Consider the following 51,826-nt stretch of genomic DNA (forward strand, 5'->3'; position numbering starts at 1 on the left):
CCATAAACGCAGCAACGCCATAACGTGATCGATGCGCAGTGAACCCGACGACGCCATGTTAGACGCAAACAAGTCAATAATAGGTTGATAACCCTGTTCATACAACTTACGAGGGTCCATAGGCGGCAACCCCCAGTTCTGGCCTAGTGGGCCTAAGATATCCGGTGGAGCACCTACGCTTGCGCCCGTGCAGTATAGGTCTTTATTACCCCAAATTTCCGCACTGCCTTCGCTCACCCCTACCGCCAAGTCGCGATAAAGCCCAATAGTCATACCCGCATCTGTAGCTTTACTACTTGCAAGTTCAAGCTGTTGCGCCGCAATCCACTGCAAGAACAAGTAGAATTTAACGTCTTGTTCGTTAGCGCGCTTAAACTTGGCAACGGCTGGGTTGTGATAGTCTTTATATTCTTGTGGAAATACCGGCCACCCCCAGCTGTCTTTACCTTCAGCTTTTAGGTGCGATTGCAAGGCATCGTACACTGCCAACATATCTAAGCTTTCACCGCCCGCTTCCACAAACGCTTTAAACGCTTTATTTTGTTTGGTGTTTTTACGAAGGTATTTGGCATCATAGGCATCAAATACCGCTTTAAGGGCGGCCAATTTCACATGAGCTACCGCTTCATAGTCTACATGTTCTACACTACGTGCATGTTCCAAGGTAGCTTTAAACTCATCACTGCTTACTACCGCTTGTACTGATGCATCCTCGAAGCCATCAATGGCTGTCACATCGATATACAAATAATTAAGCCAGCGACGTGAGCTTGGTCCATAAGGCGAGCACGCATTAGGGTTTGCAGGGTAAAGCGCGTGAATAGGATTAAGCCCGATAAAGTCTGCGCCCACACCAGCGGCTTTTTCAATAAGAAGAGCTAAATCAGAAAAGTCACCAATTCCCCAGTTCTTTTCACTGCGAACGCAGTAAAGCTGAACGCTTAAGCCCCATATTTTTTTACCTTCTCTGATCTCTTTCGGTGTATAGCACGCTTCTGGTGCCACAATTAAGCGAGAACGCGCAAACTCATCGTCGTCAGCGCTTAAGGCTACATCGTGGTACCCAAGAGGTAAATCCAAAGGTAGGGTTAACACGTATTCATGAAACTCGACATCGTCGATATGCGCCATTGTCGTCATTTCTTGGTCGACTGGAGTAAATTGGTGAGTGAGCACGTCACCATTTTCACAGGTAACCGTTAGCGTGTGGTCATCGTTTACTAACTCGATAGGCAAACGAACTGCTAGGTTGATTTCTTGGGTATTGCGAACTACTTGAACAGGATTTAACGGCGACAACCATACCGACTTTATATCTTGTGTAATTTGCGACTGAATTTTTTCGTCACTGCTGGTGTCATAGCCAAGTGTGTTGAGCAGTTTTGCTTTACTTGATTCTGCGATGGTTGCTGGTTTTCCCCATGCGTCGACGTATTGGGTTTCTATTCCCCGCATTTCAACCAGTTGTTGCAGAAGTTGTTGTGTCATGGTGTGTCATTCCTGTTATTCGGTGAAAAACGCACTCGCCAGAGGTTTAAAGGTGCGTCTGCAAACAAATTTTTAACATTATTCTAGAAACAAAGGCTTCGCGATATGTGAATACGATTGCAATAGCGCTAATTCGTAATTTTGCAACACTTTTGCTTTTTATTTTGCTAATTATGGCATTTTGATCCATACTTTACGTAATTTATTTTCATTTTATTTAAATAATCGGGGTACGTTATGACAATTCGCATCGGTATCAATGGTTTTGGCCGTATTGGACGCCTAGTAATGCGCGCAGCAGCCGAGCGCAACGACATCGAAGTTGTTGCAATAAACGACTTACTAGACACGGACTACATTGCTTATCTTTTGAAATACGACTCTACACACGGTCTATTCGACGGTGAAGTTACAGTAGATAACAATAGTCTAGTTGTAAATGGCAAAACTATCCGCATTACTTCTGAAAGGGATCCAGCAGCGCTTAAATGGGACGAAGTAGACGTTGACGTAGTTGTTGAGTCGACAGGTTTATTCCTGACTAAAGAAACTGCCGCGAAGCATATTGAAGCTGGTGCGAAGAAAGTTGTAATGTCTGCACCGTCTAAAGACGACACGCCAATGTTTGTAGTGGGTGTTAACCAAGAAAGCTACGCTGGCGAAACTATCGTTTCAAACGCGTCTTGCACAACTAACTGTCTTGCTCCACTTGCCAAAGTGCTTAACGATAAATTTGGTATCGTGGACGGCCTGATGACGACCGTTCACGCGACTACTGCGACTCAAAAAACGGTAGATGGCCCTTCAATGAAAGATTGGCGTGGCGGCCGCGGCGCGGGTCAAAACATCATTCCATCGTCAACTGGTGCTGCAAAAGCCGTAGGTAAAGTTATCCCTGAGCTTAATGGTAAGTTAACTGGTATGGCTTTCCGTGTACCTACCCCAAATGTTTCAGTAGTAGACCTTACTGTAAATCTTGCGAAGCCGGCTAGCTACGATGAAATTTGCGCAGCGATGAAAGAAGCCTCAGAAGGCGAGCTGAAAGGTATCATGGGTTACACTGAAGATGCGGTTGTGTCTAACGATTTCCTTGGCGATGCACGCACATCGGTATTTGACGCCACAGCAGGTATCGCGCTTACTGACACATTTGTTAAGCTAGTATCTTGGTACGACAACGAATGGGGCTACTCAAACAAGGTTCTAGACCTTGTGGCTCACATTTCTAAGTAATAAACAAAATATAAAACAAATAGTTAAACTATTTGTTTTAAAATTGAGTTAATCTAAAGGTGCAAACATTATGTTTGCACCTTTTTTGTTGTCTCATATAAAGACGGTTTCCAGCGATGCCTATTTTCCCGTCATCTATTAGTAAGTTAAGTATTCAGTCCAAGGAGGACTTATGTCACCTGTGAATTCAGTTACCGTTAGCGAGTCTAATGGCCTCACCTTTTTAGATGTGGATAACGCTTTCGCCACAGCGCGTATAAGTTTATTTGGTGGCCATATTTTGTCTTTTGTTCCTAAAAGCGATAACAAAGAGCGGCTATGGGTAAGCCCACACGCTTATCTAAATGGAGAGCGTCCAATTCGCGGTGGAATACCTGTTTGTTGGCCATGGTTTAGCGACGACCACGGGAGGGAAAAAGGTTCCCTGCCCTCTCACGGCTTTTTAAGAACCCAAGTGTGGAAACTAATTCATTCAGAAGATACAGAAAGCGGAACAACGATTACGCTTTCGCCAAGCTTTACCCGAGCTGAAGGGTTTGAGAACGATTGTAACGTGACCATGGTAATTACAGTTGGTGAGACGATGGACGTCGCGCTAACTACAGAAAATACGGGGGTTGTACCATTCGAATTTAACTGTGCGCTACATACATATTTCCACGTTGATCACATTCAACATACCAAAATAACTGGAATTGAAGGTCAATATAAAGACAAACTTGACGCTTGGGCGTTAAAAGAAACGCCCTCGCCCTACACCATTACTGGTGAAACAGACCGCATCCACCTTGCGCCAATTGACACGGCCAAAATTGAAGTGGACGGCAGTGTTTATACTCAGGTTGTATCACAAGGCAACGACTCACTGGTTGTTTGGAACCCTTGGCAAGGTGCAGCGTCTATTTCAGACATGGACCCATTTGGCTATAAGCATATGCTGTGCGTAGAAACATCGCTAACTCAGGGAAAGACACTGTCCCCCGGTGCTAGCCACACACTTAAACAAACTATTGTTCCGAAGTAAATTATTTGAAGTGCACGCGCAATTTTGCTGACTCTTCGGAAGGTAGACATTCGCAGTTCACTATCAAGAGATATAAAAAAACCTGCCAATGAGCAGGTTTTTTATTTAAAGGTTCAGCAAATTACTGTTTAGCACCCGCAACAGCTTCTTTTGCTAGCTGCGTAATACGCGCCCAATCACCTGATTCAATTGCGTCGTCAGGGGCAAGCCACGAACCACCTACACATTTAACGTTTTTAAGCGCTAAATAGTCATTGTAGTTGTTTGGACCAATGCCACCCGTTGGGCAAAACGTCACATCAGGGAATGGACCACTGATTGACTTAATGGCTTTAACGCCACCCGAGGCTTCAGCTGGGAAGAATTTCATGTGGGTGTAACCCGCGTCTTTACCCTTCATAAGATCTGACGTTGAAGAAATACCAGGGATTAATGGAATTTCTGCATCCATACCCGCTTTCAACAAATCAGCTGTCATGCCCGGGCTAATAGCGAACTTAGCGCCGGCTTCAACAACGGCTTTCAGCTGCTGTGCGTTGGTTACTGTACCCGCACCTATTAGAGAATCAGGAACTTCGTCGGCAATGCGCTTAATAACGTCGATTGCTGCAGGTGTACGCAACGTCACTTCTAGTACCTTGATCCCCCCTTCCATAAGCGCTTTTGCTAGAGGAACGGCTTTTTCTACATCGTTGATAACCAATACAGGTACAACTGGGCCGGCCGCAAAAATTTCCTCTGGAGAGGTTTTCCATTTAGATGTCATAATTTAGCTCGCTGTATTTTGATTCAGATATGCAGCCGCACCTAATAACCCGTGATCAGGCTCTGCAATAAGATAGGTGGGAATGTCTTTTACGTAATGCTTCATTTGCCCTTTTGCTTCAAAACGCGCTCTGAAGTCGCTGTTTTGAATAAATTCAGGGAAACGGTTTGCGATACCGCCGCCTATAAAGATGCCGCCAGTAGTCGCCATGTTCAGCGCAAGATTACCTGCAAAGCTACCCATAATTCGGCAGAACTGTGTAAGTGTTGCTTCGGCTAACTCACAGGTTCCATTCAGCGCTGCTTCTGTAATTTGTGCAGGCTCAGTAAATACAACTGGCGAAGAAGCGTGATTGGCTAGCGCAGTGTAGATGTTGTGCAGACCACGACCAGACATCACTTCTTCAGCAGAAGCGCGACCTAAGGTAGATTGAAGATGGCGCCAAACCACAACATCGGTTTCATCTACCGGTGCAAAGTCTACATGACCACCTTCACCGTCCAGCGTCTGCCAGCCCGTTGAGGTCATTGTAATATGCTCAACACCCAATCCTGTACCAGGCCCAAAAACAGCGATATTGCCATTTTCTTTCGCAGTGCCTTCGCCAATTTGTACCACTTGCTCTTCGCCCAATACAGGCAAAGAGTGCGCTACGGCAGTGAAGTCATTGATAACGAACAACGCGTCTAGTTTAAGCTGAGAGCGAAGTGCATTTTGAGAAAATGCCCAGCTGTGATTCGTCATCTCAACTTGATCGCCCAATACTGGACATGCAATTGCAATACAACCTTGCGAAAAGCTGTATTCCGGCATGTCGCTAAAGTATTGTGCAATAGCAAGGTCGATGCTGGCGAAATCATTACACATATATTTTTTGATGTCGGCTACACCTGACTCGGTTACCCTTGCAACACGAATGTTGGTACCGCCAACATCAGCCACAAACTTCTGGCTCATTATGCTTGCTCCTGCGTGTAAAACAGTGAACATGCACCCTCTTCTGCACCAGTAAGAATGGCACGCATACCCGCAAACATTTCACGTCCCATTCCAACGTGATGCTTGGCTAAGTTCGCTGGCGCTGCTTCACGTGCAGCTAGTGTTTCCTCATCAACATGCAGGGTAAGCGCACCGGTTTCGGTATTAAGTTCAATGATGTCGCCTTCTTGCACTTTTGCAAGTAGTCCACCCTTATATGCTTCTGGCGTCACGTGGATAGCAGCAGGCACCTTACCCGATGCACCAGACATACGACCGTCAGTAACTAGGGCTACTTTAAATCCACGGTCTTGCAGTACACCTAGCGGCGGCGTTAAGCGGTGAAGCTCTGGCATTCCAATGGCAGATGGACCTTGGAAGCGAACAACAACAATACAGTCTTTATCTAGCTTGCCAGACTTAAACGCGTCATCCAGTTCAAACTGGTCTTCAAACACAACCGCTGGTGCTTTGATATTACAGTGAGGCGTACGAAGTGCTGAGGTTTTAATAACGCCACGACCAAGATTGCCGTCAAGTACACTCAAACCACCATCTGGCTTAAACGGTGCGTCAACACTTGCTAGCACTTCTTTATCAAGGGATTCAGTTGGGCCGTCTCGCCATTCTAATTCGCCGTCTTTAAGCACAGGCTCTTTGGTGTAGAAGTCTAAGCCTTCACCACAAATAGTCTTAACGTCGTTATGTAGTAGACCCGCATCAAGCAACTGTCTAATTAGCAATGACATACCACCTGCTGCAACAAAGTGGTTAATGTCTGCTGAACCGTTAGGATAAATACGGGTAAGTAGCGGAACTGCATTTGAGATATCTGAGAAATCATCCCAGTTAACAATGTAACCAGCAGCGCGCGCAACCGCGATAAGGTGCATGGTGTGGTTTGTAGACCCTCCCGTTGCCAGAAGACCTACAAGGCCATTCACAATGGCTTTAGCATCTACAATGTGACCAATTGGCGTGTAGTTGTCGCCAAGGTCAGTTAGACGAGTTGCTTGAACCGCGGCGGCTTTTGTAAGCGCATCACGCAGTGGCGTACCTGGGTTAACAAACGAAGAGCCCGGTAAATGCAAGCCCATCATCTCAACCACAAGTTGGTTTGAGTTTGCTGTACCGTAGAAAGTACAAGTACCAGCAGAATGATAAGACTGAGACTCAGCTTCTAGCAGTGCGTCGCGACCAACCTTACCTTCAGCGAATTCTTGGCGAACGCGCGCTTTTTCTTTATTCGGTAAGCCAGATGGCATTGGACCCGCGGGAACAAAAACAGTTGGCAGGTGACCAAATGTAAGTGCGCCCATTAGCAGTCCAGGCACGATCTTATCGCAAATACCTAACATCAGCGTGCTATCAAACATGTTATGCGAAAGCGCGATAGCTGCACCCTGAGCGATATTATCACGACTCATAAGGCTTAAGTCCATGCCAGACTGGCCTTGCGTAACGCCATCGCACATAGCAGGAACACCACCAGCAAACTGTGCAACACTGCCAACTTCTTTCACAGCTTCTTTAATAAGCGCAGGATACGTCTCGTAAGGCTGGTGAGCTGAAAGCATATCGTTATAAGCAGATACTATAGCGACATTAGCCTTGGTCATCGAACGAAGGTCGGCTTTTTCACTCGTTCCACAGGCCGCAAAGCCATGCGCTAAGTTGCCGCAAGACAACACACCACGGTGTGGTCCTTGACGTCGTGCACTCTCAATTTTTTCTAGATACGCCTTACGCGTTTCTTTACTACGCTCGATAATTCGTTGCGTAACTTCAGCAATTTTTGGATTCATGTTTGTCTCCTATGGCGCCCACATCAAAGTAACCGGCGCGCGGTTAACTACGGCGGTGATGGGCTTTTGCGCTTCGGTGGCATTTTCAATAGCATCTAGCAGTACTTGCTTTTTCTTCTCGCCTGTTAAATGCAAAAAGATATTTCGACTATTGAGTAACGCTGGTAGCGTTAATGAAATACGTTGATGAGGTGCTGTTGTAGGTTGAACAGCAATGCAGGTTCTGCCGCTGCTCATATCTAAGCCTTCAAGTACTTGCTCAGAGCAAGGGAAAAGCGATGCTGTGTGACCATCTTCCCCCATTCCAAGAATCAATGCATCAAAAGGTTGTGACATGCTAGCCAGATTTGACTCTGCGGCATTTACGCCTTCGTTTGCATCATCAGCATCGCTTTTCAATTCGATAAAACGAGCTGCTGCGGCTTTATTTTGAATTAGATTATTTTTGACTAAGCTGGTGTTGCTGGCCTCGTGGCCCTCTTCAACCCAGCGCTCGTCGGCAAGGGTGATATCAACCTTATCCCACTCGAGTTCGGTTTCACTTAGTTGTTTAAAAAGCGCCAGCGGTGTACGACCACCACTAACGACAAGCGAAGCTCGACCGCGAGTTTTAATACCTGTTTTTAAAATGCTGACTAAGTCTTGCGCAAATGCATCAGTCAGCGCATCAGGTGTTTCAAATGATAGAGTTGTTAACGCCATATTACTTTTTCTTCCCTGTTTTGCTTTCGTACCAGCTGCGATTTTCGCGAGCAAGAAGACCTATAGAGTCTACCGGCCCCCACGTACCTGCTTGATAAGGTTCTGGCGGCTCGCTCGATTGCTTCCACGCTTCAAGAATTGAGTCAACCCACGTCCAAGCTTGCTCAATTTCGTCACGACGAACGAATAGCGCCTGATTACCCAACATCACTTCAAGAAGAAGTTTTTCGTATGCGTCAGGAATACGCTCATCGGCAAACGCTTCTGAGAAGCTTAGGTTTAGCTTGGATTTTTGTAGATCCATAGAGCCTGAGCTGGTTAAGCCAGGTACTTTATTCATTACGGTGATTTCTACACCTTCGTCCGGCTGTAGACGAATAACGAGCTTGTTAGGTGGGAGATTCTTGAAGCTGTCACCGAACAAGTTGTGTGGCTGACGCTTGAAGTAAATAACAACTTCACTCACCTTAGTCGGCATACGCTTGCCTGTGCGCAGGTAAAATGGCACGCCGGCCCAACGCCAGTTGTCAATTTCAGCTTTTATTGCAATAAAGGTTTCAGTTTTACTCTGTGTATTGGCACCTTCCTCTTCAAGGTAACCAGGTACTTCTTCACCTTTAACAAAACCAGACGTGTACTGACCGCGTACCGTGCTTTCGTTAATGTTAAATGAATTGATAGGGCGAAGCGCTTTAAGTACTTTAAGCTTTTCATCACGAATGCTGTCGGCATCTAACGTTGTTGGTGGCTCCATTGCAACCAAGCTCAGGATTTGTAACAAGTGATTTTGCACCATGTCACGCATTTGTCCCGCGTCATCGAAATAGCCCCATCGCCCTTCGATACCTACTGACTCTGCAACTGAAATTTGTACATGGTCAATACAGTTGTGATCCCAGTTTGTTGCAAAAATAGAGTTGGCAAAACGAAGCGATACTAAGTTAAGTACCGTTTCTTTACCTAGGTAGTGGTCAATGCGGTAAATCTGTTTTTCGTCAAAGTATTCAGCAACTTGTTCATTGATAACTTTCGACGATTCCAAATCGTGACCGATTGGCTTTTCAAGCACTACACGAACACTTGAGTCGATAATTTTGCAGCTATGTAGGCCGCGACAAATATCGCCGTAGATGGCTGGCGGCGTTGCTAAGTAACACACCATGGTGCGAGTTGGGTCAACGTGGTCGTCTAAAACGCAGTAACTTTCCACATCTTTCATGTCTACGCATGCGTAATGCAAACGCGCTTTCATGCGTTCCCAAGTTTCTTCACATAAGTTCTTTTCTCCAAACTTAATAAGGTTGGCGTGAACTTCTTCAATATATGCTTCAAGCTCCATTTCCTGACGCGCCACACCAACGATAGTAGTGTCTGGGTGCATCAAGTTAGCTTTTTCTAACTGATATAAAGAAGGCAATAACTTGCGTCGTGAAAGATCTCCCAGCGTACCAAAAAGTACAAAATCACAGGGCTCGTAGGAATTATCCAATACCATATTCGTCGACCTTATAAATGTATATGCTCGCAGCGTATTATAAAATTGTTTACAACACTAACGACTATTTTTACCGTATAGTTAACACCAAATGTAGTAAAATTACAACTTGAACCAACCATAGGATCTGAATCTTTACCATTTCCCTCAGTTTACCCTTATTTACCCTGTGAAAAACAACAAAATTTGTCAAAAAATTACATTTTTCTTGTCACAGACGTCACATTGGGTACTATTACAGGTGTACCTTACAATAAATTGTGCTAACTAATTGCTATATCTGTATGAACATTTTAGAAAAAATCACACAAAATCAAGCGGCATTCAGCAAATCTGAGAAAAAGGTGGCTGAAGTCATTTTGGCTAATCCACAAACAGCCATTCATTCGAGTATAGCAACCCTAGCTAAGATGTCGGATGTTAGTGAGCCTACGGTTAACCGATTCTGTCGAAGGCTCGATACGAAAGGCTTTCCAGACTTTAAACTCCATTTAGCGCAAAGTTTGGCAAATGGCACGCCGTACGTTAACCGACACGTTGATGAAAATGACAGTCCGGATGAATACACGAATAAGATTTTTGAGTCGACTATGGCCTCGCTTGAAGTTGCCCGTCAATCGGTCAACGTCAATGTTGTTAATCGTGTAGTTGACCTGCTGACTCAGGCTCAGAAAATTTCGTTTTTCGGCCTGGGGGCTTCAGCATCTGTTGCTCACGATGCGCTGAATAAGTTCTTTCGATTCAACGTTCCCGTTGTGTACTTTGAAGATATACTGATGCAGCGTATGAGCTGTATGAATTGTTCGGCGGGAGATGTAGTAGTACTTATAAGTCATACCGGTCGTACAAAGAGTCTTGTTGAGATAGCACAGATCGCCCGAATGAACGATGCCACAGTTGTTGGTATTACGTCGGCGGACAGCCCATTGGCTCAAGAGTGCAGCTACGTTTTGTCGTTGGAAGTACCAGAAGATACTGATATGTATATGCCTATGGCGTCTCGCATTGCGCAGCTTACCCTCATTGACGTGCTTGCTACTGGATTCACGTTGCGCCGTGGTAATAAGTTCAGAGAAAACCTTAAGCGTGTTAAAGACACACTCCGGGGTTCACGATACGAAAAGCGCGGCGATTAAATTGCCATTACATTGATCATAGTCGCATTTATTGCCGTAGCAATGAACGGCTAATGAATCCAGAAGAACGCCTAACTGGTCGAGCCAGTTGGGCGTTTTTGTTTATTTCATTCACATTATTGTCAAATTCAACTATTATTCTGTAATAAAATTACGTAAAGCGATTACAGGTATTATCCCATTGTGGAATACCTAACACTCTTTGTCTTTTCTAACTTAGAAACAGCGACGGAATCACATGACCAGAAGAACGAAAATTCTTGCCACCCTAGGACCTGCAACAGACTCACTTGAAAAAATCCAGGCGCTAATAGCGGCAGGCGCGAATACAGTGCGTATGAACTTTTCTCACGGGCAGGCTGAAGATCATATCGAGCGTGCCAAGCGCGTTCGTCAGGCTGCAAAGAACTTAGGTAAATACGTAGCTATCTTAGGCGATCTTCAAGGTCCTAAAATTCGTGTCGCTCGTTTTTCAGAAGGTGCTGTTCACCTAGACGTAGGCGCTAAGTTTATCCTAGACGCAGAGCTTGGCCGCGATGAAGGCAATGTTAACCAGGTAGGTATTGATTACAAAGCGCTTCCTGATGATGTATCTGCAGGCGACATTCTTCTTCTTGATGACGGCCGTATTCAGCTTCGCGTAACGGGCGTTGAAGGTCGCAAGGTGCTTACTGAGGTCACCGTAGGTGGTAAACTTTCAAACAATAAAGGCATAAACCGTCAAGGCGGTGGGCTTTCTGCTGACGCGCTTACCGACAAAGATAAAGAAGACATCAAAACCGCGGCAAAGATTGGTGTTGATTACCTTGCGGTCTCATTTCCTCGAAGCGGTGCAGACCTGAATTATGCACGAGAACTTGCTGAAGCAGCAGGTTGCTACGCAAAAATTTGTGCGAAGGTTGAACGTGCTGAAACGGTAGCTTCTGATGAAGCCATGGACGACATCATTACAGCATCAGACGCCGTTATGGTAGCCCGTGGTGATTTAGGTGTTGAAATTGGAGACGCAGAACTTGTTGGCGTTCAGAAAAAGCTTATCGCCCGCTCTCGTCAACTGAATAAAGTGGTTATTACTGCGACTCAAATGATGGAGTCGATGATTGATAGCCCCATGCCAACGCGTGCAGAAGTAATGGACGTTGCGAACGCCGTACTTGATGGAACTGACGCGGTTATGCTTTCTGCTGAAACTGCCGCGGGTAACTTCCCTATCGAAACGGTTGCTGCTATGGCCCGAGTGTGTGAAGGTGCAGAAACCCATCCAAGCGTTAAAATCTCTAAGCACCGCATGGACCAGCAGTTTTCATCTACTAGCGAATCAATTGCCCTCTCTGCTGTATACGCTGCAAACCACTTGCCAAGCGTTAAAGCGATTGTAGGTTTAACTGAAAGCGGAACTACGCCAACATTGATGTCACGCATCACTACAGCTCTGCCAATTATTGCGATGTCTCGTCACGAATCAACGCTAAATACAATGGCACTTTGCCGTGGCGTTAAGCCGGTTTTCTTCGACTCATCTAACAGTGAACCTGGCAAATTGAAGTACGATGTCATTGCATCACTCAAAGAAAAAGGCTTAGTGAAAAGCGGAGACAGTATCATTCTGACTTATGGCGATGAAATGGAAAAAGTAGGCGCAACTAATACCCTTAAAATCGTAGAAGTCGAATAGCAACGAAAACAACATTAAAGCGAAGCTTAAAGCTTCGTTTTTTTGCCTGAAATTTGTGTGGATATGAAAGTCAAAAATGCCCCTTACGTTCTCAAAATGTAAAGGGCATTTTCAATAATGATGTTTGGGCTAAATTGCCTGTGCGGTATAGCTCTCTGTCTCTTGAGCGATATCGTTCGCATATTGAGAAAGATGGTGGCTAAGGATGTTCTCAGCGCGCTCAACAAACTCGTCACGTTTAAATTTCCAGCCTCTTAAATCAGCTTGTTTTGCCTGCTTAACATAAAAATCTAAGCGTGTTTTTCTAAGCAGATGCGCCTTTTTGGATAGATCAAACTCTACAAGTGATAATGTCTGTTCAACTTTGACGATATCTGCGTGAACTGTGCGTTCAGCGTCATCAGCTGTTGCTTGGCTAATTGAAAGCTTACCCTGCCCGAACAAACCAATTAATGCTATTACAACTGAAACAACTATAGCTGAATAAACCCACTTTAAAACGTTCATGCCTCACTCCTTGACCAATTGTGAACTGCTCATATTCTGAAGAACAACTTATTTGGTAAATGATCTTGGCGCTGAAAAGTTAGTGTATGCCAGTCAGCGCGCTAATTTTAATTACTATGTGTAATTTGATTTTGCAGCTTCTATACCACAATATATTTCTTTGTATTTCAGTAAGATATGAAACAAGACTGCTACTACGAAATGTATTGAAAGAATTTTCTACACACTTTAAGAGAAATTTTCCGTGTCTTTCCTTTAGGCGTAATCAAAGCCCTTCCGTACAAAAGTTAGCGAAACGGCCTCAAGTAAACAGCAGATAAAGAATATAGTGTTTAGTGCCTCTTCGGTGTTACCAAAAAGTTCATTTATTGCGCTAAATATTGCCGTGTGCATAGTCATAAGTATGAGTTGCATTGCTAAGCGATTGTCTATGTAGAAGTTTAAATGTCTAAAATAAAAATAATGCCTTTTGCCTTCTCGTTATTTGACGTTTCCGTTACACCATGGACTACGCCGGCACTATGTCGATGTAATGACCGGCCTACCTTATTTTCGTTAGGCAAGAAAAAAGGGGCGAATGCCCCTTTTTCATTAAGTCGAGTAAAGAAACCATTAGTTCATTGCGGTTTCAGTAACTACGCGAAGGTTGCTTTCAACATCCTTGACATCAGAAGCATTCTTAGCAATTTCTACAGCTAGGTCGCGCTCAGCATCAGAATCAACGTCGCCAGTCAGTGTTACTACACCGTTTTCTACGTCAACATCGATGTCGAAACCTGAAATATCGGTATCCATAAGAAGACGAGTTTTGATTACTGTGGCGATTTTGGCGTCAGTTAACTCGCTTGTGCCTTCGTCAACAGTATCTTCCATGTCATCTGACATGTCGCCTTCCATATCTTTGTCAGAGACAACCGTTAGCTTGTTGTCTACAGACGTTACACCGTCAATATTCGCTACTAGCTCTTCCGCTAGCTTTTTATCAACAGAGTTCTCAACCTTTCCAGTAAGAACGACATTACCGTTTTTAACGTCAGTGTTAATGTCGAATGAATCAAGGTTACCATTGAACAACAGCGTTGCTTCTGCTTTGCCATCAATCCATGCGTCTTTGGCACCTTTCTCCCATTTATTGCTTGTGCTGTCTGTGTCCATGTCACCTGCATATGCAGCTGTAGTCAAAGTTGTAGCAACAATCATAGAAATAAGTGAACGTTTCATAACATTTCTCCTTTGTCGAAACTCGTAGATAGTCATGCCAATTCCTTGCCAAAAAAATAAGATATTGTTTTATATCGTAAATATTCAGTTCCAGGGCTAGTTAAGTGAGTTTTGTTTTGCAAACTTTGCCTTTGTTTGAGAACTTTTTACTTAACTTTGTTAATGCCCAAAACTCGTCAACGTCACTTAAAAAAGCACCTCTTAATTGTACTAGGAAATAACTCTTCGCCGTTGCCCGCCACCTTGTTGCAGTGATACCTAGGTTAAACTTATTTCACAAAGCAGCCGTAGTTATAACGATTCGTATCGCTTCACTGGCTATAGTTATCAATTTAATCTTGCAGACCAAGGTAGCAGGTGAAGCGCCTTCGTTAATTAGACTCAAGGACCAACTAGACATGGATACTGCACTTACTGCTGTTTCAGTCTTATTTATAGCCGTAAGCTGGGCCCCTTTGCTTCCTTCTTCTCATTGGTTAGTAAGAGTGTGGGAATTTCCGCGACTACAAATAGCAGCTATCATTTCTTTGCTAATTGCTGGGCATATTTTTGAATTAACTTATTACTCACAGATTGACATCCTAGCAATAATTATTGTCGCGGGATTAACAGTAAGCCTTATTTATCAAGTTATCTGGATCATTCCTTATACCCCTCTTTATAAAAGAGAAGTTAGGCACGTAGAGGTTGAAAGCGCAAGCCCAAAGCTAAGTGTTTTATCAAGCAATGTGTATATGCCTAATGACGATTTTCGCAAGCTCATTGAACATGTACGAAATAAGCAACCTGATTTTCTCGTAACGTTGGAATCTAATGAGAAGTGGCAGAAAGGCATCAGTGAAATTGAGTCTGAATACCCGTATCGTAAATTTTGCCCACTCGAAAACCTCTACGGTATGCATCTATACAGCAAGCTTCCCTTTGAAGAGGTCTCATTGCGATTTTTAATTGAAGATGATGTTCCGTCTATGAAAGTCAAAATCAATCACCACGGACAAGATATCACGCTATATTTTCTTCACCCAAAACCACCAAGCCCAACAGAAAACACCTATGCGAAGCCCAGAGACGTAGAACTTACGGTTGTGGGGGAAGAAATAGCTAAGACAGAGGGCCCTATTGTCGTCGCTGGCGATCTTAACGATGTGGCTTGGTCACCTACTACCAGAAAGTTCAAGAAAATAAGCGGACTTTTAGACCCACGAGAGGGGCGCGGTTTTTTCAATACATTTCACGCGAAATACCCTTTAGTGAAATGGCCGTTAGACCACGTATTTCACTCGGAACATTTTGCATTGGTCAATATAGAGAAGCTTGAGAGCATAGGCTCAGACCACTACCCGCTTTATACCGAACTAGCGCTAATCACGGACAAGGATTAATATTCAAGACTTTAACTTTAATGAGAGCTACGGTGTTTGACACACCACATGAGGCTATCACACGCCTCCTCACGCTTTTTAAAGTGAGCTAGCCCTATTAGCTTGTTGTCCCGAGGCCAAACCGCTTGGTTAAGCACCTCATGATCTTCTGCCGATAGTTGTTCGCTATCTAACACAATCTCAACCGCTTTTTTATTGGGTTTTATTAATGTGGGGTTAGCTTCTTTGACCAGAGCAGAGTTCACACAAATATACTCTCTCTTAACAGGGTCCCTCACCACGCCGATGTAGTTGTTGTCACAAATTATAGCTGGCCAGCCTTCCGTTATTCTGCTCTGTCCAAACATTACGAGTGTAAAAGCAACAAGAACGAAAAGCGTTAAACCGATAAATTGAGCGCTCAAATCTGGTGCTACACTTACAATAACGCCGACAACAGCAGCGAAAAATATCCAGCCGCCAAATACTCTGCGCATAGCATTTGGTGAGATACCAGATATAACATCAACCACCTTTAATGATTGTTTGTCATAATGTCGAATGAATACAGACGATTGTGATTCCACAGCCTTTGTCCACCAGAAAAAATACGAAATTCAGAAATTAATACGTTACAAGTAAGGCTGAAGATTTACCTACACTCTGAGTGAGTAAAAATCAATAACATGAGATTAGTTCTACTCGAAAGAAAACGTGTTAAGCAATATTTGTAGGAATATTTAAACTATTGAATTGTAATGTTTAACCTACTAACCAAGCATATCAAAATATGTGGGAACGGCAAAGCAATTACGCGCTAGATGCACAGTAAAACAAGACTTATGAAAAGAAACGTCAGGTTAATCTGCAAATTAGAACAAACCACCAAAAATTAACATAAAAAACTGCGGTTGGCCTCCATACATTCGTTTGTAAATTTTTCTCTTCCTTTGCACCTCTTGCTTGCCTTGGCGCCCAACCATTGCTGAAAAATCTCGAACACAGAACTTCAAAATAAAACCTTTGCTTTATAATCAATGAATTACAAAACAGGAACGCTCTTTGCTTCTACGAAAGTATAACGTTCAACGTTTCATTTCGTCGTTATTACAGGTTCAACAAATTAGAAAGGGAGGAAGAGTATGCGTTCACCGATAAGTGCAGTAACTATTGTTAAGAGCAGAACTGAGAAGCTGACCAATTTGATTACTCAGTTAGAGCAATGCTCTCCAACGCCAGATGAGCTAGTTATTGTTTGGATGGCACCTCCTTCTGATTTGTCACTTGTAAGCAGTGACAAATTCGACATTGTTCACAAGTTTGTGACTCAAGATGCTCTTCCGATAGCGAAAGCGCGCAACAAGGGTATGTCAGCGGCCAGGCACGCGAATTTAGCTTACCTAAACGTAGACGCAGTTATTGCCCCATCGCTTTTTAGAGATGGCTTGCTTGCGCTTCGTGACAACACCGTAGTGTTCACATCAGTGGTGTTTTTACCCAACGAGCGCTGTTGTAAGCCCTACCGACAAATTTCAAAAAATGAAAAAGAAATCGGTTATTTAGCAAGTAATGACGACACGTTACCCGAAGACGACAATAACGAAATACCTTCTAGAGATCAGGAAATTAATCATGGAAAGTTTAGTGACGATAGTATTTGTTCTACAGTGTTTTTTATTCGTAAGGCAGACTTTCAGAAAACCGGCGGCTTCGATGAAGGCTACGCGGGTTTCGGACTAAACGACGAAGATTTCTTCACTAACTGTAGAGCATTAGGGTTTTCGTTAGAGCAATTGCCCACGCGAACATTTGCACCACACCGCCCTAATTATCAATGCCCGATAAATCACCTTTTAGACTTTGTTCATAATGCGCAGCGTTTTCACTCGAAGTGGGGATTTTACCCATGTGTTAATGTATTGAACGCGTATGCAGACCAAGGTTTTATTAATGCTGACTTCAAGCAAAACGGCATTAAAATCAAGCACCTCCCCCAGCAGGTAGAGGAAGACACACCAGGAGCTCCGGCCGAGAAGCCAATGGTAACGAACGCTCAGAACAATATCGCGTTCACATCTTTTCATTCCCCAGAGAAAGAATCTGGTCTTCTGAGCACTTCAGCTTAAGCGATCTTGCATTATGGCAAAAAAGCACACGAATTAGATGCTCGCGAGCAATAGAAAGCTCGCGAGCGCAGTAATTGTTAAATATCAAACTTTGCGCCTGAAGGCATCTACTACTGGTTACTGTTGACGCGCTTCTGCAATGGCGCTTGGCTTTTCTTGTTGCCAGTTAAGTCGCATATCCCACTTGAAACGATGTTCAGGCTTAAGCGGTGGCTGTTCGGCATCAATAGTGCTTAACACATTAGTCGCTTTAGTTAGCGTTGCATCGCGACCGAACAAATAGCTTTGCTCTTTCACTATGGTCAAATACGCTTTGTTCAACGCATACGCGCGCTCTGGTGAAGGAGTAATGATGTCGTACACTGACTTGGCGCGTTGCACGTCTTCCACCTTGAGCATGCCTTTTTCATCAAACCATTTGGCCAGCATTTCTCCGTTTTGACGGAACTCATCGCCACCGCCCACGCGCTCCATATAAGTAAGGAACTCGCCTTTTTCCTCGTTGATATTTGGCACATCTTCAATTTCACGCAGGTCTATATAGCCCCACCCTGCTTGTCCGGGAACTTTCCGTGCGAATGAAAATGTTTGGTCAAAGGTTGACCCTACTGTTTTGTGACAGCCGTTACAAAACGCAAGCTCTTGATCGTGCTGTGCGCGAAGTTCGCCCTGCTCATTTTCAATGAAGCCATTAATTGTCCAGCCAAAGCCGTTGTCTATCCCTTTTTCACCTAAGTAGCGGGTTTGGGGCAGCTTTTCAAAATGCTTATCTTTTGCTTCCGCATAATAGGCAGACGCTAAGCTTTCTCTGCTTCTGAACATATGCTTTTTCATGTAGCGCACTTCCTTCATACGCGGCGCGTTATAAATATTCCCGTTTTCATCCACGCCAATGTAGCGCACGGTATGTAAGAATTCTGTACCTTCGGGGTAAAGCATGTGCGCTAGCGGAACATCGCTTGCGTCGCCAACATAATGTGACAAACGAGCGATTTCAGTCACTGAATTGGTAAGTTTTCCGTCTTGGTTTACGTCAAGGTTCAACGCTAATTCGTTGACCGGCGCCGCAGTTAACTTATCCAGATCTTTAAGTGCCATTTCAACCAAGCTTAGGTTCAATGTATAGATAGCCTTGTTATACTTGCCTTTTAGCCTTTGAAAGCTTTCAGGAAGCCTTATCATAGCATCGCCAGTTGACCCGTTAGTCGGCCAAAAAGTACTTGGGAAAGGCTTGTAATTATACGACACCCATCCACTGCCATCTTTAGCAAAACCGTCGCCATCAAATGCCTTGTCAGCAGCGCTCAAGTTTTCAATACGCATGTAGTCTGGCATGGCGTCATTGTTAAGCGAAGCGGTATAGTTGTCTTGCGCTATATATTTTTTAATCGTGGCATCATCAATGCCCGCAATTAGTGATGTACGGTCAATAAACAGGTTTTTCCAGCTGTTTGTTAACCCTACGTCAGAAAATTCGTAGTTGCCCTGTAACGTGCCATCGCCCATTTGATTAGGACGCTTTTCCATTGAATCGTAACTTTGGTGGCATGCATAACATGGGTTGTTAACACCTTCTGTTTTGGTGTAACACTGGGGAGGAATAACCGATTCAGGGTTATACACTTCATCGTGTTCAATATATGCCAGAGCGGGAATAGCATCGCCTTCTTGATAAGGATAAGCGTGTGTGCTGTCGGCCTTTTCGTGAGTAGAAGGAGGCAGTTGCGTGTCAACTGTAAAGCTTGTTGAGTTTTGCTCATAGTTTGACTGATTGTTCACGTCAGTACCCGTGTTATCAGTGCATCCTGCACTGATAAGTAGTGAAAGTAGAATGCCTACACCTGAAGTTATTTTTAACATTTTCATAATCGTCACAACAGAAAAATCCGGGCACATAAGTGCCCGGAGTATTTTTAAATTAAAAAGAAAACTTACTTATCTGCTGGCTCATACATCCAAAGCGTATTGTTTTCTTGGAAACCGTCTTCTCCGATAAGAATACGGCCGTCGTTCATCACCACTACGTTATCTGGTTGAGAAAGCTGTTCAACGTCACAACGCTCGGCGCCAGTTAGGCTTGAACGGTATGTACCGCCCATCACCACAGGTTCAATACGAGAGATGTTATAGCCTTCTTCAAGCTTGGCACGATAAACGCCACCACAGTCTTTAACGCGGGCTGAAAGCTGCATATCGCCTTCACCGTCAATCATTGTGTTGTCGATATCAGCGATGCCGATGTAAAGGTATGCATTCTGTACCACTTCACCTTCGATAGTATCTACACCTTCGACCGCTTCCTTTGCGCGTTTCTGGTTGATTGAGATACCTTCCAGTTTTCTCCACTCTGCGGTAGCCCCTTTGAGACGGGCCGCCGCACGACTCTCTAAGAACGCTACGCGGTTATCCATTGGCTGTCCTGCTGTTACGCTAGAGCCCCCTTCCTCTACCGTTGGATAGGTCGCATCGCCATCAGCCCACGCTTGAACGTCGGCCATAGTAATGTAAGAGCTTTGTCCATCTACGTAGTCGTCGGTACCAATACCATTGTATTCATCAATCCACGCGCGAATAGTCAGGTTATCACCGCTAGCTAATTCCACCCATTCAACCGCAAAACCAGTAGTCGCAGGATCATTCTGACCTGCATCCTGAGTGAGCTTAGCGCCGTAAAGTGTACCTGCCGATAAGTCTTCAGCTGTGTCTGCGACAAACTTAAACAGTACGCCACCCGTATCATCTTGAGAAAGGTAAACCGTTTTGCCGTCAGGCATGACCGTTGAGTTTTCGTGCTCATAACGGCCCATGGCAAAATGCTTAACAATAACCGGCTCATCAGCCAACGGTTCTGTTACTTCCGCAATGTAGCCATAGTTGTAAGGGTTTGGCGCATCTGGCGCCGTCATTTGCCACATACGACCTAAGCGCGCATCTGTAGAAACGGCCTCTGGGTTATTCCAGCTTGGTGATGTTGTCGTATCCACCGCCGAATCAACCACCCACTCTTCTGAAGTAAGCGGTGTACCCCAAGGTGACATTGAACCAAAGCAGTTTGCCGCCGTTCCCCATACTGGCGAGAAATCCAGCATCATGGCTTCAGTTACTTCCCACATACCGAACTCGTCTTTTTCCACTTTCATGCGGCTCATACCGCCAGGAAGCTCTTCCCAGTTCGAGAAAAGGTAACCTTCGCCTTCGGCGGTTGAGATGAAGCCGTTAAAATCAGGCATGTCATTTTCAAGAACTAACTCTTCGCCATCCAACGTGTAGATGTGACCTAAGCCTTCTGGTAGGTCAGTACCGAAAGTGTCGCCCGTTTGTCCGAGTACTTGATATTGACCAATGGCAGAAACCACCAGCTCTTTTTCTTCATCTGAGCTTGGTACAGGTGAATTTGGTAATGTTACTGGCAGATTGTTGAAGTTAGCACCTGCAAGCACGCCCACTGTACCGGTGTTGATAGGCATTGCATTTACACTGGTTGTCGCCGCATTAGTGCCAGACGGGTGCTGAACGTTAAAAAATAAATCGCCTTCGTCTGTTAAGAATATACCGGTCACTTCTGCACCAAGTGGAACCGTAGCGATACGTGTTAGCGTACCTGCACTATCACCTTGAGGACCTTGGTCGCCTACCGGGCCTTGATCTCCTACTGGGCCTTGCTCACCTACAGGGCCTTGTACACCGTCTTCGCCATCGTCACCTTCCAGTGAACAGGCAGTCATCCCTAGTGTTACAGCCAGTGCTATCGCTGAATACTTAATTCCACGAAGAGTTTCGCTTTTCATTATAGTTCCTTGCTTATACTTGTTTTCGATGTTGAGTGGAGGTAAGCAGAAGACTCACCTCAGTAAACGGTCTTAGCGGGCGAAAGTCTGGAGGACATTTGTGACATTCCGGTGACAGTGAATTGACACCAAAATGAAGCTTTATTGACACAAGGGTCTGAAAAAACGAATAAAACAAATGAGAAAATTTACGAAGGCGCTGTAAACATTGGGATTATTGAATGCTCAATCAAGAAAACCTGAACCACTCAGTCAGTTTATGAATTATTTGTTTCACAATACTGGTCAGAGCTTTGTGCCCGTGAACACGACAGGACATAACTGCTTGAAAGTTGGATGGGCTAAAAATGGAAAAAGAGGGTAGTTGGAGAAGGCAATTAGAGAAAGACATAATATAAGCTAACGGGCTACGCATTTCGCTACGGCCCGCTAGCCCGGTCGCTAAGTAATACTTAGTTTAAGACGGTAAGAGGGTGATTATACGTCTTTAATTTATTAACCAGATAATCTTCGAACTGCTTTGCAGTTTGTACATCGCTGCTGCGCTTAGGCCAAACCGCGAGAATTTTATAGTCTAAAGTGGTTAAAGGTTTGAACAATACAAGGTGGTCATGTTCACCCTCGAATACCTTTTCGACCTGATCTAACCGATAAACAACGGCCAACCCTAAGTTGTCATTATCTGCCAAGATACTTTGCGTTCCCCAAGTCGCTACAACGCCCCACTCACCACGCTCGGCTTTAATCACCTGCATTCCATCATGCGCCACTAGACCTGCGACAATATTATCCGATGGCTCTGATACAGAAACGCTGATGTGGGTTGTGGGGTCAAACGCATCAATTCGATAGTGCGTGGTAACGTCGATGCTGTCCGCTTTCGCATCAGACGATGACCACCCTTCGTAGCCAACCTCGAACTCAGCCCGCAACTGAGAGTTCGATACCAATTGGTATTGCGTATTCTCTACATGCTGAAAATGCATAACTGTCTGCGTTGAGGAGTCTTGGGTTTCTTGTTCTGTTAATCGACCTAGCGCACCCACGCCCAACGATTTACCAACTTTAAGCGCGTCTCCACCCCACGAAGATAAATTATGATAGCTATCGTAGCCGTCTTGCCCCACCTCAGGTAATACTACACTGTCGTTCGCTTTAACAAAGACATCAATAGCGTTACGCCAATCAAGATAAAGGCGATAGCCCATTTGATCAGACTCCCAGCCTGGTCCTTCGTAACGCAAAAAGTAAGAATGATCGGTCAATTGCGGAGGCGATGTGAATGAGGTAACTTCTTCAAAAGAAAAACCCTCAGCGCTATATACTGCGTCTTGCCACTCTCCTCCTGTTCTTACGGAAAGTTCAGCGTGCGCCCGATCGTGGAGGTTAACATTCGTAGCTTGCTCAGGTGGCATAAGTTCTAATGACGCACTACTTCCTGGCGCAATGGATGCTGCACCTAGTAACACCGCTTGCCCTTCGCTATTCTCAATCCATTCTGACGGATATTGCTTTAACTTCCACCCCGAATATTGCGGGAGCAGAGATACTTCAAAAATTTGATCGCCGCTACCACCGTCTGCCGAATTTTTCACCTTAACAGACAAAGCCGAATTTATATCCCCTTGTGAGCAACTTGCCAATAATGGCACCAAAATTAGACCTATCTTACTAAATTTCATCACTTTTATGCTCTCCATCGGTTGTTAACGCATTTAACTAATTAACGATATTTATAAACAATATATTGACAAATGCCACCGGTGGCAATTATTTTAAATTTTGTTAACGAGATTTTTCAATTTAGTATGTCGATAAAATTCGTCATACCCATGAACCATTTAGTGAAAGGTAAATTACATGGTCAACTTTAGCCTAGAGGGTAAAACCGCATTAGTGACCGGAGCAAGTCGAGGTATAGGCCAAGCGCTTGCTTTAGCACTCGCCACTTCTGGTGCCTTCGTCATCTGCGCCAGTTCTCGACCAGGTGGATGTGACGAGACACTACGTAAAATTCAAAGTGAAGGTGGTCAAGCCATGGCATTAGATGCCGACCTCGCTGATGCCGACGCCGTGGTAAAACTAGCGCAAGACGCGTTAAACATTAATGGAAGTATCGATATTCTGCTTAATAACGGCGGTACTATTTTCAGAGCCCCGGCTACCGACTTCCCTTTTAACGAGTGGAGAAATGTGCTTGCTGTCAACATCGATTCAGCTTTCCTACTTAGCCAAACTATTGGCAAGACAATGGTAGAACGTGGTCAAGGTAAGATCATCAACATTGCATCAATGTTGAGTTACACAGGTGGCATTACTGTTCCTGCTTACACTGCAAGTAAACATGCCATTGCGGGTCTTACCAAAGCGCTTGCAAACGAATGGGGCCAATACAATGTGCAGGTGAATGCGATTGCGCCCGGCTACATCAAAACTGATAACACCCAAGCACTACAAGATGATGAAAAGCGCAGTGCTGAAATTTGTGCCCGCATTCCAGCTAATCGCTGGGGAGAAAGTGATGATTTAGCAGGTGCGGCGGTATTTCTTGCGAGCGCAGCCAGCAATTACGTTAATGGCCATATCCTTGCCGTCGACGGCGGCTTTCTGGCACGTTAATTAACGAATGGGGGATACAGCCATGAGCGATAAGAGAGCTATGAGCGATAAGAGAGCCATGAGCGATAGAAAAGACATGAGCAAGAAAATAGACACCCGATATGCTATCGGTCGTAAAGAGGCCAATGCTTACAACACGCAAGAATTGCGTGACGCGTTTTTAGTCGACACCCTAATGACACAAGGTGAAGTGGTATGGATATACACCCACTACGAACGCTTTATGCTTGGAAGTGCCGTACCGACAACGTCAGCGCTAACGCTAGAAACCATTGAAGATCAGTTAAAGATGCCGTTCTTTACCGCCCGTCGCGAAGTCGGTGTAATTAATATCGGCGGGCCTGGAACCATTACTGTTTCAGGCACCACTTATCATCTAGATAATGAAGAGGCCTTGTACATCGGACAAGGCAATGAAGAAGTCATTTTTGAGTCGGACAATGCGTCCAATCCTGCCAAATATTACTTAAACTCGGCGCCGGCTCACCACGCCTATCCCTGCAAGAAAATAGGCAGCACAGATGCAAACATCCTTCACTTAGGCAGCCAGGAAACCTCCAACAAGCGTGATATCAAACAGTTACTTATCAATACTGTTGTCGATACTTGTCAGCTTCAAATGGGCCTAACGCGTCTGCATACAGGCTCTGTCTGGAACACCATGCCAGCTCATCAACATGACCGACGCAATGAAGTGTACTTTTACTTTGATATGGATAGCGAAAGCCGCGTATGTCACTTCATGGGCGAACCTCACGAAACTCGCCATATTTTTGTAGCAAATGAAGAAGCCGTGGTATCGCCACCTTGGTCCATTCATTGTGGTGTAGGTACTGGAAGCTATGCATTTATCTGGGGAATGGCAGGTGAAAACCTGGATTACGATGATATGGATAAGTTTCCGCCTTCACAGTTGCGTTAAGCAGCCCTGCTCTAAATAGGTGTAATGATTATGTTGCGGTATATAAAACTCACACTGTCAGCCACGGCCCTGTTGCTAACCTCGGCGTGTTCGCAAAATGAACTGCAAGGCGAAGTCACCGTATTGCGCTTGGGGCATACGTTGGACACTCAACACTCAGTACATAAAGCAATGGAATATCTTGGAGAGCGCCTAGATTACTATTCTGACGGTACAATGAGTGTGGTTATTTACCCGAGCAGCCAGCTGGGAACCGAGAGGGAGATGGTAGAACTGCTGCAGATTGGCTCACTCGCCATGACTAAGGTGTCGGCAAGTCCTTTGGAAGGGTTTGCTCCCGAAATGAAGATTTTTAGCATTCCCTACATTTTCCGCGATAACGAACACTTCTGGCGTGTATTAAACAGCGATTTAGGCGATGAGTTGCTATCTGGTGTTGAAGACTTCCGACTTAAAGGTCTCGGCTATTACGATGCGGGAAGCCGTAGTTTTTACACCAACGATAAACCAATAGAAACACCAAGCGATCTAAACGGGCTCAAAATTCGCGTATTGAACAGCCCTACTGCAGTAGCAACAGTTCGCGCACTTGGAGGAGCTGCAACCCCCGTTGCCTGGGGAGAACTGTACACTGCGCTTCAGCAAGGCGTTGTAGACGGCGCAGAGAATAACCCGCCCAGCTACTACCTTTCACGTCATTATGAAATTGCCCGTTACTACAGCCTTGACGAGCATACCAGTGTTCCAGACGTCATGCTGGCATCGCTGCCGGTATGGGAAAGTTTGAATGAACAGCAGCGAACGTGGCTAACCAAAGCAATGGAAGACTCTGTTGAATACCAACGCGAACTTTGGAAAACATCTACGCAAGCCTCTTTAGAAAAGGTAAAAGCCGAAGGCGTCACAGTTATTACGCCTGATAAAGCGCCTTTCGTTGAAGCGGTAAAGCCTTTTCATAAGAGCTTTGAAAACACGCCAATTGGCGACTTAATTACGCAAATAAAAGCGATGTAACAATGACAATAATACGCCTCATCGATAAAGCCTTAGCCGGCACCCTTATTATTGCCATGGTAAGTATTTTACTTACCGTAATTTGGCAAGTGGCCTCACGTTACGTACTTAAAGACCCTGCTTCGGTCACCGAAGAGTTGTCTAGGTTCATACTTATTTGGATTGGCATCTTAGGTGCGGCCTACGCCTATCGCCAAAACGCGCATTTGGGGTTCAACTTAATTGTTGAGCGTCAGTCTCGTAAAGTGAAACGCCTTCTACTTACCTGCGTTGAGATTATCGTCATCATTTTCTGTGTATTAGTGATGGTGTACGGTGGTTCCGAGCTTGTGTCTCTCACCCTAGAATTAGAACAAATCTCGGCGGCTCTGGGTGTAAAAATGGGCCTTATTTATAGTGTGCTGCCCCTGTCTGGTGGCCTTATCATTGCCTATGCACTGGTAAACATTACTACGCTGTGGCGAAACAACAAAAAGGAGTCAGCGTAATGGAACTGACCGGTATTATCTTAGTCGTCGCCTTTTTCGTATTACTCCTATTAAACGTTCCTATTTCAATCAGCATTGGTGTAGCCACGCTGCTTGCTATGGTAATGAGCATGGACATTGCTCCGGCTACCATTACTATTGCCCAGCGTATGGCTGGTGGTCTTAATAGCTTTGCGCTCTTGGCAATCCCATTTTTTGTTTTATCTGGCCTTATCATGGGACGCGGCGGGATAGCCAAGCGATTAATTGAATGTGCAATGGCGCTTATTGGTGCCCTTCCCGGTGGTTTAGCCTTAGTAAATGTTGTTTCCTGCATGCTGTTTGGTGCAATTTCAGGGTCTGCAGTAGCGACTACGTCTGCTATTGGCAGCTTCATGTTGCCCGAAATGAAGAAAGCTGGCTACGAGCCGAATTTTAGCGCAGCGGTCACTGCCGCTGCATCAACTACGGGAATGTTAATTCCGCCAAGTAATATCTTAATTGTATACGCAATCGCTAGCGGTGGTGTATCCATCGCCGCCCTCTTTATGGCTGGCTATATTCCAGGCATTATGGTGGGTCTAGCGCTCATGCTGGTGTGCTTTATCTACGCAAAAATGAAGGGATACCCGCTATCGCCGCGACTTCCTATTAAAGTAGTTGTCGAAAAAACTATCGCAGCACTCCCTTCCCTATTCCTCATATTCTTAGTGATTGGCGGCATTGTGGGCGGCGTTTTTACCGCTACCGAAGCAGGTGCCATTGCGGTGGTTTACTCATTGCTGTTAGCTGTGGTGTTTTATAAAGAAGTGGATGCGAAAAGCCCTACCTGATATTTTCTTGAAGGCGGCAGAAACGACGGCAATTGTAATGCTGCTTATCGCGGCCTCAACAGCGATGTCTTGGCTATTGTCGTTCGAGAACATTCCGCAAACTTTAAGTAACGCATTGTTGTCGATAAGCGATAACCCATTACTTATTCTTCTCTTAATCAACCTATTGCTTATCGTAGTTGGTGCATTCTTGGATATGACACCTGCCGTACTTATTTTTACGCCCATATTTTTGCCGGTGGCCTTAGAACTTGGAATGAGCGAACTGCAATTCGGCATCATGCTCGTACTCAACCTGTCTATCGGATTGTGCTCACCGCCCGTCGGCGCCGTACTTTTCATTACCTGTGCCATTGCCAAAACCAAACTTGAGAACATCATTCGACCGCTAATACCTTTATATGTGGCTATGTTTGTCGTTCTTATGCTAGTTACGTATGTCGCATGGTTCAGCGAAGCGCTACCACGTGCACTAGGATTTTAGTAAGGTAGAATCATCAAAACTGAAAGGTGTGGTCAGGCGGAGTTTGATCACACGAACTTTCACTTTTGAGTAACAAAAACATATTGCCCGTATTTGTGTGGTAATATCGGAAGTAACGACATAATAGCGCGGAAAAACAGAGAATTATGAACAAGCGCCCGACTATCAATGATGTTGCAGCCCTAGCAGGTGTATCAAAGCGTACCGTGTCACGCGTCATTAACGGTGCGACCAATGTGGGAAAAGCAACACGTGAGCGCATTGAAGCGGTCATTCAAGAAACGGGGTTTGCCCCTGACAAGCAAGCGCGTGGTTTAAGTACTAGCCGCTCTTACTTGATAGGCTTGATTTACGACAACCCCGATGCCTTGTATATCGACCAAGTGCAAAGAGGCGTGTTAAGCATATGTTCTCAAAAGGGTTATGAGTTAGTTGTGCACCCTTGTAGTTATAATGCCGACGGTTTTGTAGAAGACTGTATTAACTTTGTACGTCGTTCAAACATAGACGGTGTCATCATATTGCCACCGGTATCCGAATCGAAGTTATTAGCCGACGCACTGCAGCAAAAGAGCATTAACTATGTGCGAATGGCGTCAGTAGATTTAGATGACCATCAAAATATCGTAGTGAGTGACGACAGAGCTGCTTTAAGTGATTTAGCGCGCTATATGGTTTCACTAGGTCATAAAGACATCGGTATCATCAGCGGTCCGCAACAGTATTATTCCTCAAAAGAGCGTTTGGAAGGCTTTGTTGAAACCCTTAACGGCCTGGGTGTCGATGTACCTAAAAACAGGGTAATTGAGGGTAAAAACAGCTTCGAAAGCGGTATAGAATGCGCGCGTCAATTGCTTATTCAGTCACCACGAGTCAAAGCTATTTTTGCAAACAACGATGAAATGGCAGCAGGCGTATTGAAAGTGGCTCATGAAATGGGAATAACCGTACCTGACGAACTATCCGTCGCGGGGTTCGATGACAACCTACTTGCTGCCCGTGTAATCCCTGCCCTTACGACTGTTCAACGTCCCGTTGGCGATATGGCAGCTATCGCAGCGCGTAAAATCATCGCGCACATCGAAGGCAGTGAAGTTAGTGAAACCGAAACGTATCTGGTCAAACCTCACCTAATTATTCGCGATTCAATTAAAAAAGTGTGATTTTTTACAATGAAGTGTTGCTAACACTTCTTTTTCGACCTATTATGCCACCGGTGGCACTACAATAAAAAAGAATGTTAAAAATAAACAATTTGTAAACAGAGCGTAAAAGGCAACGTTTTCTAATCTATCGCTCTTTTTAAATACACAGTGCTTATTTAACAACGCTTAGCGGTTAAATAAGCCGTAAAGATAAAGCAGGACTTGTAATGGACGTTAAAACACAACTAGTTAAAGTGCATAATAACGATAACGTTGCGGTTGCAACCTGCCCTATCGTGGCTGGCACTTACATCGCTGAATATGACATTACAGTTAGCCAAGACATTCCTACTGGCCATAAAGTTGCCTTAGTTACCCTGTCAGACGGTGGCGACATCGTAAAATATGGTTTCAGCATTGGTGCTGCAACAAGCCAAATTAATGCTGGTGAACATGTTCACAGCCATAACGCAAAGACTAAGTTAAAAGGCACTGATCAATACGTTTACGCGCCGTCAAATACCGCTTCAAAACAAAACCATCTTACTTCTGGGTTACAGTTCATGGGCTACAGAAGAGAAAATGGAAAAGTGGGTATTCGCAATGAAGTATGGATCATCAATACCGTAGGCTGCGTAAATCGAACAGCAGACCGTATTGCCAACGAATGTAATCGCCGTTTCGCTAGCGAGTGCGACGGGTTCCGCGCATTTACCCACCCTTTTGGCTGTTCTCAGCTGGGCGATGATTTAGATGACACGCGCACTATCTTAGCCTCTCTCGCATCTCACCCGAACGCTGGTGCGGTGTTAATTGTAGGCTTGGGTTGCGAAAACAATCAGCTTAAGAGTTTACTGCCTCACGTTGATAAACCGGCAAATCGGGTTCGCTTCTACAACGCACAAGAAGTGGTAGATGAGTTAGAAGAAGGCGTCAATGCGGTTTATGACTTGTTAAAAGTAATGGCTAATGACAAACGTGAGCCTATCGACGCTAGCGAATTAACCTTAGGCATGAAGTGTGGTGGTAGCGACGCTTTTAGCGGTATTACTGCCAACCCAACAGTAGGGCGTGTTACCGATTTAATGTGTAATATAGGTGGCTCGGTCATTTTAACCGAAACGCCAGAAATGTTTGGTGCCGAGCAGCTCTTAATGAATCGCGCTAAAAACAAAGACGTATTCGAGGCGTTTAACTCGCTGATTGATGAGTTTAAGAACTACTTTATCGCCCACAACCAACCTATTTACGAAAACCCGTCTCCAGGCAATAAGGCAGGCGGTTTAACCACGCTAGAGGAAAAGTCTCTCGGCGCGGTTCAAAAAGGTGGAACGTCTACTATTCAGTCTATCTTGCAGTATGGCGAGCCAAAGCAAGACAAAGGCTTAAGTTTATTACAAGCACCTGGTAACGATGCCGTTAGTTCAACGGCGTTGGCAGCATCGGGCGCACATATCGTTTTATTCACCACAGGCCGAGGCACGCCCCTTGGTTTTCCTGTACCCACAGTCAAGATATCGTCAAATTCAGATATCGCTAATAAGAAGCCACATTGGATAGATTTTAACGCTGGACAAGTTCTGGAAGGCGTATCTATCGATAAGTGTGCCGAAGCGCTACTCCAACATTGTTTGGCAGTGGCATCTGGTCAACAAACCTGCAACGAGAAGAATGGCAGCCATGAGATTGCTATTTGGAAACGTGGCGTCACCCTCTAAAAGAGAGCGTTATGGAATCGATATTATTACATGAAGATAGACTTTTTCCTGCCGATGAAGCAACCCGAAGTGTTGCAAAGGCGCTGTATAAGGAAATTCGAGATCTCCCTATCATAAGTCCACATGGCCATACTGACCCACGTTGGTTTGCACAAAACAATAATTTCACCAATGCAACCGAGTTGTTTATCACCCCTGATCACTATGTGTTCAGAATGCTGTATAGCCAAGGTATTAAATTAACCGATATTGGTGTGCCACGTTGGGACGGCGGCGAAACGGAAAAGGATCCACGTAAAATTTGGAAACTTCTGGCAGATAACTATCATCTATTTGCTGCCACACCATCGCGTTTGTGGTTAGACACTGTATTTCACGATGTATTTGGTTTGCGAGAGATGTTGTGTAGCGACAACGCAACGCATTATTACGACCACATCACTGCGCAGCTTCAAGGGGATGACTTTAAACCCCGTGCACTGATGGACCGCTTCAATATTGAAGTGATTGCTACCACCGAAGGCGCGCTTGATGCCCTTCCCCATCACGCAGCGATTAAAGATACACCGTGGGCAAAGCGGGTTATCACCACCTTTAGACCTGATGATGTAGTCGATGCTTCACGCGAAGATATTGTTTCAAACATTGAGAAACTTGGTGAGCTCACCGGTGAAGACACTGCAACCTGGCAGGGCTACCTGAACGCAATTCGTGCACGACGTGCCGTCTTTAGAGAACACGGTGCAACAGCAACAGATCACGGACACCCAACGGCGAACACAGCTGATTTAAGTGAAGCTGAGTGTATTGCTTTATTCGATAAAGTAAGAAGTGGAAACAGTAACCCTGAAGAGCAAGAGCTATTTAGAGCGCAAATGCTTACCGAATTAGCGGGAATGAGTGCAGAAGACGGCATGGTGATGCAAATTCACCCTGGTTCGTTTAGAAACCACAACAGTCAGCTCTTTACACAGTTTGGTCGCGATAAAGGCCACGACATTCCAATGCAAACAGATTTTGTTAAAGCGCTTCGCCCGTTACTCGGTAAATACGGTAACGAGCCTAACCTCGACATTATTCTATTTACATTAGATGAAACCACGTACAGCCGTGAATTAGCACCGCTTGCAGGCCACTACCCTTGCCTGAAACTTGGTCCTTCTTGGTGGTTCCACGATAGCCCTGAAGGCATGTTGCGCTTTAGACATCAAGTGACAGAAACCGCAGGTTTCTTCAATACTGTTGGTTTTAATGACGATACGCGCGCGTTCTTGTCTATTCCTGCACGTCATGATGTTGCCAGACGCATTGATTGTCGCTTCCTTGCACAGCTAGTTGTGGAGCACCGCATCAGTGAAACAGAAGCGGCCAGCATTGCAAGAAAACTCACTTATGATTTTGCTAAACAAGCGTACAAACTGGGGTAATCATGACAAAGCCGTTATCAATTTCAACGCTACCTCTTTTAAGTGACAGCGTAAGTAAACCAAATTACGATCTGGAAGCAACCGGTTGTGGCATTGTGCATATTGGTCCAGGCGCCTTTCACCGTGCGCACCAAGCGTATTATACCGAAAAGGCGCTGGCTTATGGCGGTGACTGGCGCATTCACGGTGTGTCAATGCGCAGCGCATCTCTTAAAGAAGCGTTGAGTACACAAGACAATCTCTATGCGTTGTGTATTGTTGATAACGAGCCTGAAACCCACATTATCGGCGCAATTAAAACCCTTTCTACACTAGCACATGATCGTGAAGACATTGTTGCTGCGCTGGTGAACAAGCAAACTAAAATTATGACGCTTACCGTGACAGAAAAGGGCTATTGCCTTAATGCGCAAGGTCATCTAGATACTGATCATCCGGATATTAAAGCTGATCTAGTCACGCCAGAAACACCGGTAAGTGCAGTTGGCCTAATTGTTCAAGCGCTGGCACAACGTAAGCAGGCAGGCTATGCAGATATTACCATTATCAGCTGTGACAACGTGTCAGACAACGGTAAAAAGCTGCAAAAAGCGGTGACCGAGTTCGCCAATAAAACGGATGAATCACTCGGCCAATGGATCAGCGAGAACATCGCCTTCCCCTGCACTATGGTTGACAGTATTACGCCGGCAACTGAAGACAGCTTTAAAGCCAACGTTGCCGCTGAGCTGGGCTTAACTGACAACTGGCCTATTCAGCGTGAGGCTTTTACGCAATGGGTGGTTGAAGATAATTTTTCTGGCCCACGACCTGCTTGGGATAAAGTTGGCGTTACTTTTACTCATGATGTGAGCTTCTTTGAGAAAGCTAAGCTTCGCATTCTAAACGGCACACATTCAACACTGGCCTACATAGGGTTATTGCTTGGCAAGGAAACCGTATTCGACGCAATGCGTACCCCAGCCATAAAGCAACTAATTCAAACCATGTTGAAAGAAGAAATTGTTCCGTCTCTATCCAGTGATAACGAGAATGCCGATAGCGGAACACAAGACTTCGATCTGAACGCTTACGCACAAGACATTGTTAAGCGTTATGAGAATAAGCATATTCGCCACCTGTTGTCGCAAATTGCTTGGGATGGGTCACAGAAAATCCCATTTCGAATTCTCGACACAGTACGCGATAACCTAAAAGCAAAACGAAATATTGATTTGCTCTGCAGTGCCGTTGCGGCCTGGTGCCTATTTGTAAACAACAAGGCACGTTTAAACGAAACTATCACCGACCCGCTAGATAGTATGTTAAGGGCCACAGCAAAATCGGTAGACTTTCAGGCAATAGAACTTGCTAAAAAATTGCTATCTCTTGAAACCATGTTCGCTGAACTGTCGGTAAACACTACGTTCAAAGAAAAAGTGCTCGAAAAAGTTAATCAGCTGCTTAGCATTTTATCGCACGAAAACAGCAACGAAGGTCAGCAAGGTTCTGCTCCCACTACGTTAACAGAAAGTTCGCTAGATTCACTAAAAGGAACCGCGTGATGAAAAGTACCTTTTCCATGCTTAAAGGCGCCCCATTACTCCCTATTATTCAGCCTAAATCTGTTGACGAGGGGCTTCACCTAGCAGAAGCAATTGCAAATAGCGGCCTGTGCAACATAGAAGTAGTGAAACGCAGCGACGCAGCATTTGAAGCCCTGTCAGCGATTAGAAAACAGTTTCCTGAACTCGTTGTGGGCATGGGCACATTGTTAAATCGCAACCACGTATTTGAAGCGTTGGATGCAGGCGCGCAATTTTTGATAACGCCCACAAGCTCAGAGACATTGCTCGATACACTGATTGCGTCTAATGCACCCTTTTTGCCAGGTGTCGCTACGCCTGCCGATATTCTTTTGGCGCACCAAAAAGGCATTCGCGAAATGAAGTTCTTTCCTGCGAGTCTTAGCGGCGGAACACCTTTTCTTAAAGCTATTTCAAGCGTATTTAGCGATGTTTCCTTCTGCCCTACCGGCGGCATTAATGGCGACAACGCGAATGAGTATCTCTCGCTTGGCAATGTTCGAGCAGTAGGCGGTACATGGATGATGCCCAAGGCAGCTATTGAAGCACAAAATTGGCAAGCGATTACTTTGGCATGCCAACAAAGCCTAACATTATTTGATGAGGCCGCGGCATGAGCATAGTTGATACCAAACAAAGAATGGTTATTTTTGGCGAGTGCATGGTAGAGCTTCGAAGCACTCAGCGTGAATCATCAGCTACTACGTGTGATGAAAACACAGATAATAACCTTATGGCGAAAAGCTTTGCTGGCGACACCTACAACACTGCGGTTTATTTAAAGCGCTGCTTGCCTTCATCTTCCATTAGCTACTTAACAGCGATAGGTGCTGACTTTTTAAGCGATGAGCTGCTGTTTAAAATGGGTGAGCACGAAATTAACACTGATTTAGTGTTTCGCTCGTCGTCGCGTAACCTTGGTCTGTATATGATCCGCAACGACAACGAAGGTGAAAGAACCTTTGCATATTGGCGCAACCAGTCTGCGGCAACACAGACGCTCAACATCATGAAGGGCGCCGAGTTTGCGTGTGACTGGTTTTATTTGAGCGGTATCTCTATTGCCATTTTAGACGACGAACAGCGTGCTACACTATTCGAACTGATTTCGTCCCTCAAGGCCAAAGGCAGTAAGATTGCCTTTGATCCTAATTATCGAGCTCGTCTTTGGTCATCTCAAGAAGATGCCAAATACTGGACGGGTAAGGCATATGCTGAAGCAGACTTGGCGTTCCCAGGTGCAGACGACCATTTAATGCTGTTTGGCCACACTAATGCTGATGAAATATTTAGCTATTTAGCCGACAAACAGATTGAAGAAATCGTTATGAAAAACGGGGCAGTTGGCGTTCATATACTCCGCCAACAAGAGCAATGTATTGTGCCTGTTGAGCGTGTTGAACAGGTGGTTGATACAACGGCTGCTGGCGATGCATTTAATGGCGGTTATATGGCCGCTCGACTTGCAGGTAGAAAGCCTGTTGAGAGCGCGAGCTATGGTGCAAAAGTGGCAGCGACTGTGATTACCTATCCCGGTGCCATTATATCAAGTGATGCCTTTACTAATCACATACCGTCGCTATAGTCGGTATGTGACCTTCCCTTTTCTCTTCCCTCTTCCCTCTTCCCTCTTCCTCAATAATCATTCGCTACATACACAATTGGTAAAGATGCCTTAGCAAGTTAGCTAAGATAGGTTGTAGTGCGTTAGTTTAAATAAGCGCGGCACACCACAGATTGGCGCACCACTTTGTTTAGTTTGATTTATAGAGTGTCTCGATAAACGTATTTTGCCAGCGGATGCGCTGTTGCTTTTAGCTCTCGAACGAATATCTGCGCCATTTTTGCAGCACCGACTACATTCAAGTGAGTGTCGTCGTTCTTACCTTCAGGGTAGCGCGTATATAAGTCGGCAGGCACCTTAATGAAGTAATGGTTACTTTTAGGTTCACCAATCTGAGCAAGAAAGTCACAGGTTAGTGTATTCATAGGAATAAATGGCACGTTAGCTTGCAGTGCTACTTTCTTCGCAGCATCGGCATACGCCAGCAACGTGCGTTTCAACACGCCTTCCTCGGTGAAATGACGCCTGCAAATACTACTTGCAATAATAACTGATGCGCCTCTCGCTTCAACGTCTTGCACAAACTGTTTCAAATAAGCAGGATAGGCATTTTCCGGGTCGGCATAGCGAGCGGGGTCCGACTGTTTTTGATCGTTGTGACCAAACTGAATTACCACAAAGTCACCTTCAGAAAGATCAGATAACAGCACTTGCCAACGCCCTTCGTCCACAAATCGCTTTGTGCTTCTGCCGTTAGCTGCGTGGTTTTTAATATTTATATTTGGAAGCATGAATTCAGGAAGTAATTGCCCCCAACCACGTTCTGGATATGACAACATTGGCTTGTCTGACATGGTTGAATCGCCAACCAAGTGTAGTGTAACCGGCTTTTCGTAGGGTGGAGCTTTTACACTCCCTTCGTTCTCTGCAATTCCAGCACTTTGTTCCTTAGCAATGTGAGCATTTGAGCTAGCGAGAACAAAAGTGCTTAAATGAGACACGTAGCTGCTTTGAAGAACCGACGTACTTTCTTGGCCTGCCAATGCAAGAGTACTCGATACAGCAATGATGCTTGCAAAACTGTAGCGAAGCGCGTTGAATATTTTCCCTGTGGTGGGTTTACTTGAATTTTTCACACCTTTTCTCCTTTTCAATATTTCTATTGTTGCGATGCAAATTGCTCAAAAAGTAAGGTAGAGGCGTGCTGAACTCCTCCCGGCCTACACTTTTTGCACATAAAAAAGGCCATCATTACGATGGCCAAACACACCCGTCTTCACGGAACACAACATTTAATTATTATCTCAGGCTGGCCAACATAATTGCCCGGCCTGTTTTTTTACATAGTATAACGAGCGCCCAAGAAGAACTGACGGCCCGTGTGGTTGTACTCACGTACCAAGTTCAAAGAGCCATCACCCGTGGTAAACAAGCGCTCGTACTCATCGGTAAGGTTAATGACTTCAAAGGTCAACGTTAGCTCGTCGTTTACGTTATAAAATGACGAGAAATCCACCTGCGTAGGCCCTGTCGTACCGTGCGCAACGTTACCATTGCTGCCAGTAAAGTCTGTCAGGTAATCGTCGCGTTTGTTAACTGACACACGCGCACCGTATTGGTCTGTTTCGTAATACACCGTAAAGTTGTACGATGTTTCACTCATACCTTCGATGTCGTCAGCGTTAACGTGCGTATAGTTCGACACGATACCCATGTTTTCGAACAGTCCTGGTAAGAAACTTAGCGGCTGCTGATAAATTAACTCATAACCGCTTACACTTCTGTCTTCAGCGTTAATTGGACTGCTATGCTCGTATGGAATAGTGCGTGGGTCTAGCGCAATTACAGGGTCAAACTGTGCATCGTTGTCGATAAAGTCGTAGTAAGCACTGTCGACTAAACGCTCTTCTGATGCGCGAACAATCCAGTTATCAATGTCTTTGTAGAACACTGTTGCTGCTAGTAGTGCTTCGTCATCGAAGTACCATTCAACACCAAAGTCAACGTTGTTCGACGTAAACGGATCAAGGAATGGGTTCCCCACGCTCACCGAGCCGTTAATGTAATCAAAGCTTGGGTTACCAGGGTTTAATGAGTTCAGGCTTGGGCGAGTCATAGACTGTGTTAAGCCAAGGCGAACAACTACGTCATCAGTTGCTTCAAGCGCTAAGTTAACTGCTGGCAAAAAGTTATTGTACTCGTTTTCGATTTGTACCGTTTCGCCTTGAATAAAGCCTTCAGAGGTTGTAGTTGTTTTCACATAACGCACACCGTAATTAGCGCGAAGTAACATGTCGGCAATCTCATAGCTCGTATCAAGCTCAAGATACATTGCTGATGTTTCTTCGCCTACTTGCCAGCTTTGTGCAGAACGCGGTGTCCAAACAACATCTAACAATTGGCTATTAATAGCGTCAAAGTCGGCAACAAGGAACGGGTCAAGAGGGCCATCAAAACCACTTCCGAAATCGTCTACCGGCATAATTTCAGCAAAACCTACTGCCGAGTCTTGATCTGGGAAGCCATTTATTTGCTCTTCACTGTAGGTTACAACACGATCATTGTAGGCAAAGCCAGCCTTAATAGTGACTTCATCACCTAAGTATGTCGCATCAAATTTGACCGTGTCGTTTTCACGCAATACATCAGTAGCACGTAATCGGCCATCGCTTAGATTATAGTTGCTTGCATCGTTAACATCGTAACCGTAAGTCACTTCTGGCGCGTTGCTGTTATTGCTAAAGTCAAAGCCGTAGCTGGTTTCTTCCAGCAGCGTCATATTGTAACGATATTGCTCTGAACGAGCGTCAGACTCTGCTGTACCGGCCATCATATCAAGTTTAAGGTTTTCACCAATAAACCACTCGCCAGAAATTACGAATTGGCTAAAGTCTGTAGTTGATTCCTGTAAACGGCTTTCAATACGCGATTTGATACCGTCGTACGTACCAGCCAGCACCTGTTGACCATTAGGATGAACAGTAATAGAGGTAGGCGTAATTTCTTCGAATGTACTTCTGAACATGTGGAAGAAGTTATACATGGTACGGGTGTTATCAAGTTTGGACACTAAACCGTCTAGCGTTAGTGTGAAATTATCTGTTGCAGCCCACTGAATTGAACCGGTGAAGCCTACACGCTCTTGATCATTACCAAAGTAGTCAGGTCTAGGTAAACGAGGAGTCCATAAACAATTAATCGGGTCTACCGACTCACCTTCATACTGGCAATCATCTACGTCAGGTGTGCCGTTAACAACCGTGTTTGATGTATCGCCAAAGATGCCACCACCATCACGAACTGGAGTAGTCCAACGAACTGTACCAAAACCTTCCTGTCTTACTGTACGCTCTGAGAACGCTGCCGAGAAAAGCACACCGACTTTGTCGTCAGCGAAACGGTTGCTGATCATGAAAGCGGCGCGAGGATCGGTCTCTTCTGTAATGCTGTTATAGCCGCCTTGAAGAGATGAAACGAATTTAAAACCGTCGTAATCAAACGGCTTTGCCGAGTACAGATCAACCGTACCTGCAATGCCGCCTTCTTCCATAGAGGCGGTAGGAGATTTTTGAATATCTACGCGGTTGAACAATTCAGAAGCGAAAATGTTAAAGTCAAAGCCACGTCCACCGTTTACACCGCCACCTGAGTCAGTGCCATCTGTACTTGCTGGCACTTCCATGCCATTAAGTGTTGTGCGGGTAAATGAAGGGCTCAAACCACGCAAAGTAATTTGGCGCCCTTCTCCACCTTCACGAGAAATGGCTACGCCGGGTACACGTTGAATTGACTCAGCAATATTTAAGTCCGGGAATTTACCAATGTCTTGCGCAACAATTGATTCTTTACTGTTAACTGATGTTCGCTTTTCCATCAGTGATTTATTAAGTGATCCACGAAAGCCTGATACTTCAATGACTTCCATATTTTGCGCTTCGGTTTCACTGGCTTGTTCGTCTGTGGCTTCTTGCGCATGAATATGTGCGCCTGACAACGCTAGCGTAACAAGAACAGCGAGTTGCTTTTTCTTTGGTAACATTGTTGTTTCTCCGGTTTTTATATTTATAAGAGACGCGCATACTGACAAAAGGTGAAGATGCTTTTGAAACGTGCGTGAACTATTCAAATTTACACAAATTCAACATTTATCGTATTTAACCATTTCACTCCCCTTTATGCCACCGGATAACATTTTGGTGATTAATATCGCCAATGCTTTACTTTTTCCGATAGCACGTCTTGGCTGTTAAGGAAGCGAAAACGCGTCAATTCTAATTCATTCTCTATAGTGGTCTCGTAAACCACCAAAACCTTGATTGAGAAGAGTTGCAGGGTACAGCTATGTTTTCTAATTAACGCAAAACTTCTCTTCGGCAATAATGTAAACCTCGAAAACAACACTCAAGCTTTACATGTGATTTACATCCTAAACAGTTATGCTACCGGTGGCAACAATTTTGTTAAAAAAATTTACAATAAGTAGAAATTTGATATGCAATAATGAAAGAAGAAGAGACTATAGAAACTAACCCAAGCGGGATGAATATTTTAATTAAAACATTTAAATACAGTTATTTACGTCACATTTAACACTTTTCAAACGCGTGAAATAAAAGTTAAAAAATGTAAATAATTCCGTTGACATATGAGCAAATAAAAACCATTATGCTACCGGTAGCACAGAGTGTATTTACAATGTTATAAAAATAAGGGTTTGTTATGCTAAAAGGTATTCTACGCGCAGCTTCCGTGGTAGCTTGCACGGCGTTTGTTTCTTCCGCTGCTAATGCAAATGATTGGGTACAAATGCCTCTCGACAACACAAAATCATGGTCTATGAGAATGATAGAGTCTGAGATGGTGCGTTTCCCAGAAGCTTGGCAAATCGATTGGGATGAGAAGCCACAATGGGATTACGTTCACGGTCTCAACCTTCTTGCCATAACAGAAGTCTATCAAGAAACTAAAGATCCCCGTCTCCTGTCTTATGTAAAAGGTTACTACGACATGTTGGTTCAACAAGACGGAAGTATCAAAACCTATGATATCAATAAGTTTAATATTGATATGGTTAACCCTGGTAAAGTGCTGTTTTTCCTCTATGAAGAAACCGGCAACCCTAAATACAAAAAAGCCGCTGACCTACTTAGAACGCAGCTTACTACTCACCCACGTACCGAGCAAGGTGGCTTTTGGCATAAGAAACGCTACCCAGACCAAATGTGGCTTGATGGCCTATACATGGGGGCCCCCTTCTACGCTGAATACATTGTTAAGTACGGCGATATGAAAGAGCTAGACGACGTATTTTTGCAATTTGAACTCATTGAAGAGCACCTTTACGACGAAAAAACAGGCCTCCCCTTACATGGCTGGGACGCATCTAAAAAGCAAAAGTGGGCTGATAAAGAAACAGGTCTTTCTCAACATCACTGGTCACGTTCGCTAGGTTGGTATGCTATGGCAATGGTGGATGTGCTAGAAGTAGTTCCTGCCGAACACCCAAAAACACCGTGGTTACAAGGGCGCTTTAAAGCGTTTATCGACGCTACGCTTACCTATCAACATAATTCAGGCACTTGGTATCAGGTTACTGACTTGGGAAGCCGTGAAGGAAACTACCTTGAAGCATCAGGTACAGCAATGTTGACCTACGCTATGGCTAAAGGTGCAAGCCTTAAGTTTCTTCCTGAGGAATACAAAGCTCATGCAGAAAAAGGGTTTGCTGGACTTCTTGATCAAATGATTTCGGTTAATCCAGAAACTAACGTTATCAGCCTTGAGCAAGTTTGCGCTGTTGCTGGTCTTGGTGGAAATCCATATAGAGATGGTTCATTCGACTACTACATGAGTGAGCCAATCAGAGCAAACGACGCGAAAGGTGTAGGCCCATTCATTCTGGCTGCACATTATTTGAATAAGTAAAAAGCGCTAAATCGTTAATAAAAGGGGTATATGATGGTCCGACCTAACTCACCGAATGCCAGACGTCACTTCTTAAAGTCTGGTCTCGCCACCACTGTAGCAGCTTCAGGGATAGCTGTAGGCGTTCCTACATTCCTATCTGGATGTGCAAATGTGACCGAAACGGGAAGGACTCAACGCCAGTGGGACGCTGAAGCAAACGTTATTAAAGGGATGATAAAGCGCCCCACCTTTGCAAAGCGCGAAGCTAATGTTACCGACTTTTTAAATGAAAATGGCAGTGATTTTAAGCAAGCGTTGCATGACGCTATCTCTCAAATAGCGAGCCAAGGCGGCGGCAAAGTAGTAGTTCCAAAAGGTAATTGGCTATGCAAGGGCCCTATCCACTTACAATCCAATATAAACCTACATGTTGAACTAGGCGCAACGATACAATTCTCTACTAATCCTGATGATTACAAACCCTATGTGTTTACTCGTTGGGAAGGTATGGAATTGATGGGTTACTCACCACTTATTTATGCGTATGAGCAAACCAACATTGCTATTACCGGCAAAGGTACGTTAGACGGCTGTGCCGCTAAAGACAACTGGTGGCCGTGGAAAGGTAAGTGGAAAGCTTCAACATGGGGTGACGACCCGGTTGAGAACCAAAAGTATACCCGAGATACACTGCAAGAAATGGTAGAAAGGGGCACGCCTGTCAGTGAACGGGTCTTTGAAAATAATTACTTGCGCCCTCCTTTTATCCAACCTTACCGCTGTGAGAATGTACTTATTGAGGGTGTTACCATTCTGCGCTCGCCATTCTGGCTAGTTAACCCAGTCCTTTGCAAAAATGTTACCGTTAACGACGTTTACTGTAAAAGCTTCGGACCCAATTCAGACGGTTGCGATCCGGAAAGCTGCACGAATGTAATTATCTCAAACTGCACGTTTGATACCGGCGACGATTGTATTGCCATTAAATCTGGACGAAACGCAGACGGCCGTCGAGTTAATGTTCCCTGCAGCAATATCATCATTGAACACTGCGAAATGAAGGCCGGACATGGCGGTGTTGTCATTGGCAGTGAAATATCTGGTGGTGTAGAGAATCTTTATGCTCAGTATTGCACCATGAGTAGCCCTGATCTAGACCGAGGTATAAGGATTAAAACCAACAGTATTCGCGGTGGTCACCTCAAGAACTTAAACTATCGCAATATTGATATCGGTACAGTGAAAGACGCTGTTGTCGTGAATTTCTTTTATGAAGAAGGTGACGCAGGCAACTTCCCACCTCTGTTAGAAGATATCACTATTGAAAATTTGAACGTTGCATCAGCTAACCGAGCCTTTGTTCTTCGCGGGTATGACCATACGCCTATTTCTGGGTTGACGTTAAATAACATAACGATAAAACGTGCGCTTAAAGATGCCGTTATCGAAAACGTAGCGCACCTTTCAATTAACAATGTGTTTATTAATAGCCAACCATTTAACAAGCATGGGCTGTAGAAGAATAAATACTATGGAATTTAATAAAGCACGTGTCAGTCTTAGTTTAGCCTTTGTGTTGCTGGCGGGTATATTTTTCAGTGGATTAAGCGCGGCAATGCCAGCAACGACGCATGTAGTGGTAGCTAAATCACATGACAGTGACGATGACAGTGGCGCAAGTAAGGACGCTTTACCTCATTTTAACTCTGTGTCCCAAGCTGTTGCTTATATCGCGTCTCACAAGCCACAAAAAGATAAAGTATGGACCGTCTTTATTAATGAAGGCATTTATCGAGAGCGTGTCGTCATAAACGTTGATAATGTTCACTTTGTGGGCAAGTCGCAAGAAACAACGACTATCGTTTTCAATCGATATGCAGGTCAACAAGTCGCAGAGAATTCTCAAGAAAAATGGGGAACTCGTCGCACTGCCACTGTGGAGATTTTAGGTGATAATATCACTTTGGAAAATATCACTATCACCAATGATTTTGATTATCCCGGTAACGAGGTCAAAGCAAAAGACGACCCTACTCGATTATCAGGTACGCAGGCAGTAGCGCTTAAAACCGATGTGAACTCAGATCGCACTTACCTTAAAAATGTCGCACTCTGGGGTTACCAAGATACCCTCTATTTAAAAGGTGACCGCGCTCTGATTGAAGGCGGAACAATAGCAGGACATATTGACTTTATTTTTGGTGAGGGCACCGCGTTTTTTGAAAGCGTTTCTATTGTTTCCCGTACACGTTATTCTGGCGGTGATAGCGAAGGACTAACAGGCTACATTACCGCCCCAAGCACTCATTTACAGCGTCCTTATGGGTTAACGTTCAATAACTGTAGGCTTGAAAGAGAACACGGCGTTCCAAATGAAAGCGTGGCACTGGGAAGGCCTTGGCATCCTACAACCACCTTTTCAGATGGCCGATATGCAAACCCTTACGCTGTAGGTAAAACCACGTTTATCAACACCTATATGGCAGGTCATATCATCCAAAAGCGCTGGACTACTATGGGTGGAACTACGCCATCAGGTACAAAGAGACCATTTAATCCCCACACAGAAGCAAGATTTTCCGAGTACCAATCTCATGGAGAAGGTGCACCTAAAGCAGTCTCCTCACCAGCAATAAACTCTCATTTTCTGAATGATAAAAACGCGGCTTTTTACACTAAAGAGGCGGTATTGCGAGGCTGGGTGCCAAACCATTTTCCAAACGATGATAGATAGAGTGACTTAAAAAAGTAATTTGCTCAGCACATTGCGTAACCACTTGGTATCTATTATCTTTTAGTTATCACTGTGCATCTCTATACCTTATGTCCATACGTTTTCGATATATCGTTGCTTTAGCGCTAACAGCATCGCTAATTACTTTGTCTTTTCTAATTCTTTCAGGATTAATTAAAGAACAAAAGCAAGATGGAGAAATTATTAATATTGCAGGCCAGCAGCGTATGCTATCGCAACGCATAGCGATGCTAGCTGCTTCATCGACATTGTGTAAAGACAACCAAGAATTAGGCTACTTAAAACAAGATCTTGCTAAATTCAAACAAAATCATGAGTATCTTGTTTCGTTGGAACATCTGCCTACGCAAACGTTTAACACTTATTTCCAACAAGGACAGCTTGATTCAAAAGTCAAAAACTTTGTCGATATAGCTGAGGGTTTGTTAACGAATGCACGTTGTGAAACATCTCCCCTTATTCCAGTTCAAGACCTTACCTCGCTTCTACAGCAGCTAGACAATGTTGTCAGCCAATTTGAACAAGAGGCAATTTCACGTGTAGATACGGTTCTTACTATTGAAATGTACCTGTGGCTTGCAGCACTTGTTCTGCTGAGTATAGAAGCCGCACTTATTTTCTTTCCTATGGAACGTCAGGTTAAACGTTCTATTAACGCGCTAGAGCACTCGAAAGAATTGGCACAAAATGCGGCAGAAAAAGCAGAGAAAGCCAGTAAAGCAAAATCAGAATTTCTATCAAGTATGAGCCATGAGTTGCGTACGCCAATGAACGGTTTATTTGGCATGATAGAACTGGCAATAGATAACCCCGAAAAAAGTAACTTGTACTTAAAAAAGGCAAAAACAGCCGGCCGACAGCTGTTAGTTTTGATCAACGACATATTAGATATATCGAAGATTGAAGCCGGCAAAATCAAAATAGAACAGGCCCCTGTTGATTTGTTACAAGTACTAGACGATGTAGTTTCATTGCAACGGGTTTATTGCCAGCGTAAAGGGCTCGAATTTCACTACTTGAAAGACGCTGATCTTCCCCATGTTATCGAAGGTGATATAACGCGAATAACGCAAATCTTACACAATCTGCTGAGCAACGCTATTAAGTTTACGGCCGAAGGCTCGGTAACGCTTAAAGTGACACACGCTAAACATGAAAATGGCAATCGCCTTAACTTTGATGTTATCGATACAGGCATTGGCATACCTTCTTCTAAACTAGAAAGCATTTTCAAAAAGTTTGAACAAGCTGACCAATCTACAACACGAGAGTTTGGCGGCACAGGGCTGGGGTTAAGCATCGCAAAGCAGCTAGCTAACCTAATGGATGGCGACATTAATGTGGTCTCATTATCAGGCAAAGGCAGCACCTTTACCTTTACAATGCAGGCAAGAGAAGCACAGCTCCCAGATATCAATATTGTGCCAAGTGTTAACTTGCGTTGTGCAATCATTGACGACCTTCAAACCAGTCGCGATTACTTTGAGCACATCGTTGCGTCTATGTCGATTGAGCCCTGTAGTTATGAGAGTGCTAACGCATTTTTAAACGACAAACCGTTTAGTTTTGATGTCATAATTCTTGATCTCTCTATGCCAGAAATGAGCGGCGTAGATTTACTTCATCAGCTTAAAGGCTTAAAACCGCCTAAATTTCCTAAAGTAATACTAATTTCGGCTGAGCTAGAAAGACTGGAAGACGAACAAGAAATACTTGATAGTATTTGGAAGACTCATGCTAAGCCAATCAACAGACGTGAACTAGAAAATGATTTAAGTAAGCTGATTGAAGCAAAGCCTGTTAGCCGCCAAGAGATTCAAGAACTCAACAAAAAGAAACGAGTACTATTGGCCGAAGATAACGAAATTAACGCAGAGATTGTCAAAGCTATATTGCAAACTGAAGGGTACAAATATTTGCATGTTAAGAACGGCCAAGATGCCGTTGAAGTATGCAAACGGCACAAGTTCAACCTGATACTTATGGACTGTAACATGCCTATTATGGGTGGTATCGAAGCTTCCACTATTTTGAGAAAAACTTTGGAATCGAACACTCCCATCATAGCTTTAACTGCTAACGCATTTGCCGAGGACAAAGGAGAATGCTTGGCCGCAGGCATGAATGACTTTCTAGCAAAACCGTTAGATAAAGACACCCTGTTACTTACAATTAAGAAATATATTGGATAAGGTGCCCACCAAAACTGCGGGCCAGCTTCATTTGACCGATAAATGTAACCCAACCAATGAGTTGCTACACGGTGTAGGCCTCTTGCTCCCCTATATATCCTGGGGCAATAGCAAGGTTGTCAGTGTCTGCCAAACTTTGTTGGTTTCTAAGCCAAAGCTGATATTCACCAGTGCGCAAGCTTGCGTGTTTTGTGCAGTCAACGTTCCAGCGGCGGAGTAAATACCCTGCCATAGCCGCGCGTACCTCTAATTTGAGTACGCCTTCTTCCATGGCGTAATCGAGCTCTATTGCCGTAGAATATTTGATATTTTTGGGGTGAGGCACAATTTCAAGAGAAATAAGCCTTCCCCACTCTTCATCGTGCTCAATGCATTCGTGAGTTTCAGGCTCAGTTTTAACTGTAACCTTACTGATTCTTGTCAGAACGAAGTCGCGAAAACTTTGTGATTTCCTATCGAAGGCGCGCACATGCCAGCGCTGACCATTATCAACAATACTATGCGGCACAAGTTCTCGTGCGCCACTGCCACTAGACAAAGATGTGTAAATAACGCTCATCGCCTTTTTATTTACTATGGCTTGTACAACTTTCGCTACCACAAAAATATCAGGCACGTTCAGGGAAGATGCACTTTCTACCGGAAAGTGTACATCGCCAATGGCATCAAAACCGTCCGATATATCGTTAGCAAGCTTTATCAAGGTTCGTTTTGCATCGTGTTCAAAAACGGGAACGAAGTTCTCTGTTTGAAAATAACGCTTTTCCCTTGGATCATAGATTAAGTTTTCAGGCGCTAACTCTTTATATAGCGTAAAGTCACGAGAGCCTGCCGATAGCCCTACCTCAAAACGATTTATTAAATCTTGGCGATGAATGGCCCCTTTAAACAAAAGGCAGAAATCGATATACGCCAGTCGTTGGCGTTGAGAAAAAGAAATAGTCTCTAACATGGTGCGCACTTATTGTATTTTTATTCAGTGTGGTTCATTTAAAGCCGCATGTAAATAGCAATAGAAATAAAAAAGCCCAGCACTTGGCTGGGCTTAAACTTTTAGCGTTTAAGGTTTATGATTTCGCACGCTTACGAGCGAAAAACATACCACTTAACGCCAGTAGCGATAGCACAAAGGTACCTGGTGCAGGTACTTGAGCGATTTCAAAGCTTGTGCTTTCAGTAGTATTGCCACTCTGAGGTCTTCCTCCCTGCCCCAATACAATGCTAGTAGGGGTTAACTCAACGAGACCAGCGTTCAGCGCTAGCATGCTAAACGAAAAGAGTTCCACGACATCTTTACCTTGTTGTGCAAATATAGCGCCCTGAAATGTGGGATCGAACGGTGCAAATAAGTTTTCACCTGCATCTATACTTAGCGTATTTCCATCGCTATCAGAAGTTTTCACTTCTGGCCGAACACCTAATGCACCTAAATCCATAATAGACGAAACATCTAGGCTCAAAAATAAGCTATCGAAGTTGAAAAGTGCAATATAGCCATTGAAGTAAGTCTGCACGCCACCTACAGACAGCTTTGAAGCACTTACTGTTGCCGTGATTGTCTCGCCAACGTTATAAGTATCTTTATCTGTTGTAATCGAAATTAAAGCTGCATTTGCATTAAAAGTGGCGGCAGCCATTAATAGTAAAAAGAATTTTTTCATTGCTATTTTCCTAAAATTAAATTGCACAGTTAGCGCGTGTACACATCGCCATTAACGCCTGAATATCGAAGAAGCTAATTTGGCCGTCGCCGTTGAAATCGTAGTTTTCACCCGTTGCTTGCCCTTGTAAAAACAGTTGATAGAAGGCCATGATATCGTTGTAATCCACATCGTTATCACCATCAAAATCTCCAACTGTTACTTCTTCTGGGAAGTTAAGCACTACCACTACTGGATCGTGATCTGACGAGCGATACGCATCAGCGCCGTAGTAATTAGAAAGCTGGGTTTCAGTCTTATAATTTACGTTATAGTCGAACACGCGAGGTTCGTCGGCATTGATATGCCATATTGTTGCGTCTACCACATATTCGGTTAACGAAGGGCTTGATAAAGCGTGATCTAAGTAACCTACTTCTCCGCCGAAGCTATAGGAATAAGCGCTGTCGCCATCAAAGAAGTTAACCAAGTTACTGTAGCCAGCCTCTTCAAGCGCGAGGATAGGGTCTTCTTTCGCATAGGCATTCAAATCACCCATTACGATAACGCGGTCAGACAAGACGTCACTGTTTTGCTCAACAAGGGAAATCAGACCTTGTGCAGCTTGGGTACGCTTTTCATTCCAACAACCTTGACCGTCACCTGAGTCTGCGTCGTTGCCTGTCGCACCACCACAATTTTTTGACTTAAAGTGATTTATCGCTAAGGTAAAGGCTTCGCCATTACTGTTTACATTGAAACTTTGCAGTAAAGGTTGACGGTTACCGTCGTCAAATGGTGGTTCAGACGTCGTCACAGGGTTGCCCTGAAGCGAAACTACGGCAGGCTTATAGATTATACCTACAGCAATTTCGTCATCGCCTAGCTGAGACTCTAATGCAACATAGCTGTACTCATCGCTGCCTAGTTCAGCGTTTACGCTATCGACTAATGTCGCAATCGCGGCTTCACTGCTATAACCATCGTTTTCAATTTCAACAAGGCCAAGTACGTCTGCACTCATTGCCACAATGGCAGATACAATTTTCGCTTGCTGACGAGCAAATTCAATTTCTGACTCTGCACCGCGAGAGGTTGGAAAATCGGGACCATTGAAGTAATTGAGTACGTTAAAGCTAGCCACTTTTACATCACCGATAGCATTTAGCTGCGGCTCCGCAATTCGTGGGTTAGTGCGTACGGTTTGAATATCACCAACAGGGATAAGGTTGTAAGCACCAAAAGCGTAATGTAATACACCTTCTAGGGCCTCTACACTGTCTCCCAAACGCAGTGGATTGTTGTGCGATAAACCACCTGCTGGGAAAGGAATGTCATCCAAATTCTGTGATGTAGCTCCGTCCTCAACCAATAAAGTGTTTCGTGCATTGATTTCAGCTAGCGCCAACGCTTCTTCTGAACCCGCTACAAACTGATTAGTAGGAATGAATAAGCGTTCTGACGACACGTTAAACTGACCATAACGCCCAAGATTATAGATATCAGATACTTTAAGGGTTTGTTCAAAACTAATGTGCATGCCCTCTAGTGCCTCTAAATCAGTATCAAGGCTAAATGGCATAGCAACAGGTGTGTAAAGCACATTACTACCTACACCCGTAACCTCGGGTTCTGCAGACAGAGTTAATTGGGTTACACCAAAGCGCTCGCCTACTGTACCTTGCAAACGCACCGCATCACCTGCTTCTGGTAGACCAAATGAACCTGCGTAAACAAACACACCTTCAGATGTTGCCGTATTACCATCTGAATCACTCGCTTCTTCCTGAACGAAGAAACCACTCATAGCAGGCACAACTTTGGTTACAACCGCCTCGACAGTCACGTCGGTACCGACCATTGCTGACTCATCGCCGTCACCTTGAATCGCGCTGATTAGCGTTGCTTCAGCGATAGGGTCGGTCGGGTCATTGGGATCTGTCGGGTCAGTTGGGTCGGTAGGATCCGTTGGTTCGCTTACTGAACCATTATGACCGCCAAAATTACTCAGTGTATCTTTTGGAAAGCTGTCCCATTCATCAGTGGTAAACGCTGGGTTGCGGTTAGGGTTTCCGCCTGTCACAGAACTCTTGCGTACTAACGTGACGTCTTTGCCCCAATTAGTCTTAACGCCAAAAGTACCTAATGCATCTACAACTTCACCGTTGTAGACAAGTTCAAGGTAATCGTCTCCATTGAAGTTCATTACTAAATTGCTGATTTTTGAACCAGCTTTAAGCGAAGCATCCGCACTCCCGTGAGCGAATGTCGCCACGCCGCCTGCAGGAATCTCGCCTTCAAGCACTAGCACTTTGCGGTCCGCATCGGCAGTATCGCCGTTTGAAAGTAAAACTAACTCGTAGCCAGACAAGCTCACAGGTTGAGTCGAGCTATTGAAAAGCTCTATCGCTTTGTTATAGCTACCGCCCTCAATATACTCTGAGATGTAAACACTATTGGTTGACGGTCCTGTGTCACCACCTGTATCTCCGCCAGTATCACCGCCTGTGTCTCCTCCTGTGTTTCCTCCGGTATCACTACCAGTGTCTCCGCCCGAGCTATCACAGCTTTCATTAAAGATAAGTGAAGCAAGTTCAGGCTTATCAATAAACGGGTTACGGTTCCCTTGCAATTCAAACACACGCTCGTTACGGCGACGCTCAAATTCATCAACTGGATCGCTTTCATGCCACTGAAGCAGCACACAAAGCTTGCCAAATGCTGCTTCGTCGGTAGACGTTAAGCGATTTAGCAATACTAAATCTTCTTCGGTATCGCCTGCAGTGTTACCGTCGTAACGCACATCCATATAAAGCATAGAGCGAGCTACGTCGCCTTTCACCGCATCGCGCGGCTCAAAAGAGTCATTATCAACACGGTTTGTTGGTGCCTCTGCCAGTGTGCTATCGCTAAAGTCAAAATCAAGATTACCGCGCGAGCTGTTAACGGAGATGTCTGTGGGGCGCAGGTGAAGAATATCGGTGTATGCCGTTAAGCTTGAGCTTGAAAAGCCATGACTTTTTGCCCAAACATGTTCACGGTTCCAATTATCTGAGTTAGAGCTTTGGCTACCGCTTCCGTTGGTAAACTTCCCTTGCGATATCCCTTTGTAAAACAGGATGACATTGTCAGTATTTGAAGGGTCTTCATCGGTATAGGTTAGCGCCGTCCACACCTCAGAATATGATAGCGTGCGATGACCATTTTCAATGATGTTGTGTGTTGTTTCTTTCAGTGTTTGTGCGCTATCGCCATTAGCAACAGCTGCATCTAGAGCGGCGTAGTAGTCCGATGCTACAAAATCACTCGCTAAATTAATTGCTTCTAAATCTGGGCAATTAAAGCAACTACCGCTTAAGAAAAGAAGTTCGTTTGAAGGCTCGCCCCCGTTATCAGGATTATCACCGCCGTTTTCTCCTCCATCAGTGGCACCGCTACCGGTCACCGAAATACTGTCTAAATTTAAGTATTCTGTGCCAGCATTATTAGCCATAGCGACTTTCAATACTAACGTGCTACCACTTCCAATTGTTTCATTTATTGTGGCACTATCGAAATCATCTTGTACGGTATTGGATGCCCCTTCGGTAAGCGTTATAAGCTCAAAAGCACCGCCATCTAGTGAGTAAAATACATCAACGTAATCAGTCGATTCAAAATCGCCACTTTCCGAAAGTACTGCATTGATGGTGACATCACCGGCGTCAGTGATATCAATTGATTCACTTAACCAAACCACTTCGCCATCGACATCACGGGCTTGCATGGCGCCATTTTCTACCCGGAACCAATCTGTATCTGCAGTTAAAGCGCCAGCTGAAACATCAATTGACCAACGCTCATCGCCTTCAAGATTTGAAATGGCTCCGTCAGGATTCGAGCCAGTTGCGCCTTTGTTTTGAAGCTCAGCAGCTTCAAAATCTTCTTGCCAAACCGTTTCGGCTGAAGCATTAACCGATACTACACCTAGTGACAAGGCGCCAGCCAACAACGCGTTGACTACCTTAGCTGAATGCTTCAGCTTATACTTTTGTGTGTTACCCTCATTAATCATTTTGCTTTCCGCTTTATTTGTATAAGGAAGGTATAAATTCTTATACATACGTATACACATCAAGTACTTAATTAAAATAATAATAAAACAGTCACACTGTATACATATCAACAACTTACAACTTTAAAATAAGTTTATTTATTCATTAACTCGACTGAATCTTGGTACAGGAAAATCTAATTTGTAACCGACATTCCGCATCAAATTCAGGAATA

The 51,826-nt window shown here is 44.5% G+C and carries 37 protein-coding genes and 1 pseudogene (1 of these 38 running past the window's edge); 21 read left to right on the forward strand and 17 right to left on the reverse strand.

Translation table 11 applies throughout. The annotated features are described in order from the left end of the window. Positions 1-1,488 carry the 5' portion of a 4-alpha-glucanotransferase gene (gene malQ / locus ACX5KA_RS09510; RefSeq protein ID WP_458730973.1) on the reverse strand. The gene continues 711 nt to the left of window position 1, outside the view, so only the first 1,488 of its 2,199 coding nucleotides appear in the window; the start codon lies at positions 1,486-1,488; its stop codon lies beyond the left edge, outside the window. 237 nt (positions 1,489-1,725) lie between these two features. Between malQ and gap the strand changes: the two genes are divergently transcribed. Together gap and ACX5KA_RS09520 are read left to right on the forward strand one after the other, a co-directional pair. Beyond that, a complete protein-coding gene (gap, locus tag ACX5KA_RS09515) occupies positions 1,726-2,721 on the forward strand; it encodes a type I glyceraldehyde-3-phosphate dehydrogenase (protein ID WP_458730974.1) in 996 nt (331 codons plus the stop codon). Between the two features lie 172 nt (positions 2,722-2,893). Further along, positions 2,894-3,745 carry a D-hexose-6-phosphate mutarotase gene (locus ACX5KA_RS09520; protein WP_458730975.1) on the forward strand — a complete coding sequence of 284 codons (852 nt, stop codon included), beginning with the start codon at positions 2,894-2,896 and terminating at the stop codon, positions 3,743-3,745. 121 nt (positions 3,746-3,866) lie between these two features. On the opposite strand, the gene ACX5KA_RS09525 is transcribed toward ACX5KA_RS09520, so the two are convergent. The 5 genes from ACX5KA_RS09525 to zwf are packed head-to-tail and all read right to left on the reverse strand — an operon-like array spanning position 3,867 to position 9,491. Continuing rightward, positions 3,867-4,511: a bifunctional 4-hydroxy-2-oxoglutarate aldolase/2-dehydro-3-deoxy-phosphogluconate aldolase gene (locus tag ACX5KA_RS09525; RefSeq protein WP_458730976.1), complete on the reverse strand. Its 645-nt coding sequence runs from the start codon at positions 4,509-4,511 to the stop codon at positions 3,867-3,869. Positions 4,512-4,514: 3 nt separating this feature from the next. Beyond that, positions 4,515-5,468, reverse strand: a complete 954-nt coding sequence (locus tag ACX5KA_RS09530) for a glucokinase (protein ID WP_171338497.1) — start codon at positions 5,466-5,468, stop codon at positions 4,515-4,517. After that, positions 5,468-7,294, reverse strand: coding sequence for a phosphogluconate dehydratase (edd, locus tag ACX5KA_RS09535; protein WP_458730977.1), 1,827 nt, complete (start codon positions 7,292-7,294; stop codon positions 5,468-5,470). Before edd ends, ACX5KA_RS09530 begins: the two co-directional genes overlap by 1 nt. A 9-nt stretch (positions 7,295-7,303) precedes the next feature. Then, the gene (gene pgl / locus ACX5KA_RS09540) at positions 7,304-7,996 is read right to left on the reverse strand and encodes a 6-phosphogluconolactonase (RefSeq protein ID WP_458730978.1); all 693 of its coding nucleotides are present in this window, start codon (positions 7,994-7,996) and stop codon (positions 7,304-7,306) included. 1 nt (position 7,997) lies between these two features. After that, on the reverse strand, positions 7,998-9,491 hold the full coding sequence (zwf, locus tag ACX5KA_RS09545; protein ID WP_458730979.1) for a glucose-6-phosphate dehydrogenase: 1,494 nt from the start codon (positions 9,489-9,491) through the stop codon (positions 7,998-8,000). A 284-nt stretch (positions 9,492-9,775) separates the two neighbouring features. On the opposite strand from zwf, the gene ACX5KA_RS09550 reads away from it, so the two are divergent. Together ACX5KA_RS09550 and pyk are read left to right on the forward strand one after the other, a co-directional pair. Continuing rightward, entirely contained in the window at positions 9,776-10,627 is an 852-nt protein-coding gene (locus ACX5KA_RS09550; protein ID WP_015067467.1) for a MurR/RpiR family transcriptional regulator, read from the forward strand. Positions 10,628-10,865: 238 nt separating this feature from the next. Next, positions 10,866-12,302 carry a pyruvate kinase gene (gene pyk / locus ACX5KA_RS09555; RefSeq protein ID WP_039216566.1) on the forward strand — a complete coding sequence of 479 codons (1,437 nt, stop codon included), beginning with the start codon at positions 10,866-10,868 and terminating at the stop codon, positions 12,300-12,302. 129 nt (positions 12,303-12,431) lie between these two features. Here pyk and ACX5KA_RS09560 read toward each other — a convergent pair whose 3' ends face one another. Together ACX5KA_RS09560 and ACX5KA_RS09565 are read right to left on the reverse strand one after the other, a co-directional pair. After that, positions 12,432-12,809, reverse strand: a complete 378-nt coding sequence (locus ACX5KA_RS09560; RefSeq protein WP_039216567.1) for a hypothetical protein — start codon at positions 12,807-12,809, stop codon at positions 12,432-12,434. 612 nt (positions 12,810-13,421) lie between these two features. Next, the gene (locus ACX5KA_RS09565) at positions 13,422-14,030 is read right to left on the reverse strand and encodes a BON domain-containing protein (protein WP_014976823.1); all 609 of its coding nucleotides are present in this window, start codon (positions 14,028-14,030) and stop codon (positions 13,422-13,424) included. A gap of 398 nt (positions 14,031-14,428) precedes the next feature. Here ACX5KA_RS09565 and ACX5KA_RS09570 point away from each other — a divergent pair, with 398 nt between their 5' ends. Continuing rightward, a complete protein-coding gene (locus ACX5KA_RS09570) occupies positions 14,429-15,412 on the forward strand; it encodes an endonuclease/exonuclease/phosphatase family protein (protein WP_458730980.1) in 984 nt (327 codons plus the stop codon). Positions 15,413-15,429: 17 nt separating this feature from the next. On the opposite strand, the gene ACX5KA_RS09575 is transcribed toward ACX5KA_RS09570, so the two are convergent. Then, positions 15,430-15,978, reverse strand: a complete 549-nt coding sequence (locus tag ACX5KA_RS09575; RefSeq protein ID WP_458730981.1) for a hypothetical protein — start codon at positions 15,976-15,978, stop codon at positions 15,430-15,432. Positions 15,979-16,533: 555 nt separating this feature from the next. On the opposite strand from ACX5KA_RS09575, the gene ACX5KA_RS09580 reads away from it, so the two are divergent. Next, positions 16,534-17,517, forward strand: a complete 984-nt coding sequence (locus tag ACX5KA_RS09580) for a glycosyltransferase family 2 protein (RefSeq protein WP_458730982.1) — start codon at positions 16,534-16,536, stop codon at positions 17,515-17,517. A 117-nt stretch (positions 17,518-17,634) separates the two neighbouring features. Here ACX5KA_RS09580 and ACX5KA_RS09585 read toward each other — a convergent pair whose 3' ends face one another. The 3 genes from ACX5KA_RS09585 to ACX5KA_RS09595 all read right to left on the reverse strand — a co-directional run bounded on the left by ACX5KA_RS09585 (position 17,635) and on the right by ACX5KA_RS09595 (position 22,987). After that, positions 17,635-19,383, reverse strand: coding sequence for a hypothetical protein (locus ACX5KA_RS09585; RefSeq protein ID WP_458730983.1), 1,749 nt, complete (start codon positions 19,381-19,383; stop codon positions 17,635-17,637). A 65-nt stretch (positions 19,384-19,448) separates the two neighbouring features. Beyond that, positions 19,449-21,305, reverse strand: coding sequence for an alkaline phosphatase PhoX (locus ACX5KA_RS09590; protein ID WP_014949867.1), 1,857 nt, complete (start codon positions 21,303-21,305; stop codon positions 19,449-19,451). 452 nt (positions 21,306-21,757) lie between these two features. Then, positions 21,758-22,987: a DUF4861 family protein gene (locus ACX5KA_RS09595; protein WP_458730994.1), complete on the reverse strand. Its 1,230-nt coding sequence runs from the start codon at positions 22,985-22,987 to the stop codon at positions 21,758-21,760. A gap of 178 nt (positions 22,988-23,165) precedes the next feature. Between ACX5KA_RS09595 and kduD the strand changes: the two genes are divergently transcribed. From kduD to ACX5KA_RS09650, 11 genes and pseudogenes are all read left to right on the forward strand, one after another. Continuing rightward, positions 23,166-23,924 (forward strand): 2-dehydro-3-deoxy-D-gluconate 5-dehydrogenase KduD, encoded by a 759-nt coding sequence (kduD, locus tag ACX5KA_RS09600; RefSeq protein WP_458730984.1) that lies wholly within the window; start codon positions 23,166-23,168, stop codon positions 23,922-23,924. Between the two features lie 76 nt (positions 23,925-24,000). Continuing rightward, positions 24,001-24,846: a 5-dehydro-4-deoxy-D-glucuronate isomerase gene (kduI, locus tag ACX5KA_RS09605; RefSeq protein ID WP_039225580.1), complete on the forward strand. Its 846-nt coding sequence runs from the start codon at positions 24,001-24,003 to the stop codon at positions 24,844-24,846. A gap of 30 nt (positions 24,847-24,876) precedes the next feature. Further along, a complete protein-coding gene (locus ACX5KA_RS09610; RefSeq protein ID WP_039225579.1) occupies positions 24,877-25,860 on the forward strand; it encodes a TRAP transporter substrate-binding protein in 984 nt (327 codons plus the stop codon). A 2-nt stretch (positions 25,861-25,862) separates the two neighbouring features. Further along, complete coding sequence (locus ACX5KA_RS09615) at positions 25,863-26,348, forward strand: TRAP transporter small permease (protein ID WP_458730985.1); 486 nt, start codon at positions 25,863-25,865, stop codon at positions 26,346-26,348. Then, a pseudogene (locus tag ACX5KA_RS09620) lies at positions 26,348-27,644 on the forward strand (TRAP transporter large permease). The gene ACX5KA_RS09615 and the pseudogene ACX5KA_RS09620 overlap by 1 nt, the downstream one beginning before the upstream one ends. Positions 27,645-27,790: 146 nt before the next feature. Then, on the forward strand, positions 27,791-28,807 hold the full coding sequence (locus ACX5KA_RS09625) for a LacI family DNA-binding transcriptional regulator (protein WP_039216579.1): 1,017 nt from the start codon (positions 27,791-27,793) through the stop codon (positions 28,805-28,807). 209 nt (positions 28,808-29,016) lie between these two features. Continuing rightward, positions 29,017-30,507, forward strand: a complete 1,491-nt coding sequence (locus ACX5KA_RS09630) for a UxaA family hydrolase (RefSeq protein ID WP_458730986.1) — start codon at positions 29,017-29,019, stop codon at positions 30,505-30,507. Positions 30,508-30,518: 11 nt separating this feature from the next. Next, a complete protein-coding gene (gene uxaC, locus ACX5KA_RS09635) occupies positions 30,519-31,934 on the forward strand; it encodes a glucuronate isomerase (protein WP_458730987.1) in 1,416 nt (471 codons plus the stop codon). A gap of 2 nt (positions 31,935-31,936) precedes the next feature. Beyond that, complete coding sequence (locus ACX5KA_RS09640) at positions 31,937-33,478, forward strand: mannitol dehydrogenase family protein (protein WP_458730988.1); 1,542 nt, start codon at positions 31,937-31,939, stop codon at positions 33,476-33,478. Next, a complete protein-coding gene (eda, locus tag ACX5KA_RS09645) occupies positions 33,478-34,116 on the forward strand; it encodes a bifunctional 4-hydroxy-2-oxoglutarate aldolase/2-dehydro-3-deoxy-phosphogluconate aldolase (RefSeq protein ID WP_039216584.1) in 639 nt (212 codons plus the stop codon). The genes ACX5KA_RS09640 and eda overlap by 1 nt, the downstream gene beginning before the upstream one ends. Next, a complete protein-coding gene (locus ACX5KA_RS09650; protein ID WP_458730989.1) occupies positions 34,113-35,084 on the forward strand; it encodes a sugar kinase in 972 nt (323 codons plus the stop codon). Before eda ends, ACX5KA_RS09650 begins: the two co-directional genes overlap by 4 nt. Before the next feature lie 179 nt (positions 35,085-35,263). Here ACX5KA_RS09650 and ACX5KA_RS09655 read toward each other — a convergent pair whose 3' ends face one another. After that, complete coding sequence (locus ACX5KA_RS09655) at positions 35,264-36,199, reverse strand: rhamnogalacturonan acetylesterase (protein ID WP_458730990.1); 936 nt, start codon at positions 36,197-36,199, stop codon at positions 35,264-35,266. A 203-nt stretch (positions 36,200-36,402) separates the two neighbouring features. After that, positions 36,403-39,102: a TonB-dependent receptor gene (locus tag ACX5KA_RS09660; RefSeq protein ID WP_014949881.1), complete on the reverse strand. Its 2,700-nt coding sequence runs from the start codon at positions 39,100-39,102 to the stop codon at positions 36,403-36,405. Positions 39,103-39,782: 680 nt separating this feature from the next. On the opposite strand from ACX5KA_RS09660, the gene ACX5KA_RS09665 reads away from it, so the two are divergent. From ACX5KA_RS09665 to ACX5KA_RS09680, 4 genes are all read left to right on the forward strand, one after another. Further along, positions 39,783-40,988 (forward strand): glycoside hydrolase family 88/105 protein, encoded by a 1,206-nt coding sequence (locus tag ACX5KA_RS09665; RefSeq protein ID WP_334060605.1) that lies wholly within the window; start codon positions 39,783-39,785, stop codon positions 40,986-40,988. A 33-nt stretch (positions 40,989-41,021) separates the two neighbouring features. After that, complete coding sequence (locus ACX5KA_RS09670) at positions 41,022-42,488, forward strand: glycoside hydrolase family 28 protein (protein WP_458730991.1); 1,467 nt, start codon at positions 41,022-41,024, stop codon at positions 42,486-42,488. A 13-nt stretch (positions 42,489-42,501) separates the two neighbouring features. Further along, a complete protein-coding gene (locus ACX5KA_RS09675) occupies positions 42,502-43,704 on the forward strand; it encodes a pectinesterase family protein (RefSeq protein WP_458730992.1) in 1,203 nt (400 codons plus the stop codon). A gap of 89 nt (positions 43,705-43,793) precedes the next feature. Then, positions 43,794-45,917, forward strand: a complete 2,124-nt coding sequence (locus tag ACX5KA_RS09680) for a response regulator (RefSeq protein ID WP_458730993.1) — start codon at positions 43,794-43,796, stop codon at positions 45,915-45,917. A gap of 64 nt (positions 45,918-45,981) precedes the next feature. On the opposite strand, the gene ACX5KA_RS09685 is transcribed toward ACX5KA_RS09680, so the two are convergent. The 3 genes from ACX5KA_RS09685 to ACX5KA_RS09695 form a co-directional block, all read right to left on the reverse strand. Then, positions 45,982-46,869: a WYL domain-containing protein gene (locus ACX5KA_RS09685; protein WP_334060601.1), complete on the reverse strand. Its 888-nt coding sequence runs from the start codon at positions 46,867-46,869 to the stop codon at positions 45,982-45,984. A gap of 115 nt (positions 46,870-46,984) precedes the next feature. Continuing rightward, the gene (locus tag ACX5KA_RS09690) at positions 46,985-47,578 is read right to left on the reverse strand and encodes a PEP-CTERM sorting domain-containing protein (RefSeq protein WP_334060600.1); all 594 of its coding nucleotides are present in this window, start codon (positions 47,576-47,578) and stop codon (positions 46,985-46,987) included. Between the two features lie 16 nt (positions 47,579-47,594). Then, positions 47,595-51,611: an ExeM/NucH family extracellular endonuclease gene (locus ACX5KA_RS09695; RefSeq protein WP_458730995.1), complete on the reverse strand. Its 4,017-nt coding sequence runs from the start codon at positions 51,609-51,611 to the stop codon at positions 47,595-47,597. Positions 51,612-51,826 lie beyond the last annotated feature (215 nt).

Source organism: Alteromonas alvinellae (assembly GCF_902705805.1).

What these genes read in the sequence shown, in the direction of transcription:
- gap (WP_458730974.1), top strand. Translation starts at nt 1,726, where the DNA reads ATGACAATTCGCATCGGTATCAATGGTTTTGGCCGTATTGGACGCCTA.
- ACX5KA_RS09520 (WP_458730975.1), top strand. Translation starts at nt 2,894, where the DNA reads ATGTCACCTGTGAATTCAGTTACCGTTAGCGAGTCTAATGGCCTCACC.
- ACX5KA_RS09525 (WP_458730976.1), bottom strand. Translation starts at nt 4,511, where the DNA reads ATGACATCTAAATGGAAAACCTCTCCAGAGGAAATTTTTGCGGCCGGC.
- ACX5KA_RS09530 (WP_171338497.1), bottom strand. Translation starts at nt 5,468, where the DNA reads ATGAGCCAGAAGTTTGTGGCTGATGTTGGCGGTACCAACATTCGTGTT.
- edd (WP_458730977.1), bottom strand. Translation starts at nt 7,294, where the DNA reads ATGAATCCAAAAATTGCTGAAGTTACGCAACGAATTATCGAGCGTAGT.
- pgl (WP_458730978.1), bottom strand. Translation starts at nt 7,996, where the DNA reads ATGGCGTTAACAACTCTATCATTTGAAACACCTGATGCGCTGACTGAT.
- zwf (WP_458730979.1), bottom strand. Translation starts at nt 9,491, where the DNA reads ATGGTATTGGATAATTCCTACGAGCCCTGTGATTTTGTACTTTTTGGT.
- ACX5KA_RS09550 (WP_015067467.1), top strand. Translation starts at nt 9,776, where the DNA reads ATGAACATTTTAGAAAAAATCACACAAAATCAAGCGGCATTCAGCAAA.
- pyk (WP_039216566.1), top strand. Translation starts at nt 10,866, where the DNA reads ATGACCAGAAGAACGAAAATTCTTGCCACCCTAGGACCTGCAACAGAC.
- ACX5KA_RS09560 (WP_039216567.1), bottom strand. Translation starts at nt 12,809, where the DNA reads ATGAACGTTTTAAAGTGGGTTTATTCAGCTATAGTTGTTTCAGTTGTA.
- ACX5KA_RS09565 (WP_014976823.1), bottom strand. Translation starts at nt 14,030, where the DNA reads ATGAAACGTTCACTTATTTCTATGATTGTTGCTACAACTTTGACTACA.
- ACX5KA_RS09570 (WP_458730980.1), top strand. Translation starts at nt 14,429, where the DNA reads ATGGATACTGCACTTACTGCTGTTTCAGTCTTATTTATAGCCGTAAGC.
- ACX5KA_RS09580 (WP_458730982.1), top strand. Translation starts at nt 16,534, where the DNA reads ATGCGTTCACCGATAAGTGCAGTAACTATTGTTAAGAGCAGAACTGAG.
- ACX5KA_RS09585 (WP_458730983.1), bottom strand. Translation starts at nt 19,383, where the DNA reads ATGAAAATGTTAAAAATAACTTCAGGTGTAGGCATTCTACTTTCACTA.
- ACX5KA_RS09590 (WP_014949867.1), bottom strand. Translation starts at nt 21,305, where the DNA reads ATGAAAAGCGAAACTCTTCGTGGAATTAAGTATTCAGCGATAGCACTG.
- ACX5KA_RS09595 (WP_458730994.1), bottom strand. Translation starts at nt 22,987, where the DNA reads ATGAAATTTAGTAAGATAGGTCTAATTTTGGTGCCATTATTGGCAAGT.
- kduD (WP_458730984.1), top strand. Translation starts at nt 23,166, where the DNA reads ATGGTCAACTTTAGCCTAGAGGGTAAAACCGCATTAGTGACCGGAGCA.
- kduI (WP_039225580.1), top strand. Translation starts at nt 24,001, where the DNA reads ATGAGCAAGAAAATAGACACCCGATATGCTATCGGTCGTAAAGAGGCC.
- ACX5KA_RS09610 (WP_039225579.1), top strand. Translation starts at nt 24,877, where the DNA reads ATGTTGCGGTATATAAAACTCACACTGTCAGCCACGGCCCTGTTGCTA.
- ACX5KA_RS09615 (WP_458730985.1), top strand. Translation starts at nt 25,863, where the DNA reads ATGACAATAATACGCCTCATCGATAAAGCCTTAGCCGGCACCCTTATT.
- ACX5KA_RS09625 (WP_039216579.1), top strand. Translation starts at nt 27,791, where the DNA reads ATGAACAAGCGCCCGACTATCAATGATGTTGCAGCCCTAGCAGGTGTA.
- ACX5KA_RS09630 (WP_458730986.1), top strand. Translation starts at nt 29,017, where the DNA reads ATGGACGTTAAAACACAACTAGTTAAAGTGCATAATAACGATAACGTT.
- uxaC (WP_458730987.1), top strand. Translation starts at nt 30,519, where the DNA reads ATGGAATCGATATTATTACATGAAGATAGACTTTTTCCTGCCGATGAA.
- ACX5KA_RS09640 (WP_458730988.1), top strand. Translation starts at nt 31,937, where the DNA reads ATGACAAAGCCGTTATCAATTTCAACGCTACCTCTTTTAAGTGACAGC.
- eda (WP_039216584.1), top strand. Translation starts at nt 33,478, where the DNA reads ATGAAAAGTACCTTTTCCATGCTTAAAGGCGCCCCATTACTCCCTATT.
- ACX5KA_RS09650 (WP_458730989.1), top strand. Translation starts at nt 34,113, where the DNA reads ATGAGCATAGTTGATACCAAACAAAGAATGGTTATTTTTGGCGAGTGC.
- ACX5KA_RS09660 (WP_014949881.1), bottom strand. Translation starts at nt 39,102, where the DNA reads ATGTTACCAAAGAAAAAGCAACTCGCTGTTCTTGTTACGCTAGCGTTG.
- ACX5KA_RS09665 (WP_334060605.1), top strand. Translation starts at nt 39,783, where the DNA reads ATGCTAAAAGGTATTCTACGCGCAGCTTCCGTGGTAGCTTGCACGGCG.
- ACX5KA_RS09670 (WP_458730991.1), top strand. Translation starts at nt 41,022, where the DNA reads ATGGTCCGACCTAACTCACCGAATGCCAGACGTCACTTCTTAAAGTCT.
- ACX5KA_RS09675 (WP_458730992.1), top strand. Translation starts at nt 42,502, where the DNA reads ATGGAATTTAATAAAGCACGTGTCAGTCTTAGTTTAGCCTTTGTGTTG.
- ACX5KA_RS09680 (WP_458730993.1), top strand. Translation starts at nt 43,794, where the DNA reads ATGTCCATACGTTTTCGATATATCGTTGCTTTAGCGCTAACAGCATCG.
- ACX5KA_RS09685 (WP_334060601.1), bottom strand. Translation starts at nt 46,869, where the DNA reads ATGTTAGAGACTATTTCTTTTTCTCAACGCCAACGACTGGCGTATATC.
- ACX5KA_RS09690 (WP_334060600.1), bottom strand. Translation starts at nt 47,578, where the DNA reads ATGAAAAAATTCTTTTTACTATTAATGGCTGCCGCCACTTTTAATGCA.
- ACX5KA_RS09695 (WP_458730995.1), bottom strand. Translation starts at nt 51,611, where the DNA reads ATGATTAATGAGGGTAACACACAAAAGTATAAGCTGAAGCATTCAGCT.